Raw genomic sequence first — 45,528 nt, 5'->3', positions numbered from 1 at the left:
AATACACATCAATAACATCTGTATTATGTTATATCCCATTATTAGTAGGCGTAGTAGGCGAATAAATTCGCCCCTACGATGTTGGTATTCAATTCTTTCGTAGGGCATTTCTGTAAGGATGACTGTTGTCACCTGTAACTTGATTCAAAATCTTATTCATTAATATCCCAATCTTTTTCGTGTAAGTTACTTTTTATAATGATCAATATCAAAATATTTTGATATCTACCACACTTAGCTGACTTTTTACCTTGTAAAAAACGACCTATTTCTTTATGATCATAAAAATTTTTTGTCGATGTACCCCTTGGTATAAACTTGATCAAACAAAAATAAGGCATGTTGCTTATTCATCCTGAAATAATGCATAAGTAATAAAGCTAATAATAATTGTTTGGTAATCAATATGAATTGGAGAGTGTGAATGAGCAATGTGCCTGTAAATAACGGCCGCAGACGCTTCTTAACGGCGGCTACTGCTGTTGTTGGTGGTGCCGGTGTGGTCGGTGTGGCTGTGCCTTTCATTGGTTCGTGGAATCCAAGTGCTCGCGCGAAAGCTGCGGGTGCTCCAGTAGAAGTCAATGTAGGTAAAATAGAGCCAGGTCAATTAATCCGTGCAGAGTGGCGTGGTAAACCTGTTTATGTCGTACGACGTACTGAAGAAACAGTTAATAGCTTAGCCAAGCATGATGATAAATTACGTGATCCTAATTCAGAAGAAGCTCAACAGCCAGCTTATGCTACTAATGCTTATCGTTCTATCAAACCTGAATTTTTAGTTGCGCTGGGCGTTTGTACTCATTTAGGTTGTGCTCCAACTTATCATGGTGGCGACTATGAACAGTTTGTCGACGGTGTTAAAGATGGTTTCTTTTGTCCTTGTCATGGTAGTAAATTTGATATGGCTGGGCGTGTATTTCAAGGGGTTCCTGCACCATTAAACTTAATGGTTCCAGAGCATTCATTTACTAATGACAACACATTATTAATTGGTGTTAGTGAAGGAGAAGCATAATGTTGGCAAACTTTATGGCTTGGATAGATAAGCGTTTACCAGTAACTGATGCTTGGAATAAGCATGTTGCACAATATCCTGCGCCGAAAAACTTTAACTTTTGGTACTTCTTCGGCTCTTTAGCTATGTTAGTACTTGTAAATCAAATTTTAACCGGCGTATGGTTAACCATGAGCTATGAACCATCTGGTGATGGTGCATTTGCCAGTGTTGAATATATTATGCGTGACGTTGATTATGGTTGGTTATTACGTTATATGCATTCTACCGGCGCGTCAGCATTTTTTGTGGTTGTTTATTTACACATGATGCGTGGCCTTATGTATGGCTCGTATCAAAAACCACGTGAATTACTGTGGATCTTCGGTATGTTGATCTTCTTAGTATTAATGGCTGAAGCTTTTATGGGCTATTTATTACCTTGGGGTAATATGTCTTATTGGGGAGCACAAGTTATTATCTCCCTCTTTGGTGCTATTCCTGTTATTGGTGATGATTTAACATTATGGATTCGTGGTGATTATGTTATTTCAGGTGCTACATTAAATCGCTTTTTCGCACTACATGTTATCGCGATGCCATTAGTTTTAGTTATTCTAGTGTTCTTACATATTCTTGCTTTACATGAAGTTGGTTCAAATAACCCTGAAGGTACAGATGTAAAACAACCTAAAGGTAGTGTTAAACCTGAAGAATTAAGCAAGTTTAAATTCCATAAGCAATATACGGATAAATACGATATTGTGGATGCAATACCATTCCACCCTTATTACTCTGTAAAAGATATTATGGGTGTTGCTGGTTTCTTAATTTTATTCTGTTGGGTGATGTTCTTTGCGCCTGAAGGTGGGGGTTACTTTATTGAGGCTCCGAACTTTGAACCTGCTAATGGGTTAAAAACACCTGAACATATCGCACCTGTTTGGTACTTTGGTCCTTTCTATACAATCTTACGTGTTGTTCCTGATAAGTTATTAGGTGCTATTGCTATGTTTGGTGCCATTATTGTATTGTTCTTATTACCATGGTTTGATCGTGGTGTAGTGAAATCTGTTAAGTATCGCTCTAAATGGCACTTGTTTAATTTAATTCAATTTGCAATTTGTTTTATTATTCTAGGTGTATTAGGTACTTTACCAGCAACACCTGTAGCTAATTTAATTGGTACTATTGCAAGCTTTGGTTACTTTGGTTTCTTCGTAGCACTTTGGTTCTATTCTAAGAATGAAAAATGTAAGCCTGTACCAACGAGGATTTCTCACTAATGAAAAAATTACTGTTAATTTTATGTGCGCTTGTTCCATTATTTGCCACGGCGGCAGGTCCAAGTATGCAACTAGACAAAGCAAATAATGATTTATCAGATAAAGAATCATTAAAAAATGGTTTTAAAACGTATGTTAATTATTGTTTAGGTTGTCACCAATTAGGGTATCAACGTTATAATCGTACCTTTACTGATTTAGGTATTGATAATGCAGATGGTGTTGAAAATTACATGTACACAGGCGAAAAAGTTGGTGATCATATCACCAACACTATGCCTAAAAAAGAAGCCGCTAGTTGGTTTGGTACAGCGCCACCTGATTTAACGTTAGAAGCACGTTTACGTAGCCCAGATTGGATATATACTTATTTACGTTCTTTTTATATGGATGATAGTCGTCCATTTGGTGTAAATAACAAAGTATTTAAAGATGTTGGTATGCCACATGTGTTACAAGATCTGCAAGGTGTTAGTTCACTTGACGAACATGGGCACATGACACCTGCGATGGGTGGTAGTTTAACAACAGAAGAGTATGATGTTGTTGTTCGTGATTTAACTAACTTTTTAGAATACGTTGGTGAGCCAAGTAAGTTAGAACGTAAAAGCTTAGGCTACAAAGTATTAATTTTCTTGTTTGTCTTCTTTATTATTGCTTATTTCCTTAAGAGAGAATATTGGAAAGACATACATTAATAACAATGTAGACGGTTAACTTGAAGAAAGTAATTAGGCTTACTTTAAGGTGATATTATAGCGCGACGGGTTTCCACGTAAGGAAACTTCATCGCGCTTTTGTTTTATAAAGAATAGGAGGCCCTATGGCCGTAGCAGCAAATAAACGTTCAGTAATGACGTTATTCTCGCATGCTGATGATATGTATAGTCATCAAACACGTATAGTATTAGCAGAAAAAGGTGTTGGTGTTGATATTAATTATGTTGATTTGGCAAACTTACCGGAAGATTTGATTGATTTAAATCCCTATGGAACAGTGCCAACATTGATTGATCGTGAATTAGCCCTTTATGAAGCTAAAATTATTATTGAATATTTAGATGAACGTTTTCCTCATCCACCATTAATGCCTGTTTACCCAGTATCACGTGGCCGTAGTCGTTTAATGATGCACCGTATTGAAAATGATTGGTATAGCTTAGCAAAAACTATTTTAACGGGTAGTGCTGAGCAAGCGCAAAAAGCACGTCAAGAGTTAAAAGAAAGCTTGTTGAGTGTAGCTCCAATATTAAATGAAGCTCCTTATTTTATGAGTGAAGAGTACAGCTTAGTTGATTGTTACTTAGCACCATTACTATGGCGTTTACCTGCTTTTGGTATTGAACTTGAAGGTCTTGATGGCTCAAAAGAGCTGAAAACTTACATGTTACGCTTATTTGAACGTGAATCATTTCAAGCTTCATTAACTGAAGATGAACGTGAATTACGTTTTGGTCATCCTGCTTAATATGGTTGACGCGACTTCTATAAAAATGACTTCTAATAAGCCTTATTTAGTTGGGGCTTTTTATGACTGGATTTCAGACAACGATTTAACGCCATACATTGTAGTAGATGTGAGTGTTTACGGTGTTTTGGTGCCTATGTCTTATGTCAATGATGGTCAAATTGTATTAAATATAGCATCACCTGCTGTTGGCAGTATTGCTATGGGTGAAAAAGCTATTGAGTTTAGTGCGCGTTTTGGCGGAAAACTCGAGCATATGACCGTACCTTATGGCGCAATTTCAGCTATCTATGCTAAAGAAAATGGTGCTGGTACTTCATTTGCAGTAGAGCACCCAAGTGATGATGAGATTAATGCTAAAGATAGTTTGATTACTGATGAGACTGAAGCCAAGGCAAAAACTAAGCCGAGTCTGAGTAGTGTTTCCTCTGGTGATAAACCAGCAGAATTGAAAAAGTCGTCTAAAAGTAAAGCTAGTTTAAAAGTTATTAAGTAAAAATAGGGCTCTCGTTCTATAACTTGTTTATATAAAACCTTTTTATTGAACTTTAAATAGTAAGGTTTTTAATTATATTAGGATGATGGACTATAGTTTGAGTAAAGAATCTTATTTACACCATAAGTCTTTATTTAAGAGGATAATGTTTTAGTTACTAATGATAAAAGCATTCTCAAAGCGAAGATACGATGTATTCTGTAACCGACAGAATACATCGTCTTATAACGAATATCAGCATTGATTAATGTTTGGGTTGTTAACAATACAGTTAACGGTTAAATATATTCAAACGCTTTAAATACCTTATTAACTCCACTAATGTTACGAGTAATATTTACCGCAGCATCAGCCTCTTTTTTAGATACAATTCCCATTAAGAAAACCTCGCCATTTTCTGTGATAACTTTAATGTTCTTACCATTAACACTACTATCAGAAAATAAGGCCGTTTTTACTTTTGAAGTTAGCCATATATCATTGGTGCGTGTAGTTACCGAAGTAATACTACCAATACGTATTTGATTATGTACACGTACTACCCCTTCAATTTCGCTAATAATCTTGATTGCTTGATCTTTAAGGTAAGTGGTAGGTGCTTGCCCAATAATCAATACCGAACCATTTACGCTTGTTAGGTGTAAATTTGTATTGTCACTTAAGGCTTTATTTTTTGCGATACGATTATAAGCATTAACTTGAATAGTTTGGTCGTCAATTTGATTACCTATACTACGACGATCTGTTGCCATACTTGCACCAGCAGTAATAGCGACTACTGTGACTGCTGTACAACCTTGTAAAATACCTAATAGGAGTAGTGTGCTAACAATTTTTGTTGGTCGATTCTTCGAAATTTTAGATAAAATAGCCATAGTTAATCAAAGCTCCGATTGTGGAAATAATGTTGTATCAATAATTTCACATAAACAGTGCAGCACAATGAGGTGCACTTCGTTAATACGCGCAGTTCTAGAAGATGGTACTCTAATTTCAACATCTCCTTCACCTAATAAACCGGCAATATCACCCCCGTCATGACCTGTTAATGCAATGATAGGCATGTCACGAGATACTGCACTTTCAACTGCTTTAATTACATTCTGTGAGTTTCCGCTGGTTGAGATAGCTAGTAAAATGTCACCATTATTACCAATGGCACGAATTTGCTTTGAAAAGACTTCATTATACTGGCCATCATTAGCGATAGAAGTTATTACGACACTACCTGAAACGAGTGATATAGCAGGTAAACTTGGCCGTTCTGCTTCGAAACGATTCAGTAATTGCGAACAAAAGTGTTGAGCATGTCCAGCTGAACCACCATTACCACAAGCAAGCATTTTATTACCCGCTAACAAACATTGCACCATCATCATGCCTGCTTGCTCTATAGCGCTAGAAATAGCCTCTGTTGCTGCTATTTGTGTTTGAATACTTTCGGTAAAATTATTTTGGATCTGTTCTAACATGTGGGCTAAATAACTCCAGTATTTTGCTATCGCTTAAACATTGACTAAAAAGCATTCTTTAGCCAAGTAACTTGTGGTTGGTTAATATCACCTTCTAGAGCAATAACGTCAAACCTACAAGGGGTATTATATTCATTTAAATTGGCTTTATGCAGAAAAAATGCAACACAATGTTTAATTTTTTGTTGTTTTGATTGAGAAACGGCAGAAATGGCGCCGCCAAAGTTGTTATTTTTACGATATTTTACTTCAATGAAGACGAGTGTATCTCCGTCTTTCATAATAAGATCTATTTCACCTTTTCGACAGTGAAAGTTTTTATCTATAAAAAGTAAACCTTGTTGGGTTAGATATTGCTGGGCAAAGCCTTCACTAGCTTTGCCTTTACTCTGACTTGTTGGCGTTTTATTCCATGCCAATTTGTGTCACCTTGTTATTTTTGTACTGACCCCAAATAAGACTTCGGGTAAGTATGTTTTCATCATTTAAAGTTAACTCACCTGTTTGACCAAAATGACGAATATAAGGCGCTTTTTTCATAAGCGGGAGTTTATTTAAAAGTTGATAACTGTCAAATCCCATAGCAAATATTCTTGATAAGCTATCTGAACGTTTAGGCCATAAACTATCGCTAAGTTCGCTTAATGACTTATTTTGCTCTTTTGATGCTAGCAACCAAGGTATTTGGGTAAAAGTAAGGCCATGTAAATCATTAGTACTACTTGCATTGTATTTATCATTAAAATTACTATGACTTCTAGAACTAGCATATACAGGGATGACTTTAGCGAATGGACTGATATTTACATCGATATAAGGTTTAATTAAGCGAGTTTGAGCAGCACTACCAATAAGATAAATCATATCAATATCACGACGATTTCTTGTTTCTGATTTTATATTGTTTTTTAGGCTGCTACTTAATTGTTTTATGCGATCTTGGCTAGCATTAATATCTAGATTTTCTTTCAAACTTGCCTGCATTTGTTTACCTTGAGTGAAATAAACTATTTCTACCGATTTTCCTGTAGAGGCTTGCCATTGTAGTCTAAAAGCGTGGGCTATACGTTTTGATACTCTATCGTTATGACTTAATATCATTGGGTTATGATAATCTTGCTGGCTGAGTGTGGCAGCAGCTTGAACCGCTTCATCTTCTGGGCGCATAGATAAGGCAACTTGAATTTCAGAAAGTTGATGTTCAAAGGGCAAGTTCAATAATAATGTTGGCACTTGAAGAGCTAAATTTTGCATGCTTGATGCTAAAAATAGTTCAACATTTGGTTTTAATAAGGGACCAATGACTTGATTAATATTAAGTTCAGAAAATTGTGCTGCTAAGTTTTCCCAGTCAAGTTGGTTAGTGTCAATAAAGTAAATATTACTTTTTTCATGGCTGTTCAAGTGATTTTCAGCGTTGTTTTGATTATCACTTTCATAAGCGGCTAATATTCCCTGTTGGGCGGCTAGGCCTGCTTTTTGTTGGCTGCCACTTAGTGGTAACAAGATAGCTATGTTGTTAATTTTATTTCGATTTTCAGAGATATCTTCAATGTTGTTTTCGACAATACGCTCAGGGCTATGGATCGCGGAATTGGTTGCTTTTAATTGCTCTATTATGTTGATGCCAGGGTGTTCAGGGTTTTGTTGCTGCCATAAACTTAAATAACGTGAAAACTGTTTGGGATTAGCACCGAACTGATGGCTATAATTGAGTAATGTTGCCCAGCCTTTAATTAATGGTGGCTTATTGTTAATAAGTTGTTTTAATTGCCACTGTGGTAATACTTCAAGGTTATGCCAAATAGCTTGAATATCATCATTTGTAGGGGTAGCGTTTAAAGTGAAAGCACTCAATTGCGCAGTAAGTGCTGATACATTGTATCCTTTTTTCGCTAATACTTGACTCAATACTTGGTAATATTCAAAAGATGGTTGTAGTGATGGAATTGTGCTCTCATTAGTAGTGTAGGTCACCAATTCATTAGCTAGTTCTAATTGTTGTAGAGCTTGCGGTAAATAATTTAATGCGAATAAACTACGAGCTTTTATTACTAATAATGTGTAAGTTTTTTGATAGTCTTCCTGATAAAACGCTGTAATTTCATTTGCTAACAAAAGTGCTTTAGCATAATTCTGTTGTTGAAGAAAAAGCTCACTTGCTTCAATTAATAATTTATTAACGACTGCTTGTTGTGCAAGTAATGACTCTTCATCACGAGGCAATTTAGCATTTAATGATTGTGCCGCAGCGAGTTTTTCTTCCGCTGTTGCAGTTGTTTTGACTTCCTTAAGCGTCGCTTGAGAAACTGGCGTACTTTCTTTTTGGGTTGTAGGTTTCGAGCTACAAGCCGAAATAAATAAGGCTATCAATATCAATAGTATAAAAGATACATTGGCGTGCTTTTGTTTAAATAAATTAAACACTAGAAAATTAGTTTGACTCAAGTGGAAAAATCCATGCATTTTTAACTCTGTGTAGGGTTATAATAAACGCCATTGCAGTGAGTCTCAACTAAATCCTGCACCTTAATAAGTATCAATGAAAGAAGTAAGTTGAAATGAGTGAAAACATAATAAATCCCGGTACTTTGTATATAGTGGCTACGCCTATTGGAAACTTAGGTGATATCAGTTCAAGAGCGTTATCGGTATTAACTCAAGTTGATATTATTGCCTGTGAAGATACTCGCCATACACAAAGACTATTGTCTGCGCATGCAATTAAGAATAAAACATTATCAATGCATGATCATAACGAACGCCAACGACAAGATTATATTGCGCAACTATTGCAAGAAGGAAAAAGTATTGCTTTAGTCTCTGATGCGGGAACGCCGCTAATTAGTGATCCTGGCTTTCATTTAGTTCGACATTGTCGTAGCTTAAATTTACCTGTATCGCCTATTCCTGGTGCTTGTGCTGCTATTGCGGCGTTAAGTGTTGCTGGGCTACCAACAGATCGATTTTCGTTTGAAGGTTTTTTACCTTCAAAGTCTGGTGCAAGACAAAGTACGTTATTAGCATTAATTAATGAGCCGAGAACGATGGTTTTTTATGATGCTCCTAGACGGGCTATTGACACAGTAAAAGACATAGTGGCTACATTAGGTGGCGAACGTTATGTGGTTATTGCTCGCGAATTAACAAAAACTTTTGAAACTATCCATTCAGATACCGCTGAAAATTTTCTTGCTTGGCTCGAACAAGATGCTAATCAACTTAAAGGTGAAATGGTGTTAATTATTGAAGGTTATAAGGCTGATCCAGATGAAATCTCTGCAGAAGTCATTAAAACTTTAAAGTTATTGTTAGTTGAAATGAAACCGAAAAAAGCCTGTGCTATTGTTGCTGAAATTTATGGTGTAAAAAAGAATGCACTTTATGATATTGCACTAAGTTTAAAAGTATAGAGCTATAAAGCATTACATCGCTATATTGAGTGTTCATTATTATATTTCTTTATCGTTATAAGTGCGTTTAGAGAAACAGATCCTTGCTCATTAGAATACTAACAGGTAAAATGCGCTCGAGTTGACTAGACAATCGCTGCTTACTGAATTTATTTAGTGGGGGGAGGAAAGTCCGGGCTCCGATGAGCAGGGTGCCAGGTAACGCCTGGGCGGCGCAAGCCGACGACAAGTGCAGCAGAGAGAAGACCGCCGATGGCTATCTTAATTTATTAATATAGAACAGGTAAGGCTGAAAGGGTGCGGTAAGAGCGCACCGGATTGCTGGTAACAGTAATTGCAGGGTAAACTCCACCTGGAGCAAGACCAAATAGGGTTTCATGATTATTAAAACGCAAGTTTTGGTAATATAAGCGTGGCTCGCGTGGAAACCGGGTAGGTTGCTTGAGCCTTAGAGTGATTTAAGGCCTAGACGAATGATTGTCACTTCCTATGGAAGATACAAAACCCGGCTTATGTGTCATCTCACAAATTTTAGTAACCGTTTGAATTATTTTAAATAGCTCAAACGGTTTTCTAAAACTCTTCTTTATATTTTACTTCGAATAAGTATTCACTCGCTCGTTTTCAACTATTGAAACTTAAATATACTGTTATATGAATGCAAATAATCTATTGGTTGTTATTATCAGACAATTATTTATTAGGTTGCAAATTGGTTGTCTGATAAAAACATTAAAGTTGAACTGATAATATTCCCTCTATTAAGTCGAGGGATAACGTTATAGTTGAGCTAATGCTAGTTTTATGGTGGGAGATAGCTGTGCACCATCATTAGCAGCATACTTGAGTATGTTTTCTTTCATGGAACGTGCCCAAAACCTTTTTACATGATTAGCTACGACTTTTGCCGTTTCTTCATCTGTTTTTTTATAATTATTATTATTAGCAATTTGATTGAGCATACTAACTAAGTTTTCAATTTGAGAACTACTCATCACTATATCTTCCTATTTTTAACTATTTATCGAATGTGGTATAAAAAGTATGTCTACCTGGTCGAGCAAAGCCAATCAAGTTAAGATTGGCTTGGTTTGCTAAGGTTATAGCTAGCCCTGTTGGTGCCGAAACTGCGACCAAGGTAGCTATATTGACACTTGTCACTTTTTGTACCATTTCATAACTTGCTCTGCTTGAAATCACAACAAAGCCACTTTGGGTATTGATTTTACGTAGTGCTAAACTACCAATTAACTTGTCTAAAGCATTATGTCGACCCACATCTTCACATAATAAAGTTATTTTCCCCGCTGCGTCACACCAGGCTGCACCATGAACTGCGCCAGTTAGCGCTTGTAGTTTTTGATGTTCACTTAATTGTGACAGGGCATACTGAATGACTTGGGAAGAAGGTAACGGTTGTGGCGTTACACTCTTAATCGGCCGAATAGCTGTTTCCAGTGATTCACTCCCACATAAACCACAGCCTGTTCGGCCGGTAAGATTACGTCGGTGTGATTTCAAAGACATCATACGTTCAGAACTAATTTCAATACGTACTTCTATCCCTTTTTCACTGGTTACAAGCTCAATATCATACATTTCTGTTACGTTATTGATAATGCCTTCAGATAAGCTAAAACCTAAAGAAAATTCATGTAAATTAGCAGGCGAGGCCATCATAACCGCGTGAGAAATTCCATTGTAAACCATTGCAATAGGGACTTCTTCGGCGATACAGTCAAGATTTAATTGCTCTTGCCCACTACCTTGTTTCCAATAAGTTACCGGTAGTGTTAAATAGCTCGCTTGTAATTTTGGTTCATCTTCCAGTGTCACACTTAACTTCCTATGCTAGCTTTTTGTTTTTTAGGTGAACGTTTAAAGTGCTCTTTTTGTTGAGCACTAAACTTTTTATAACGCGTCTGCCAATCTGATGGAGAGGTGACTTTTTCAACCTGTACAGGGGTAACTTTATATTCAGGACAATTTGTTGCCCAATCTGAACTGTCGGTGGTAATAACGTTAGCTCCACTTATCGGGTGATGGAAAGTAGTAAATACCACACCACTTTGCATACGTTCACTAACTTTAGCTCTTAAGACAGTATCGCCAGCCCGACTCGTAATACCTAACCAGTCACCGTCATTAATGCCTCTTTCTTCGGCATCATTAGGGTGTATTTCAAGTAGGTCTTCTTTGTGCCAAGTTTGATTGTCGGTACGTCGTGTTTGTGCTCCTACATTATATTGACTGAGTATTCGCCCAGTAGTGAGTAATAGCGGGAATCTTTTATTAGCACGGTCTTCACTGGCAAGGTATGGCGTGATCGCAAAACGCCCTTTACCAATTGGAAAGTTGTCCACATGCATGATGGGTGAGCCATCAGGAAACTCGTCGTTACAAGGCCATTGAATACTACCTTGCTTGTCCAGTTTTTCGTAACTAACCTTACTGAACGTAGGTACTAATGATGCAATTTCATCCATTATTTCAGATGGATGTTGATAATTCATCGGATAGCCTAATGCATTAGATAACTTTTGGGTAACTTCCCAGTCGGCAAATTCAGCCAATGGCTTCATTACTTTACGCACTCGATTGATACGTCGTTCTGCATTGGTAAAAGTACCATCTTTTTCTAAAAATGAAGAGCCAGGTAAAAATACATGAGCGTATAATGCTGTTTCATTTAGAAAAATATCTTGAACAATTAAGCATTCTAACGATGCTAGTGCGGCTTGTACATGCTGGGTATTAGGGTCTGATTGTAAAATATCTTCACCTTGTACATACATGGCCTTGAACGTTCCTTCAATAGCTGCATCAAACATATTTGGAATACGGAACCCTGGTTCGTTGTCTAGGGTTACTCCCCAATTTTTCTCAAATTTTGCACGTAATACATCATCACTTACATGCTGATAACCTGGTAACTCTTGTGGGAATGAGCCCATATCACATGAACCCTGAACATTATTTTGACCACGTAAAGGGTTAATACCCACGCCTTCTCGGCCAATATTGCCGGTAGCTAATGCTAAGTTGGCAATACCCATTACCATGGTTGAACCTTGGCTATGCTCGGTAACGCCTAAACCATAATAGATAGCACCATTTTTTGCTTTAGCAAACGCACGAGCAGCAATACGAATTTGTTCAGCACTTACGGTGGTAATACTTTCCATTGCTTCAGGAGAATTGATCTCATCAAGAATAAATTCACGCCACTCGTTGTATTCATCGGTACGTTGTTCAATGAAGTTTTTGTCCTCTAAACCTTCGCTAAGTATTACGTGTGCTATGGCATTGATCATGGCAACGTTTGTGCCTGGTTTTAATGGTAAGTGATGATTAGCACTTATGTGAGCGGTATTTAGTAAGTCAATACTTCTTGGATCTATTACAATTAACTCAGCCCCTTGGCGTAAACGTTTACGTAGTTGTGAAGCAAATACTGGATGGGCGTCAGTTGGATTTGCGCCAATAACCATGACCACATCAGACTTCATCACTGAGTCAAAGGTTTGTGTTCCTGCTGCTTCACCAATAGTAGCTTTTAGTCCATAACCGGTAGGCGAATGACATACACGTGCGCAGGTGTCGGTATTATTATTACCAAAAGCAGCGCGAATAAGCTTTTGTACTAAATAGGTTTCTTCATTAGTACAGCGTGATGAAGTAATACCGCCAACGCTTTCTCGGCCATATTTAGTTTGAATGTTTTTAATTTTGTTAGCTGAAAACGCTAATGCTTCGTCCCAGCTAACAACTTTCCAAGGTTGATCAATGCTGTCACGGATCATAGGTTCGGTGACGCGATCTTTATGGGTAGCATAACCAAAAGCAAAACGACCTTTTACACAAGAGTGGCCTTGATTAGCTTTACCGCCTTTGTAGGGCACCATTCGTATCACTTCTTCGCCTTTCATTTCAGCTTTAAATGAACAACCAACACCACAATATGCACATGTTGTAATAACGCTATGTTCTGGCTGGCCTTTTTCAATAACTGACTTTTCTGTGAGTGTGGCAGTAGGGCAAGCTTGTACACAGGCACCACAAGAGACACAATCAGAAGATAAGAAGTCGTTTTCGCTAGTACCAGCACTCACTTTTGAAGCAAAACCTCGACCTTCAATAGTTAAGGCAAAGGTACCTTGGACTTCTTCACAGGCTCTAACGCAACGAGAACAGGTAATACATTTACTCGGTTCGAAAGTGAAATAAGGGTTCGACTCATCAATTTTAGCGTCAAGATGATTATCACCATCAAAGCCATAACGTACTTCACGTAAGCCAACGGCTCCGGCCATATCTTGTAATTCACAATCTCCATTACTTGAGCAGGTTAAGCAATCAAGTGGGTGATCAGAGATGTATAGCTCCATAATATTACGGCGCAGTTTTGCAATGTCATTATTTTCAGTAGACACTACCATGCCTTCTTTTACTGGTGTCGTACAAGATGTTGGGTAGCCTCGCATACCTTTAATTTGTACAGCACATAAACGACATGAACCGAATGCTTCAATGTTATCTGTAGCACACAGTTTAGGAATATTAATATCAGCCATTGCCGCAGCACGCATAACGGAGGTACCTGCAGGAACTGTTATTGTTACTCCATCAATTTCGATAGACACTTTTTGTGTTGAAGTGCTGGCAGGAGTGCCATAATCTTTATTAAAATCGATTGGCTTATTAGAGGTTGTGTTTGTTGCCGGATCAAAATAATTAATCATGATTGTTTACCTGTGTCGTTAAATAGAAATCTTGAGGGAAATCAGTGAAAGCACTACGTACTGGTATTGGGGTCATACTGCCCATTGCACATAAAGATCCATCAACCATGGTGTCGCAAAGGTCGTTAAGTAAAGCCATATTATCAGCGCGGCGCTCATCGTTTTTTATACGATCAATGACTTCTACACCACGGGTTGAACCAATTCTACAAGGGGTACATTTGCCACAAGATTCAACAACACAAAACTCCATTGAAAAACGGGCTTGCTCTAGCATATCAACGCTGTCATCAAAGACGACAATGCCACCATGACCTAACACGGCAGAAGCTTTAGAAAAGGCTTCATAATCAAGTGGGATATCTAATTTATTCGTTGGTAAATAGGCACCTAATGGTCCACCGACTTGAACCGCTTTTATTGGACGTTCGCTGGCGGTACCACCAGAAAATTCATCAATAAGATCTTTTAAACTTGAGCCAAACGGTAATTCAATTAAGCCTCCTTGCTTAACATTACCCGCTAGCTGAAAAGGTAAAGTACCTCGTGAGCGATTAGTGCCATACTGTTGATATGAATGACTACCTTCACTCATAATAAAAGGAACAGCAGCTAACGACAGTACATTATTTACAATAGTTGGCTTACCAAACAGCCCTTCTAAAGCTGGTAATGGTGGCTTGAAGCGCACTAGGCCTCTTTTACCTTCTATGGATTCTAAAAGAGCGGTTTCTTCCCCGCAAATATAGGCTTCAGCGCCTAATCTTACTTCTAAATTAAAGGTTTTACCGCTATTACAAATGTTATTACCTAAATAACCTGCTTCATAGGCAATTTCAATTGCTTGTTGTAATATTTCATCAGCAATAAGGTATTCGGAACGTAAATAAATATATCCTTGATCCGCACCAACAGCCAATCCAGCGATAATCATTCCTTCAATTAGCATAAAGGGATCACACTCCATTACTAATTTATCGGCAAAGGTACCAGAATCTCCTTCATCTGCATTACAAACGATATATTTTTGCTCGGCAGTTGCATCTCTTACCGTTTGCCATTTGATACCGGTAGGAAAAGCAGCGCCACCTCGGCCACGAAGACCTGAATCTACAATCGTTGTCACAATTTCTTGTGTAGATAGCTCAAGTGATTTTTGTAAACCTTTGAAGCCATCTAAAGCGAGGTAATCCGCTAGAGAAATTGGGTCAATAATACCTGTGCGAGCAAATGTTATGCGTGTTTGCTTTTTGAGATAAGGAATATTTTCTGTTAAACCCAGTGCTAGTGAATGCGCAGGTTGTTTTTCATGGAGGATATTATTAGTGATGTCTTCGATAATACTTGCAACATCTGCTGATTCTACTGGGCCATATGCCATTCGCCCTTGTGGTGTTTCAACTTCAATCATCGGCTCTAACCAATATAACCCACGGGAGCCATTTCTTATTATGCTGATGTCAATATTGTGTTGAGATGAATAATCGGTAAATGCTTGAGCAACATCATGTGCCCCTAATGAAATTGCGGTACTTTCTCGTGGAATAAAAATTTTCATCGTCTATCTCACTTAGATTTGCTGTTTAAATTAGCAATGATCTGTTCAAATTTTTCATTAGAAATGCGACCATGAAGATCATCATTAACTCGAATGTTAGGTCCTGTTGCGCAGTTACCTAGGCAATAAACGCTATCCAAACTGAATTTTTTATCATTTGTCATTTCGTGGTAGTCAATATTTAAAAGATCTTTGGCGTGTTCTTCAAGCTGCCTACTTCCTCGAGATTGGCAAGCTTCTGCTCGGCAAATCTGAATTTGATAGTCACTTGGAGGGGCTACACGAAATTGATGATAAAAACTAATGACACCATGAATCTCTGCTGGTGTTTGTTTCAACTTTGTCGCTATTCTCTCTATTGCCTGAGGTGCTATATAACCCACTTCTTTTTGAATGGCATGTAATATAGGTAGCAAAGAGCCTTTTTTGTTTTTTAAAGAATCAATGATGTTTTCCACATTGGACAATGGGGAAGATAATTCGATTTGCATACAAACTCCTAGATGGTTGTGACAAAATACATATATGAAATAAATTGCATATTTGTTATTGTCTATAGTTCTTTTTATACGCTGACTATATCACCATTGGTTTGCTATAAGAATATGAACAATATTTCATAAATGAGTTCTTTTTTTAATCGATTTAAAGGTATGATTTAATTGTGAAATATAAAAATTAGAAACTAGCAGAACAAGAAATTATCTATGGTTTAAACAGCTAAACTTTAAAATTAAAATAATAAAAGGTGAAAAATGACCGATAAAATAGTGATGTCTAAGAGAATTAAAATTAAACCAGCGTGGTCATTTTATGATGAACAGGGCGAGTATGTAGATCCTCGACTTTTTGTGTTGCTCAGCTCTGTCCATCATTCTGGAAAATTGACGGTAGCGGCAACAGAGTTAGGCATGTCTTATCGCCATGTTTGGAATGTATTAAAAAAGTGGACTGATTTTTTCGGTTCTGATTTAGTTGAATTAAAAAAAGGAAGAGGGGCGTTGTTAACACCGCTAGGTGAGAAGTTACTTTGGGCTGAACAAAGAGCTCAAGCACGATTTGAACCTCAATTAATCAGTATTGCGTCAGAATTAAATTTAGAAATACAAAAACATTTAATGGTTAAGGAGCCTTTGTTAAAGATTGCAGCAAGCTATGGTTATGCTATTGCTTTACTACCTAACTTTACTAATAAATTTAAATTAGATCTGCAATACCGAAGTTATGAAGAATCATTTGATGCGTTAAGTAAAGGTGAGTGCAATATAGCTGCATTTCACTTACCTACTGATATTGTTAGCCAAAGGTTGATTGATATTTATAGTAAATACTTTAAAGCAAATACCTATAAAGTGATTCGCTTTGTTACACGTAAACAAGGCTTGATAGTTCAAAAAGATAACCCTAAAAATATTTCTAAAATCGAAGATTTAAAAAAGAGTAGTGTTAAATTTATTAATCGCCAAAAACACTCAGGTACACGATTATTGATAGATGAATTATTAGCAAGGTCATCAATTGAGTCTAATGATGTTATTGGCTTTGATCGGTTTGAATTTACACACTCCGCTATAGCCGCTTATGTCGCTTCAGGGATGGCAGATGTTGGTATTGGTATTGAAACAGCAGCACGTCAATTCGGCTTAGATTTTATCCCATTAACTACTGAACATTATGTATTGGTTTGTCATCAAAATACCCTAAAAGAACTCTCGGTAAAGCGTTTAATTACTGAAATAAAAAGTGATAAGTTTCATGAGGAAGTATCAAAGTTAGCTGGCTATGAGTCGACCGCTTGTGGTGATATTGCAGATTTAGAAGATATGCTACCTTGGGATTTATAATATTCTCTAAATAAATATATAAAAGCCGCTTTAACTATAAGTTAACGCGGCTTTTATTGTTCTTTATCAGTCAAATACTAACTGTTAACCATGCGTATTTTCCACATGATGTTTAGCGGCTACAGGACGAATTGTTAAGTTAGCAAAAAAAGCAATAACTAACAAACCAGCCATAGCATACATAGTGCTATTATATAAACTTGGTGTTGGATCAACAGTACCCGCTGGAACTAATTCCATTAAATTACTTACGGTTACTGTTTTTGCGGCAACAAGCTCATTTAACTGACTAACGGCAGAGCCAAATTTAGCTTGAAATACCGCAGGATCTATTTTTGAAACCAAATCGGCTATCGCATCATTCACAGACATATTTCTTAGGTATGTAATAGCAAATGGACCAAGAACACCTGCTGTAGCCCATGCTGTAAGTAAGCGGCCATGTATTCCGCCAACATGCAAAGTACCAAATATATCAGCTAAGTAAGCTGGAATAGTTGAAAAACCGCCACCATACATAGTGAAAATAACCATTGTTGCGGCGTAGAACATAATTAACCATACCGTAGATGGATCAGCACTTACTTGAGAGGCAGCATAAGGTATCGATAAGTAGAGCATAGTCCCTAATACGAAGAAGAAATGGTAAGTGTTTTTCCTTCCAATGAAATCGGAAATTGATGCCCAGAAAAATCTACCACACATATTAAATACCGAAATCATGAGTACATAAGTGCCGGCAAAGGTTGCGGTCGCTACATCAGGCAACGTTGAGCCAAAAATATCAACCATCATGGTTTTAGCAACACCTATAACGCCAATACCTGCCGTTACGTTGAAGCAAAGAACAACCCATAATTTCCAGAATTGCGGTGTTTTTAATGCTTGATCAATATGTACATTGTTATGAGTAATCATGCTTTTGGCAGATGCATCTTTATCTGGAGGGGTCCACCCATCAGGGGTCCACCCCTCAGGAGGAACACGGTATGAGAGTGATGCGACAATCATTACAATAAAATACACAATGCCTAATGTTAAAAATGTGCCTGCTGCACCAGTATCACCAGTACCAACAACATAAACACCTGCATCACCAGGAAAGGCCATTTCCGCGGCTTCATGCGCGGTTGCCACAATAACTTCTACTGTGCCAGAAGCTGTTTCTGCAAAACGCTTACCTGCCTCAGTTATTAGTTTTACACTACTTTCGGTACCTAGATAAGTCGGTGCTACAGCATGGAATTTTAATAACGAGGAGATGAGAGGTGCGCCGATCATGGCACCACCACCAAAACCCATAATAGCCATACCGGTAGCCATCCCTCGCTTATCTGGGAACCAACGGAGCAAGGTGGATACAGGGGAAACATAACCTAAACCTAGGCCACACCCGCCAAGGGCACCATAGCCTAAGTAAACAAGCCATAATTGATGGGTAGATATACCAAAACTACCAATGATAAAGCCACCGCCCCAAAGAAATGCGGCGGTAACACCAACACAACGAGGGCCAACTTCTTCGAGCCACTTTCCAGCGACAGCAGCAGATAAGCCAAGAAAAACAATAGCAACAGAGAATATCCAAACGACATTACTTAATGACCAGTCGCCAGATGAGCTAGTAACGACCCCTAACTCCCTAATTAGCGCAGGATTAAATATACTCCATGCGTAAACAGAACCAATACATAAATGAATTGCAATAGATGCTGGCGGGACTAGCCAGCGATTAAACCCCGATTTAGCAATTATTTTATCTTTCATTAAGAAAGAAAAAAAGCCCCCACTTTTATTCGACATTATTTAATACCTTATAGCTACAGCCTGATATAAATATTTATACTTAAGCAGCTAGAACACCTATGAATGATAATGACACTACATATTTAAGAGCGAATATTATTTTGCTCGACAAAATAGATAATGCTTTACCGTTATTCTTTGTTCTAAATTATTCATAGTGAAGCGGCGCTAAATATAAAAAGGAATAATTAAATTGAATTTTTATTTTTATAAAATCTTATAACTAAGGATAATTATAATTTTTATATTATTTTTAATAATCAATTTAATCACTTTAGTTTCACTAATATAAGAGATATGAATTTAATTTCATATCTGTCTTTTTATTAGTCAAAAAAGTATAGCACTGGAATATTACCATTAAAATATGAACAAACTTTCATATTGTTAAGCTTGATTTTTAGCTGGCTTTAACTAAAAAATAGTGATGATAAGGTCTTAAATAATTCATAAAAAATCGGTAATGAATGCGGTGTAATTCATTACCGATTAAAATTAAATAATGCAGTATATAAAGCTTATAACAAAAACGTTATGCTGTTAAATCGCATATTTATCCTACATAAACTATTACTTTTTTGAACAATAATTAACATTTAATTGAATATGCCATCCACTATAACAATATAAATTTTGCTCTGCTAATTAACTAACGTTAATAATTTATCAGTGCTATCTACATTACAATATCCAAAGTTTAATGCAGCCATAAATGCATGATGAACCTGAGTTGCCGGCACTATGACACCATTAAACTCGAGATCTAATGTCGCACAAGCATCGTGAGCAACATGGCACTCATAGCCAAAATCTACAGCTGCACGGGTAACAGCATCAATACACATATGACTCATTGCACCAACAATAATTAATTTATCTACATTAAGATCATTAATGATTTTTTGTAGGTCCGTATCTTTAAAGCTATTAATTTGATGTTTCAAAATAACAGGTTCACTTTCAAGCGGCGTAAGGCTGTTGTGAATTTGTGCACCTTTAGATTCAGGTAAAAAAAATGGAGCATCATCAGAAGGAAATTCATGACGAACATGAATGACAGGTAATTTTTTCTGGCGAAATTTAGTTAATAGAGTTGCTGCATTTAATGATGCTGTCTCAGTACCAGACAGCGCCCATTTAGCTCCATTGTAGCTTGAAAAATAGTCGTTTTGAAAATCAATTAATAATAAAGCAATAGTAGACATAATAACCCTCTTGTGTTGTTTCACTGTTTTGTTAAAGGTATTATGCGAAATCCTTCTTAAGAATGCCTATGGCGAAATTGCCATTAAACAGTGCAAAAATGACAAAGTCTATTTGTGTAATAATTATTGATTACCCTAACGCGCTACAAAGTGCAGTTCACGGCTTACAAGAACTATTTTTATTATCTAATCAGATAATTAGAGATAGCGAGCTTGATATGCAATTTACAGTTTTAATTGTGAAACCAAGCGAGGAATTAGTAGGTGTGGTTCAAAGTGATATAGTTATTCTTCCTCCTAGCTTAGATGATAGTTATCACAATAAGCCTCAACCAGCGTTATTACAATTTATCAAAGAGGCGCACAAGAGAGGAACGATATTATGCTCTACTTGTGCAGGCGCATTTATACTTGCCAAAACAGGGTTGTTGGATAACAGGATAGCGACAACACACTGGCAATTAGCCGATAAATTTAAGGATCAGTACCCCAAAGTATCACTCCAAATAGAGCGTTTATTGATAAATGATGGAGACATAATTAGTGCTGGCGGGCTTACATCATGGATTGATTTAGGGTTAGAAATCGTCGCCCAATTTTCTAGGCCAAATATTATGCGTAAGCTTGGAAAGTACCTTATTGTAGATACGGGTAAAAGAGAGCAGCGCTACTATGAGACTTTTACACCTAAATTTAGCCATGGCAATCATCAAATTTTAAAAGCTCAATATTATATACAAGCAAATTATAATATATCACTAAAGATGGCTGATTTGGCTGTTGTCGCTTGCATGAGCGAGCGAACATTTTTACGTCATTTTACTCATGCGACAACAATAAAGCCTTTTGAGTATATTCAAAGAGTTAGAGTGCAAAAAGCATGTGAATCATTAGAATCAACAACACAAAGCTTTGAGCAAATTGCTCATAGCATAGGTTATGATGATGTAAATAGTTTTCGTAAGGTATTTATTAAAACAATAGGGCTAACACCTACAGCTTTTAGGGCCAGATTTGTTTAGGGGGTATGAAATAGAGCGTAATATGGCAATCAGTACTTTTAAAGTTAGCTTGCTGAAAATTAGTATTCTAAAAGTAAGTATCACAAAAAATGTTATTAAGTTAAGGGTCTTAGCATTATATGTGGTAAGTGTTTTTTCTATTTAACGATAATTAAATTTTATAAAAAATATAAAGTTTAATTATTTTCATGGTATTGGGAACTTTAAGACGAATAACTACTCTTACTATATGAAGATACTTATTCCCTTAGTGTTTCATGTTTTTATAATGCGTTTACTTGATTTCAGGTAAACGTTTTTTTTTGCCTGATTTTCTTATGACCAAAAGAAAAATCAACACGCAATATTAGGCTTTCTTGCTTACATCATATGTCTTGTCATGATATGTTCAAAAAATAGTCACACTACTGTAAGAAACGTTTATTAGCCTTGCCCATAATGACTCATTATAGGAATTATTATGTCAAAAACGCATTATAAAACTGTTTGGTTGTCTGATATTCATTTAGGTTGTAAAGACTGTAAGGCTGAGTATTTATTAGATTTTCTTATTCATAGTCAAATAGAGACCTTATATCTTGTGGGCGATATTGTAGATATGTGGGCTATGTCTAAACAATTTCGTTGGCCGAAAGCGCATAATAACTTATTTCATAAACTACTCTCTTTACCTTCTGAGGGCACTCGCGTTATTTATTTACCAGGAAATCATGATGAACCCCTTCAAAAGTATGATGGAATGAATTTTGGTGATATCGAGATTCATAGAAGTTATACACACATAACAGCTCAAGGTAAAAAACTTCTGGTTTTACATGGTGATCAGTTTGACCAACAAGTTTGTTTTGGGCCTGTGCATTCATGGGTTGGGGATCTATTGTATGATTTTTTGTTGTTTTTAAATCGTTGGTATAACTGGGCTCGAGTAAAATCAGGCCAGCCTTATTGGTCATTAGCTAGTTATATTAAAGGAAAATTGAAAGGGGCTGGCAAGGCAATAGCGCGATATAGAAAGGCGTGTTGCGATACCGCAAAAAAACAAGGTTTTGATGGTGTTGTTTGTGGGCATATTCATCACCCCGAAATCGTTGAAGAAGCTGGTATTCTGTATCTAAATGACGGTGATTGGATTGAAAACTGTTCAGCGTTAGTAGAGTCTAGCAGGGGAGACTTATCACTTGTTTATTGGGCTAAAATTAATAATGTTAGTAACCTTATTAACATTGTACCTGAAAAAAACAGCACGAAAGGGCGTAAGGTTGCATAGCTTAAAGAATTAATATTTTTTGATGTTAGTATTAACAATAATGCTTTAGCGGACGCTACACTTTCCTGTTGTTTAATTACTTATTAATATGTCATAAAGTTGTCATTTAAACGTCAAATATTAGCCATAAAAGTACTATATTCTGAGTAATCAGTGAATATCTGATTATGGCGGAATGAACATGTTTAATGTCGATCAAGTTGTTAGTGACAGCCTACCAAAAATGAATCATCAGTCATTGATGAGCAAAAGTATCAGAAACATTTTACGTTATCTGTTGCATGAAAAAGCCTTACTGACTATCGAAAAACAATATCCATATGCCAAGGGGCTAGACTTTGCCGAAGCAATGCTCGATCACTTTGATTTTGGTTACTGTGTCAGCGATAAAGATAGAGAAAAAATTCCGGCGACCGGTAAAGTTATTATTATCGCGAATCATCCTATCGGCACGTTAGATGGTGCTGCACTAATAAAGATGATCAGTGAAGTTAGGCCAGACTTTAAAGTAGTTGCCAACGACTTATTAATGAATGTTAAACCATTGCATTCTCTATTGTTACCCGTGAATAATATGGGTAATAAAACGCCGAAAAAAAATCTTGAAGCCATATACCAACACCTGAATAACGAGGGAGCTGTGATTATTTTTCCTGCAGGAGAGGTCTCTCGTATGGGAGCTAGTGGGATACGTGATGGTAGTTGGCATAAAGGATTTCTTAATTTTGCTACCGCTACGCAATCGCCTATTCTTCCAGTGTATATGGATGCACGAAATTCTGCTTTTTTCTATGCAATATCAGCAGTGTACAAACCATTGTCTACGTTACTCTTGATTAAGGAAATGTTCAAACAAGCGCACAAGCGCATGAATATTAAAATTGGTGATGTTATTCCATTTGAATATTTTGATTCTCTTGATGTGCCGCAAGTCAGTAAAGTTAAACTGTTTAAAAAGCATTTGTATAATATTGCTCGAAATAAAGCTGAAATATTAAAAACAGAAAAAGCCATTGCTCATCCAGAGAATCGCGCTGAGCTTAGATCGGCTATTCGCCAGTGTGAGTTATTGGGTAATACTGCAGACGGTAAGAAAATATTACTTTATCGTCAGCAAGGCTGTTCACCTATTATGCGCGAAATTGGCAGACTTAGGGAAGTTGCTTTTCGTTTAGTGGGCGAAGGTACGGGGAAGCGTCGAGATGTTGATGGGTATGATCTAGATTATTTACATTTGATTTTATGGGACGACGATGATTTAGAAGTTGTAGGTGCCTATCGCTTTGCTGAAACTCAGAAGTTAATCGATAACTCACAATCTCAGGGTATATATACTAATACGTTATTTGATTATCAACCCAGTATGGCACCAATCTTTGCCAAAGGCTTAGAGTTAGGCCGTAGTTTTGTTCAACCAAAATATTGGGGAAAACGAAGTTTAGACTATTTATGGGTCGGAATAGGGGCGTTTGTAGCTAAAAATCCGCAATATCGTTATTTGTTTGGGCCTGTCAGTATTAGTAATGCTTTACCAACACCGGCCAAAAATTTACTTGTACATTACTACCAGCATTATTTTCCGAGTGAAGAAATGATAGCGAAAGCGAAAATACCTTTTCAACTTGACGATATGGAAAAAGGTGAACTGCTTGCAGCATTTGATGGTGCTGATAAAGAAAAAGATTTTGTAACTTTAAAGCATTTATTGGCGAATTGTGGTGTAAGTGTACCAACACTTTATAAGCAATATTCTTCTTTATGTGAAGAGGGCGGTGTCAGTTTTTCAGCATTTAATATTGATCCAGATTTTAATGATTGTGTTGATGGTTTAGTGGTGGTTGATCTTGATAAATTGCTTACTAAAAAACGCATTCGTTATATTGAAAAGCATCAATAATTCTAGTGTGATTCGCTTGATTGTTAGATAAATTCTCTTTAAGAGAGCAGTATTCAACTACTACATATAACAAAGAAACTAGAGGAAATGGCTATGCTAAATGACATTTATCAGTATGATCTTCGTGTATTATTATGGTGTAGAAAATCTCGATTTTATCCTCAGTTTATTGCCATGGTTCGTATTATTTCTCGAACGGGTGATGGTTATATGCAGTTTCTACTGCCATTATGCTATTGGCTAATAAGTCCTCAAGAAGGAAAGCGCTTTGTTATTATATTGCTTTGGGCTTGTGCTATAGAGCGGTTATTATATTTTGTATTAAAAAATAGCTTAAAGCGTAGGCGCCCACCTGAAATAGTGACAGGCTTCACCAGTGTAATTGAAGCCTCTGATCAGTTTAGCTTTCCTTCTGGACATACCATGGCAGCATTTCTATTAGCTAACTTATGTGTGCTTGAGCTAGGTTTAATTGCATCACCACTTTATTTTTGGGCAACGAGTGTTGCAATATCACGGGTAATACTTGGTGTTCATTTTCCAACAGATACGCTGGTAGGGGCTACTTTAGGAAGTAGTATTGCTTATGTTGTGGTGATGGTGTGAAAATATTATATGGTGTTCAAGCCACAGGGAATGGTCATATAGCTCGAAGTCGAATTATGGCTAAGCAATTAAAAGAAAATGGTGTCGAGGTGACTTTTCTTTTTTCTGGCCGCCCTAAAGATAAGCTCTTTGATATGGAGATCTTTGGTGATTTTATTTATAAACAAGGGCTTACTTTTATTGTTCAAAATGGCAAAGTTAATTATTTAGCAACCGCATTCAATAACAATTTTTTACGATTTATTTATGATGCTCATACGTTGGCAATTGACGATTATGATTTAATTATTACCGATTTTGAACCTGTGACCGCTTGGGCTGCAAAGCTAAAGAAAAAGCCAGTACTTGGTATTGGGCATCAATATGCTTTTGGTCATAATACACCGCGAGCCGGAAAAAGTTTACTCGCTGAATTCGTGATGAATTACTTTGCGCCAGCAAAGGATTCTATTGGGCTGCACTGGGCACCTTTTGAGCAATCCACTTTACCGCCAATTATTGATGTCGGTCTTACTGGAAAAATGGATGAAGATGTAGTTTTAGTTTATCTTCCCTTTGAAAATCAAAGTAAAGTAACCAAGTTATTACAACAATTTCCAAGTAAACATTTTATCCAATATTCTCCTGATGTTAATAATACCGAAGATAAGAATGTATCGATAAGAGCCACTTGTTATGCAGGATTTAAACAAGATTTGTGTCGTGCTAGCGCGGTTATATCAAATAGCGGTTTTGAATTAATCAGTGAATGTTTGCATTTAGGGCTGCCTTTACTCGTTAAACCATTACAAGGTCAAATGGAGCAAGAGTCGAATGCACTTGCATTACATGATCTTAAATTTGCTGAGGTAATGCGGACATTAGATGAAGATATTGTCGCTGATTGGCTGGAAAAGTGTAAGCCTAGAATAAATAAAAAGACACCTGATGTAGCTTTTGAAATAGTAAAATGGTTACTTAGTGAACAAAGATTGCCAATTGACAAAGTAGCAGCTTCTTTATGGCAACAATATGAATAAAACAGGGGGCAGAGCCCATAGCTGACTGACAAAGAAAATCATTCCCTTTGATAAAGTAAGAATAGCTTATCAACGATGATAATTATGGAATAAACTGTCTTTAAAATGAGCTTATTAAACGTATAGAGTTAAGCTTTAATATTGATGTTTTGTCCAATGCTGGCAGTTGTATTGTTTGAACTAGCTACAGGGGCTGCACTTTGAATTAATTGCAATGCCATTTCTCCTTCAGCTTCGGCTACCTCTTTTGCTTTTACGGCAACAGATAAAATTGTACCGTTACCGCCATTTTCGGGGGCGAAACTTGGTGCATTAGTAATATTGATAGCCATAGCGCTACTCCAGAATGAATTAATAATTATGTTCAATAACCATATATCGGCTTATTCACAAAAAACTTTACTTAGATTATAGCAAAGTTTATCAAGATAGTATTTATTCACTTTTGAGCTCTTTTATCGTCTCTAGGTAATCACTTACTCATCGTGCTTTAATTATAGTTTGACGATATAATATCGTTTATGTGTCGCTTTAAATTGAGTCTAAAATATGTCAGAACAATTACCTATTTCGATTTCTGTTTGTAATGATTTAGTACAGCAATTTACTAAAATAAGATCGGTATGTAATAAACTTGAAGCACAATTTAATTTTCAAACGATGACTGCTAATTGGTATGGTAATGAAGAAGCTGTGCTTAGCGTTAAACTATTTATAGAAACAGCGAGCAGCTTTACTATACATAAACAAGCCCAAGCTCAATCAGAAATAAAGCATTATAGCGATGATGTTTTTAGCTATTACAATAACAGTGAAAAAAATCAAACACTAAGTTGCTATATTGCTATTACTGATTCAGAGTTTTCTATGTTAAACCAGCAGCATAAAATACTTGCTGGGTTGCTCCATATTAAACTACAAAAAGTACTTAATTTAGTTGCTAAGCAGTTAACCTTAGATACTATTTAGTCTCATCAAATTAACTTTTTTAATTTAGTAACTATTATATTATGTCTATAAATCGTGCTCGTCTAGATCGCTTTATTAGTGAAACTTGTCAAATTAATCGGAAAAAAGTGCGTTTATTATTAGCACAAAAAAGAGTAACTGTAGATGGGGTGATCGCGACAGATATTGCCTTATCTATTGATAAATTTTCTGTTATTTCATTAGATAATAAGATTATTCAGCAACACCAACCTTTGTACGTTATGTTGTATAAGCCTATCGGGGTTGTGTGCGCTACCAAAGATAGTAAACATATAACAGTTATAGACTTATTAGGTGAACTATTATCGGCTGAAGAAAAAGCGAGTTTACATATTGTTGGGCGCTTAGATTTAAATACATCAGGTTTGGTGTTGTTAACTAATGATAGCCGTTGGTCTGAAAAATTAACATCCCCAAAAAGCAAAGTAGCTAAACATTATTTAGTTACGTTGCAAAACCCATTAACACAAGAATATATTGCAGCTTTTTCTGCAGGTATGTACTTTGCTTATGAGAATATTACAACTCAGCCAGTCGCCTTGACGATTATTAATCAATATCAGGCGGAAGTTATCTTAACAGAAGGGCGTTATCATCAAATAAAAAGAATGTTTGGTCGCTTTAATAACCCTGTGACAGCTTTACATCGAACATCCATTGGTAAGTACGTTTTAGATGAGAGTTTGAGCTTAGGAGAAAGTAAGCTAATTAACGTTAGTATTTAATCACTTATTTACTAACGCTATTATTGATATTTCCCAATTTACTCATTCAGGGAGCCGTTTATTTAACACCTAGTTCGCGTAGGCGTTCAAGTAGGTAACTGGCTTGAGTATGTTGATCTGACAATTTTACATCACTACAAGGGTGTAAGAAAAGCGGCAATGAAATACGTGACTTTGTGCTAGCTTTACCGGTAGGGTTAATGACACGGTGAGTAGTTGAAGGAAAGTACCCTCCTGATGCTTCTTGTAACATATCACCTATATTAATAATTAAATTACCAAAGTCACTAGGGACATTTATCCAGCTACCATCTTGGCACTGTACCTGTAAGCCTGGTTCATTTGCTGCTGGTAATATAGTTAACAAGTTAATATCTTCGTGAGCAGCAGCTCTTATTGCGCCAGCTTCTTCATCGCCAGTTAATGGAGGATAATGCAAAATGCGTAATAGCGTATTTGGTGTATCTTTAATCATGCTAGACAACGGTTGAGAATAGTTTTTTGCTACGTCTTCAGGGCTATAGGCTTCCACCCAGTCTAATAGTTCACTGGCTAAGTTAGACGCTAATTGGTAATAGTTGAGTATTTCATCTTTTAATGAATCAGGAATACGGCCCCATGGGTAAACATGAAAATATTCTTTAATATCTTTTTGAGTATGGCCTTTAGCTACTTCTGAAATCTCAGAAGAAAAATAGCCATCTTGTTTTTCAACATCAAAAGCAAACTCTTGTTTGGCGTGACTATTAAAAAATTCTTGCCAATTAAGATAAATAGATTCAACTAAAGATTGCTGAATAGGATGGTTTTTTAATACGCCAAATCCTGTTTCTCTCAGGCTTTTCACAAACAGCTCTGGTGCGTTCTTAGCAGTGTAATCAACAACGGATAGTGTCATTTTTTTCTCTTTAAGGTAAAGTATAAGCCAATTGTAAACGGATATTAGCTATCATCAAGCATATAAACAAATAATAACGATTTTTTAATGCTTTGCTATATAATGTGCTCAATAATAAATTTGTAATATAAATAAGTGAAACACAACATGAAGTTATCTTTTTTTTCAGTTATATTTTTGGTTCTTTTTTTAGCCGCTTGCTCAAGTAATAATGAGACTTGTGAAGATATCACGTTAGCATCAGAACAAATTCAACAATGCCAAGCATTACATCGTCAAATAGTGAACACTAAAGGGCAACCGTTAATTCGTACTGAACTTGAGCGCAGATACCAGCAAGATTGTATTGATATTCGTTATTACCGTGATGAAAAGCAACAAGCTATTTGTGGTAATAAACACAAAAGAAAAGAAATTATTAAAAATATGAATGAGGAAGCTAACAATAAATAATACCTATATCATTCAGTCATTTTAGCATTATCAGAGTGAATTTTACGTCGAGATATTATGCTTATATATACACTTGATGGAATTAAATTGAAAGTAGTAGAAATGGTGATTTTTATTTATGTCTAATGGATCTTTAAAAAATAATATGGACACTGCTAAACCTAAGAAAGAAGAAACAGCGGAACAAGCACTTCTGACTTTACAATCAGAACATCAAGATTTGCAGTTACGTTATAATGCCTTGTTTAATTTGAATAAATTATCTCAAGAGTGTGAAGATTTAAACCATTTCTATCCTAAAGTCCATAAAACTATAGCCTCATTAATGACGGCTGAGAATTTCTATGTTGTTACTTATGATCAAACTTTTAATACACTTGAGTTTGTTTATCATGTAGATGAAAAAGATGAAAGGCCTGAAGGTGTTATAGATTATGATGCCCTTGCAGGCTCCTTTACCCATCTGGTGATAGAGTCATCACAGCCCCTCTTAGTAAATCCATCATTAGAGAAACAACTCTATGAAAACGGTAAAATAACGCAGCATGGTTCAACTGGAACTGATTGGGTTGGTGTGCCGTTATTACATAATGATTTAGTTATTGGAGTGATGGTTGTACAAAGTTACAATGAAAAAGTTAGGTATACTGAGCAAGACTTAAATATGCTGACTTTTACTGGTCAACATGTAGTTAGTGCTATGATCCGTCTACAAGATAAAGAGCGCTTAACCAGTGCTGTAAACGCACGTACACAAGAGTTAATGGCACAAATTCGGGAACGAGAAAAGTCCGAATTATTACAAGAGTCCTTATATCGAATTTCAGAGTTGGCGAATGATGCTAGTTTTGATATCGATGCTTTTTATTCGAAAGTACACAATATTGTTGGCCAGCTCATTAACGCAACTAATTTCTTTATTGCTAAATACGATGAAGAAAGTGACACGATTGAGTATGTTTATGTTGTCGATGAAGAGTCAAACCATGATCGAAATTATTTCAAAAAAAGAAAGCTATCAGATCATTATTCTGAGCTGGTTATTCGTCAGCAAAAAACGGTTCTTTTAACGAAGCAAGATATGCAAGAGCTGTTTGAGAGTGGTCAAACTCGAAAGCCTACTTCTGATGAACAGTCTTGGCTAGGGGTTCCCTTACTTTATGTTGGAAAGCTATTAGGCGTTATGGTGATTCAAAGTTATTCTCCTCGTACTATTTATAGTGAACAAGATGCAGAATTACTTAATTTTGTTTCTAATCATGTTTCTTCTGCGATTAAACGCCGAGAAATGTCGGAAATAGAAAGACAAAACCATGAGCTCTTAGAGGAACAAGTCAAACTAAGAACCTTAGCGCTTGAAGAAGAAATTCTGCAACGTAAGCAAGCTGAAAAAAAATTAAAACACACCGCTTCACACGATAGCTTAACAGGTCTACCTAATAGAGCTGTATTTCTTGACCTATTAAATCATGCTATTGCCTGCAACAAACGAAAGCCAGAGTTATCCTTTGCGGTATTATTTTTAGATTTGGATCGTTTTAAAGTTGTTAATGATAGTTTAGGTCACCAAGCTGGAGATACATTATTAAAACTTATAGCCTATGAGTTGTCTTCTATTTTACGTGGTAAAGATACTGTTGCTAGACTTGGTGGTGATGAGTTTGTTATTTTAATTGAAGATCTCGAATCAGATCAGAAAGCCTTTGATATAGCTCAACGAATAACTGATTTTCTTACCGAGCCTTTTGTTATTAATAACCAATTAGTATTCACTGGAACTAGTATTGGTATTTTGTTTAGTGACAAACGCTACAATGATGCAGATACTATGCTAAGAGATGCCGATACTGCAATGTATCATGCTAAGGGCAATGGTAAGGGACGTTATGAAGTTTTTGATGCAAGTATGCATCAAAGAGTACAAAATGCACTCTCTCTGGAAGCGGATATTAGGGAAGCGATTGAGTGGGAAGAGTTTATTCCTTACTATCAACCTATAATACAGCTAAATAATGAAGAAATAAAAGGCTTTGAGGCCTTAGCTCGCTGGCCAAGCCATAAGCGTGGCTTTGTGTATCCAGATGAGTTTATTCCGTTAGCCGAAGAAACCAATTTAGTGCAAGCAATTGATTTTCAGATATTGAAAAAATCGTGTCAGCAGTTGAAATTATGGCAAGACACGTTATTACGTCATGACTTATATGTTAGCTGTAATTTATTTTGTAATCAGTTTTTTAGTGCAACATTACCTGATGATATTGAACGTATATTGATAGAAACTGGTTTGAAGCCAGAGAATTTAAGGGTTGAGTTAACAGAGCGAGCGCTGTTGGAAAATACCGAAATTGTGTTATCTAATATGAAAGCGCTCAAACGTTTAGGTGTTAAAATATTACTTGATGATTTTGGTACTGGGTATTCAAGTTTAAGTTATTTACATCAATTTCCTATCGATGTTTTGAAAATAGATCGCTCTTTTATTAATAACTTTCATGAACAGAATAATAGTAGAGCTATTATCAAAACTATTATTGATCTAGCGACAAGTCTTGGTATGGCCACCATAGGTGAAGGCATTGAAAGTCTTGAAAATGCACAATTACTTCAAAAGATGGAGTGTTTATATGGGCAAGGTTTTTATTACGCGAAACCTATGCCCGCAGATGAAATGGAACAATATATCTTAAGCCATTAATAAATTATTTTAGCAAGTTATACGCTAGTTAATTAGTAAACTCAGCAATAGTAATATTTGTTTCAATAATTTTTCCTTGGCGGTACAGTTTAAATATTAATGTTGTATTTGGTTTTGTTTCAGCAACTATATCTAGTGCTTGTACAATACTATTTATAGGTTGAGATCCTATCTGGTACAGAATATCACCTACTTGAATGTTGCCTACTTTTGCTGGGCTATTTGGACTTACCTCTTCAACGACAATTCCTTTTGCATCTGTAGAATATTGAGTCGCAGAAATACCCAGCCAACCACGAACTACACGACCATTCTCAATAATTTGTTGCATGATTTTAGCTGCTAGTTCATAAGGAACAGCAAAGAAAATTCCTTGAATATTTAGTTGAGGGTTTGACTGAGTAAATTTTCTTGAGTTGATGCCAACTAATACACCATTACTATTAACCAAAGCACCACCAGAGTTGCCCTCATTAATAGCGGCATCCATTTGTAAAAAGTTTAGATAACTAGTGTTACTTAAGCCACTTCTACCCGTAGCACTGATGATACCTTGCGTAACTGTTTGTCCTAGATTTAAAGGGTTTCCTATCGCGAGAACGATATCACCAGCGAGCGATTGCTGATTATATTTTTGTGGAATAGTAGGTAAATTACTGGCGTTAACTTTCAATACTGCAAGGTCGGTAATTTGATCAAAACCAATGATTTGAGCAGGAAATTGTTGGCCATTTTGCAATACAACATGAATTAAATCTGCATTTTGAATAACATGCAGATTAGTTAGGATATAGCCATTGCTATCCATGATAACACCCGAGCCTAATGTGGTTGTTTTACGGGCAGCCTGACCATATACAGAGCTTGGCATAATGTCTTCAGAATAAATATTCACTACAGCAGGACTAGCGACACTGACAGCCTTAGCATAAGAAAGAGGACTTGTTTCTTGCTGTTCGGTACTCAGAAGTTGTTTTATGAAAGTATTGTCATTCAAATTTGGTTTTAATAGAAGTAAAGCAACGGCAAATAATACGCCATAACTAATAGAATTTATAATGTACTTTAATGCAGGTTTTAATTTCAAAGGATAGCGTCCAGTATAATAGTTATCATTGCGATAATCATTTTTGTTATATTTTTTGAGTTTAGCATAAAATATTGGACGAATAGAAAAATAAAAAGGCTAGTTTTTACTAGCCTTTTTGTTAATGATAAGGTTTTTATCGAATCATTAAATATTGAGAGTAATTATCACGAATTATGTTTAATGCAAAAACACCTTCTTTGTCTTTTAAGTAACTACGCAGATCTCCAACATTATTAATACGTGTGCGGTTTATTGCAGTAATTAAATCACCAGTTTTTAAACCAACTAGCGCAGCTGGAGAATTTTCTTCAACATTTTTGATAATAACACCATTATTATTATTGTTGTTTTCTAATTCAGCCCCTTTAAACATTGGATGTATACTAGCTGCTGCTACATTATTACCTTGAGATTGTTTTAAGGTAACGTCGAGTTCTTTTTCTTTACCATTACGTACAATGGTTAATTCAACCTCTTTTCCTGCACCGATAGAGCCAATTTTGCCACGTAACTCATTAAAGGTTTTTATTGGCTTGCCATTCACTTTAGTGATGACATCACCAGGTTCTATACCTGCTTCATCGGCAGCTGAATCAGGCATTACTTGCTCAATAAAACCACCTTGGTTTGTTTCTAGTTCCATTGCTTTTGCAATTTCACTGTTAAGGCTACGGCCTGAAACTCCTAGTACACCACGGTGTACTTCGCCGAACTCTATGATTTGTTTAGTTAAATTATTCATCATGTTGCTAGGAATAGCAAAACCGATACCAATGTTACCGCCATTAGGGCCTAAAATGGCAGTATTGATGCCTATCAATTCACCACGTAGGTTAATTAGGGCTCCACCAGAGTTACCACTATTGATCGCTGCATCGGTTTGAATAAAGTCCTCGTAGTCTTCAATATTTAGCCCACTACGTCCTAAAGCACTGACAATGCCTGAGGTTACCGTTTGGCCTAAGCCAAAAGGACTACCGATAGCAATAGCAAAGTCACCAACACGTAGTTCATCTGAATCGGCTATTTTAATTTGAGTTAGATTATCGGCATCAATCTGTAATAGGGCGATATCTGAATCAGCATCAGACCCTATTTTCTTTGCTTCAATTTGACGCCCATCTTTTAATGTTATTAATATTTCGTCTGCTTTTTCAATTACATGATTATTAGTAACAATATATCCTTCTTTAGCATCAATAATAACCCCTGAACCTAAACCACGAAATGGGCGTTGCTGTGCTTGGTTAGGGTTTTGATTTGGATTACCAAAAAATCGAAAAATGTTGGGGACATTTTGTCTAACTTCGTGGGTACCTTTGACTGCAATACTGACTACAGCAGGTGTTGACTTCTCTAACATTGGCGCCAGACTCGGCATTTCTTGACCAGTAACGCTACTTGGCCAAATAGAGTACGCCTGTGCTGTAAGTGGTATGAGGGAGCTAGAAAGCAATGCCGCACCTAGTACAGCAGATAAGGGAATAATTGATAACTTTTTCATACGGATGAATTCTCCTAAACTTAATTGAATCAACTTAATGTTAAGTTGATATACCTCCAAATAGACTGAATAAAATAGGTTTAGTTCAAAAATGCATTTTGTACATTTGTAACACTATGTTTCTGAAAGATATAATAAATAATCAATATTTATACTAACTTATTAGGTGTTTTTTGGCTTTTGATCGACAAATAAACCACTTGCTTCATTAGAATAATCTAATGGAGCTTCTGTACTTGATTCATCTTGTTGAGTACTACGTTTCTCATGTCGTAAACCTGCTGTTTGGGCTAGTTGCTCTTGTGTTTCTTGTGAAAAAAAAGGCATTCCATCAGCATCATTAGTTGTTACGCGTTGCAATAACTGAGTGCTTTCTTTCATTTGTTTCATTGCTGTTTGACACGTATTATTCATTTGCTCTAATAAACCGGCAGATGTTGCAAGGTGTTCACTAACATCAACTTTATATTGAGATAACGCCGCTTCACTTTTACTTACTTGTTCTGATAATTTACGTTGTTCTTGGTTTGAAGATGACAAAAAATGGTTAGCAAAAAAGCCAACAATTGCACCAACTACAAAAATGATTAATGCGCTTAAAACTGTCATAGGATTACCTTAAAATGTATGGAAATAAAATTTGTGATAAATTAACGCTGTAATGGTTTACAATAATACCAAATTAATTAAATTTGTCTCTAAGTAAGGTTTAATCTGTTTAGTATAATATAGTGCAAGCATTATATTGTGTAGCGATAACTTAACTTATTGGTTAAATATGTTGGCAATTTTTTCTTTTTCAAGTAAGTTTTCCTTTTTAAGCAAGTAACAACTAATTCAACATGGTTCATTCATGATTAAACTCTCTCCTATTGATAAATATAAGCAAGATTTAAAAAAAGATGATTTTCTTTTTGATGCGGCTCAAGAAAATGCGGTAAAGCATTTACAAAGATTGTATGAAGATTTACAAACCAAACCGGTAGAAATATCTAGCTTTAAAAAAGTTTTAAATAGTTGGAAAAAAGTATATAAAAAACAGGATGATAAACCTATAAAAGGTTTATATTTTTGGGGGGGAGTAGGCCGAGGAAAAACCTATTTAGTTGATACTTTTTATGATTGCTTACCCTTTGAAAACAAGATGCGTGTACATTTTCATCGCTTTATGCATCGTGTTCATCAAGAGCTTAAAGCGTTAACTGGACAATCAGATCCGTTAAAAATTATCGCGAAAAAGTTTGCTAAAGAAACACGTATAATTTGTTTTGATGAGTTTTTTGTCTCTGATATTACAGACGCTATGATTCTAGGCTCTTTATTTGAAGAGCTCTTCGCTCATAATGTTATTTTAGTTGCAACTTCAAATATTGTTCCTGATGAGCTTTATCGCAATGGTTTACAGCGTGAACGTTTTTTACCTGCTATTAAGTTGATTAATGAAAATACTGAGATTGTAAACGTTGATAGCGGTGTTGATTATAGATTGCGTACTTTAGAGCAGGCTGAAATTTACCATTACCCACTCGACCAAAAAGCTACTGATAACTTACATTATTATTTTAAACAGCTTTCATCTGACGCGATCAAGTCTGGGGTAGATATTGAAATAAATAATCGACAACTTCCTACAGTACTTGTCTCTGATGGTATTGTGTATTTTGATTTTTCTGTCTTATGTGAAAGTGCTCGTAGTCAAGGTGATTACATGAAAATTAGCCAAGAATATCATACGGTATTAATGGCTAATGTTAAGCAAATGGGACGAGAAAGTGATGACAGTACTCGACGCTTCATTGCTTTAGTTGATGAGTTTTATGAACGAAATGTCAAACTAATTATGTCTGCAGAAATGCCTTTAGAAGAGCTATATAGCGGCGGTAATTTAGCGTTTGAATTTAAACGCTGTTTGAGCCGCTTGCAGGAAATGCAGTCACATGATTATTTAGCGAGTGAACATTTACCTTAGAATGTTACCTTTATTATTGCCAATATTCATTGCCGAAGAAATCATTAATCTCTTTCTTCGGGTATTGAAATTAGCTATTTACCGTTCGTTTTTTAATACAAAAGAGTATATAGCTTACGACGGTATTTAGTGGCAATAATATCACCATCAGGTAATGACTTTAATACATCTAAAAATAACTCTTTGCTTTTATCTTTAGTTGTTGCTTCACCAGCTTGAACTAAACGAAATAATATTTTTAGAGCGTCTTCATGTCGATTTACTTGGCTATATTGACTCGCAAGTTGATGTTGGATGCTAATGTCATTTGGGTTATCGGCTAATTCTTTTTCTAACACTTGAATTTCTGGTGAATTTGCAGCTTGGTTTGCTAGTTCTAGTTTGGCTAATAAGGCTTGATAATAGCTATCTTGATCAACCATTTTTATGCTATCTAATAATGTTTGAGCTGCTTCTATTTTTCCTGTTTGTATATGGATATCGATTAGTGTCAATTTTATATCAGCGCGCTGTTCATCAAGTTGGTAGGCTTGGGTAATTAAATTTTGTGCCTCAGTGATATTATTTTCGGTTAACGCTAATTTTGCTTGGGCGAGTAGTGTGTCTTCTTGTTTTGGTAAATGCTTATCTAAAAACGTTGCAATGGTTTCGTCCGTTTGTGGTCCTGAAACCCCATCAATAGGTTGCCCATCTTGCACTAGTACAGCGGTAGGTAAACCTTGAATACCGAATTGTTGCGCTATTTGTTGCTGTGTTTCACAGTCGACTGTCGCCATGAGTATTTGTTCTGCATAGGGCGCTGTTTTCACGGTTAATTTGTCTTTTAATTCGACACTTTCAGGTATTTGTTGCGCCCAAAAAGCCACTAATACTAATTTGCTTTTTGATTCTTCTAAAACGATTTTTTGAAAATTTTCTAAAGTAATTGCAATCATATTTGAATTCGCTATATGTTCTGTTTAAATTATTTATTTTGAAAAATGATATTAAAGAGTGCGCTTTTCTAAGCTAATAAAAACCATAATAAGCCAAATCCTAGAATTAAACGATAAATGACAAAAGGCATCATACCAAGTTTGTTTAATAAAATAAGGAAGTAATGAATGCAAGCATAAGCGCTAATAAAAGCGAGAAAACTGCCAAGGGCTATTGCTTGCCAGTCAACAGCTTCTGTTGATAATACCAATTTCAGTGTTAGGTAACTACCAGCCATAGCAATGGCAGGGATTGATAATAAAAATGAAAAACGGGCTGCATTATCTCTAGATAAACCAAGCATTAATCCTATTGTCATCGTGATACCTGAACGTGAAGTACCGGGAATAAGTGCTATTGCTTGTGCTACACCAATTAACATTGCGCCTTTAATACCTAATTTTTCCAGTGGCTTATGAACCTTTCTATTACCGGCTTTTACATCGGCAAACCCTAACAAAAAGCCAAATAATATTGTGGTTAGTGCAATAATAAGTGCTGAGCGTAAATGCTCTTCTATTAAATCTTTTCCTAATAAGCCAAATAAGCCTGCGGGTACCGTGGCAAAGATAATCCACCAGGCAAGTCTCCCTTCAAATTTAATATGGCTGTCCGTATCATTTTTAGCTGGACCAATATTAAACGTACTTAACCAGGCAACAGACATTGTTCCTAATTCTTTGCGAAAATAGAGCATGACTGCTAATAAAGTACCTACGTGTACAGCAACATCAAATGCTAGCCCTTGATCTTGCCAGCCCAAAATTTGAGAGGGTAATATTAAATGAGCAGAGCTAGAAATGGGTAAAAACTCTGTTAAGCCTTGAAGTAAAGCTAAAATAATAATTTCTAAAGTAGTCATAATATTTTATGTGCCCTTTTTCTTGTGGTGATTACCAACAATTTTTAACGATTTTTAGGTGTTGGCTAGTTTTATTATAATTTTGCCAAAGAGTTTGATAGCTTAGTTTTAATAAAGGGTGAATAAGCGTTGGCGCTATTTCACTTAATGGCCAAAGTACAAACGCATTTTTATCTATTTCTTCTCTAGGCAATTGTGCTGGGGTATCAATGATTAAGTCGTCGTAGAGTAATAAGTCAAGATCTAAGGTGCGAGGGCTAAATTTTTTCGCGTCATGTGTTCGGCCATAATCAATTTCAATATTACGTAACTTACTAGCCACTTGCTCGACACTATCGTGAGTTTTTATACCTATAACCATATTGTAAAATGCGTTACCACTGAAACCGATAGCTTCACTTTCAAATAAAGATGATAAGGACAGTTGTGCAAAAGGAATATTAAAAGTAATAGCAAGTGCTTCAAGACCATGTTTAACATGGTATTCACGCTCAATATTACTACCTAAAGAAATATAAATATCAGCCATTATTTTGTAGTTTCATTATGAAGTTTAGTTTGTTCAAGCGTACCACGTTCAATTTCTACACCCACAGTGATAGCATTATGTACTGCTCCGGGTTTGCCAATAGCGAGTCGTAACCAAGGGATGTGAAACTGTGACATTAAATAACTTGCCATACGTTCAGCCAATGTTTCTAATAAATCAACAGGGTTGTCATTAGCAAATGCTTCTATCGCTGTGGATATTTCTGCATAATCTAACGTTTTTTCAAGTTCATCATTTATAGCTGCTTTTGCAGTATCCCAAGCCATGTCTACATCAATAACTAAGGTTTGTTTGATTTCTTTTTCCCATTGAAAAAAGCCAATGGTGGTTTGAATAGCTAGCCCTTTGATAAAAACCTTGTCCATTTGTTACCTATTGAATCATTTTTACAAAATAAAAAGCGAGTTTACCTGTGCAAGTGTAGAAAAACTAGCAGATAACAAGATAGAATAAAGAAAATTGTTATATTTGTGATAATTCTTATTATTATGTTGCTATTAACCTTTGCTATGATCATTGCTGCTTATTTATTAGGCTCTATTTCAAGTGCTATTTTAGTGTGTAGAGTGCTTGGCTTACCTGATCCTAGAACAACAGGGTCAAATAACCCTGGTGCAACAAACGTTTTAAGAATAAGTAATAAACTGACAGCTGCTACTGTATTGTTTTTAGATATATTAAAAGGCACTTTACCAGTATGGAGTGCTTATTTCTTGCAAGTTGAGCCTTTAGATTTGGGGATTATTGGTGTCGCAGCCTGTCTAGGGCATATGTATCCAATATTTTTTAATTTTCGAGGTGGTAAAGCAGTGGCTACCGCCTTAGGAACTTTATTACCTATTGGCTTAGGTTTAGGATTTTTACTGATTATTACTTGGCTTACAGTGGCAAAATTAACTAAATATTCAAGTTTAGCGGCTATTGTTACTGTTTCTTTGGCGCCGTTGTATATTTTTATATTAAAGCCGCTTTATGTTTATCCGGCTTTAATGTTGAGTGCGTTAATTATATTACGCCATAAAGACAATATTGTTCGTTTACTTAAAGGAACAGAAAGTAAAATCTCTACAAAAATAAATTAGTCGATTTAATTTACTATCATCATTGTATTGCTTTAAACTGCAGGTAAGCTATCTAATGACCAACGTGGACTGGCTTTAAAAGTTAGATCTGCGTGTGTGCCTGCTTTTAATCTTTGTAAGCCTGCATAAGCAATCATAGCGCCATTATCAGTACAAAATTCAGGTCTAGGATAAAATACACTACCACCAAGTTTTTTAGTGGTAATGGCTAATTTTTCTCGTAGTGCTGTATTCGCACTAACACCACCAGCAATGACTAAGCGATTTAAATTCTCTTGTTGTAAAGCACGTTTACACTTTATGGCTAAGGTATCAACGACAGCTTGTTGAAAAGCATTAGCAATATCTGCATGGGTTTGTTTAAGTATATCATCCGAGAAGCTTTTGCCATCTGCAGAGAAACACTCTTTTCTAACTAACGTACCAGCTGCTGTTTTTAAACCGCTAAAACTAAAATCTAAACCTGGTCTGTCTGTCATAGGGCGAGGTAATTTGAATCTACCAGCAACACCTGATTCGGCCATTTTTGATAACGCAGGGCCGCCTGGGTAGTCTAGCCCTAACAATTTCGCTGTTTTATCAAAAGCTTCTCCAGCTGCGTCATCAACAGATTCACCTAGTAATTTATATTGACCAATACCGTCGACACGAACAAGCATGGTGTGGCCACCTGATACAAGTAGTGCAACAAATGGGAATTCAGGTACATCATCTTCTAGCATAGGAGCTAATAAATGCCCCTCCATATGATGGACCGGTACTGCTGGTAAGTTCCAACCGTAAGCTAAGCTTCGACCAATTGAACAACCAACTAATAGTGCGCCAACAAGTCCAGGACCTGCAGTGTATGCAACGCCATCTAAATCTTTGGGGGTTAAATTAGCTTCTTTTAATACCGCTTGAATTAAAGGGATTGTTTTGCGAACATGATCACGAGAAGCTAGTTCAGGTACAACGCCGCCATAATCAGCATGTACAGCAATTTGACTATAAAGCTGGTGGGCTAAGATCCCTTCAGAACGATTGCCTTGCCCATCATCGTAAATAGCAATACCTGTTTCGTCGCAAGAAGTTTCAATACCTAAAATTCGCATAAAATTATTTTTGATTCACTTAAAAGAGACGATTTTACCTGTCCTAGTGATATTTCGCTACTATATTTGATACAGGAGCGAGATTAATCTTTACATCACTTAGCACTTAGCAGTAGAATACGTCACCCATTTTTGATAGAGCGGGTGTAAACAAGATTGAGTTTATTTTTTAAATAGAAAGAATTTACTAAGAGATCGAAGTTAAACACCGATTTATATAGATATAATACTAAGGTAAAAAAGTACATGCCAGTAATTAAAGTAAGAGAAAACGAACCATTTGACGTAGCATTACGTCGTTTTAAACGTTCATGTGAAAAAGCAGGAATCCTTTCTGAAGTTCGTCGTCGCGAATGTTACGAAAAGCCAACTTGGGAACGTAAGCGTAAAAAAGCAGCTGCTGTAAAACGTGCAGCGAAAAAAGTTTCTCGTGAGAACGCACGCCACGTTCGCATGTACTAAAAGCATTCTATTTAGAATGTCCTTAGTAACCTTTGGAGTATAATTAGATGTTACTTCTAACTCAGCTCCAAGATGAAATGAAAAATGCCATGCGTGCCCAAGACAAATTACGTCTAGGTGTTATTCGTATGGCTATATCTGCAGTGAAACAAGCAAAAATTGATCATAACACCGAAGCAACTGATGAGAATGTTATTGCCGTATTAACCAAAATGGTTAAGCAGCGTAAAGAATCAATCAAAATGTTTACTGATGGTGGTCGTGATGAATTAGCTGTGAAAGAAGCTGAAGAAGTAAGTGCTTTAGAGTTCTTTCTTCCTCAACCTTTAACTAATGCAGAAATTAACGACTTAATTAATCAAGCTATTACAGATACTGGTGCAGCCTCAATGGCTGACATGGGTAAGGTAATGGCAACATTAAAACCCTTGATGCAAGGTAGAGCCGATATGGGCGTAGTAAGTGGCCAAATAAAAGCCGCTTTAAATTAGCGTACTATCTGGAAATTAAGCAGCAAGAGTTAATAGTTTATAAGAAGCCGTAATAACTTTAGTTATTACGGCTTTTTTATTAAGTTTACTTTTTCAGGCTCTCGCCAATGTTCAGTTTTTAAAATTCCACGTTCAATCATTCCACCAAGTCCTTGCATACCACCAGTATGTAATAAGATAATTCGCTCTCCTTTAGCAAAATACCCTTGCTCAAGTAAATCAATAAACGCTAAAAGCATCTTTCCCGAATAAACAGGTTCAAAATCAACACTGGTGATACGGTTAAATTCAAGTATACGGTTGGCATCTAATTGGCTAAACTTTGCATAACCACCACGATGAAAGTTAGTGAGTAATTGCCAGTTATCATGCAATTTTACTGGCCCTGGTAATAATTTGTTTATAGTATTTGTTAAGTAATCGGCTTCTTTTAATACAGCGATTCCTAATAGTTTATGCAAATTCACATTTGAGTTGAGGTCTCCAGTGATAAGACCCGCTAAAGTGCCACCACTACCTACTGGCGTGATTAATGTGTCGTAATCAGTTTGTTTATTTAATTCTGTGATTATTTCTGCAACACCTTTAATTGCTAGTGTGTTACTGCCACCCTCGGGCACTATAAAGTAATTAGGATACTGTCGCTGTAATTCGGTTAAATAATCAATGTCGTGTCTGCGACGATAAGTTTTACGATCAATAAAATGTAGCTCCATTCCCCAGTATTTAGCCCATGTTAACGTGTAATTATTGGCATATTGTTGTTCACCACGGATGAAGCCTACACAAGGTATACCTTTTTGGAAACAAGCAAATGCTAAAGCATGTATGTGGTTTGAATAACTGCCTCCAAAGCTAAGTACACCATTAATATCTTTACTCCGTAACACATGTTCTAAATTGTATTTAAGTTTTCGCCACTTGTTACCCGAAATAGTTGGGTGAATATTATCATCACGCTTTACTTGAACTACTACGTTATGTTTCGTAAATAGTGGATGATGTAGAGGTTGCAGTTCGGATAAAATGGTCATGGTAGATAAGTAATATCATTGTAATTGTTGATGGTTTGGGTAAAATATAATCAATTGATGAAAATATAATGCATAAGTGTTAAGCTATAAAGTAAGTATACATTGAATTTAAAAATGATAGTTAGGGAATATTTTCTGTCATGTTTTTTAACAGTCAGCATAATAATAAATATTGTTTATGCTTTTTGTTATTGATATATAAGAGTATTTGATTTTTGGCACACAGATTGCTTTATCTGTTGTTAAGAGATCTATACCGTTTTATATGATTTAATTACTGACCCTCTGTAGGGTTTAAGGAAAGTAGTATGAGTTTTAAAATTATAAATGTTGTTTTGGTTTGTTTATTTACTCTTTGTGTTGCAGGAAAAGCGAATGCAGGGTTAATTGTAGGTGATTTATATGCTGATGATGCAGGAGTGCAATGGGAGTATGTAGGCTCATACGACTTAGTTCCTTCAGAAATTGAATATAAACTACCTACAGATGTGGAAATCGTAAACGGTGCTAATACTGAGATTGCTAACTTTAATGGTATTGAGGCTGCAACACATACTTTTGGTGCTCTTACTGGTGATCAAGAATATGCTATAAGTACTAATGATATTGCGATCTATGACTTATTTGATTTTTTAGATATTTCCGAATATACCGTTAACCATGAGGCTTGGTATGATATTTATGGAGGTACAGTCAATGGAGTTAACGTTGGAGTAGTATCAAAAGATGAGTCTTATGTTGAGCCTAATGATTTCTATAATGTTGATGGTGCATTCTCAGCTTATATTGGTGATCGTGCAATTGCAGGGGCTAATATAAACTATGTTTTTAAATCTGTGACTACATCGGTTCCAGAACCATCAACACTTGCTATTTTTGCATTAGCGTTAGCGGGATTAACAGCTCGTCGCTTTAAAAATAAATAGTAATTTTTGTTATTAATTGGCGATGTCGCTCGGCATCGCTATTTGTTTATTTGTTATATATTGTTCATTGTTAAACTAGTAAAAGCACCTCATATTGCCTACTTCTGAACGCATAATCTTAAAAGCCAAATGTAGATCAAAGTTATAGCAAATAACCTTAATTATTCTTAATTACGCCATTGACTTTATGGAGTAATTAACCGATAAAAGATAGCTAGTACAGACTTTATTTAAATAATATTAGTTAAGCTTAATTTATAGTATTTTATTGCTAATCATTCATTAAGTTTTGTTAAATGCTTTTTAAGATATGGTAAACCAAATTAATAGGAAGGTTGTCTATGGAAAATTATACTAACCCAGCAAATGCCGAAGTAACCGATGTTATTGGTGAAGTAAGTATTGATTTGGCTGAAAATACTATATTACAAGTTGGCGATATTATTCAATCAGGCACGACAGTTAACTTAGCAAATGGCAGTGAACTTATATTAACTTTTGCTGATGGTAGTCAACAGAGAGTTTCTAATTCTGAAGGAGAATTAGTCAAGGAAGAGATTGTTGATACCGTTACTACAGAGAGTGAGCTTAACGCTGTCGAAATTACAGATATAGATAACCTGCAGAATGAGATAGAGGCAATTCAAGAGTTAATTGCCTCTGGAGATGACGTTGATCTTCCTGAGACGGCTGCAGGTGAAGTTGCTAACGAGGGAACCGATTTTATAACTTTGAATCGAACGGGTGATGAAACTTTAGCACAAGCGGGTTACGATACTGCAGAACAAGATAACGCGGCTCCTTTACCTGCAAATTTTGAAGCAGATACTATTAATGAACAAGTTCCGGTTGTTGACCCCGAACCACCAGTAGCTGAACCAGAGCCAGAACCAGAGCCACCAGTAGCTGAGCCAGAACCACCAGTAGCCGAACCTGAGCCAGAGCCTGAACCAGAACCAGAGCCTGAACCAGAACCAGAGCCTGAACCAGAACCAGAGCCTGAACCAGAGCCTGAACCTGAACCTGAACCACCAGTATCTGATTTAACTGATGATAATGAGCAAGTCGAGATAGCGGAAGATGAAGTTGCTTCAGGTAGTGTACTAACCAATGCCTCAAGCTCTGAAGCTGGGTTGAAAGTGACAAGCTTTAGTGTTGATAGTGACGGTGACGGTGTAGATGAAACTAATTATCCTGTTGGTGTACCTGTCACGATAGTAGATAAAGGCACGTTATTATTGGATGGTAATGGTGATTATACCTTTACACCGTTACCTGATTATAATGGAGATGTTCCCGTTGTTACCTATATTGTAGAAGATGGAGCGGGCGATACTAATGAATCAACATTAACAATTGTGGTGACACCTGAGTCAGATCTTATTGATGATAATGAGTATGTTGAGATAGCGGAAGATGAAGTTGCTTCAGGTAGTGTACTAACCAATGCCTCAAGCCCTGAAGCTGGGTTGAAAGTGACAAGCTTTAGTGTTGATAGTGACGGTGATGGCATCGATGAGACCGATCATGCAGTTGGTACACCGGTGACGATTGCTGATAAAGGCACCTTGTTATTAAATGGAGACGGCACTTATACTTTTACGCCACTGCCAGACTTTAACGGAGCAGTGCC

At 36.3% G+C, this 45,528-nt stretch carries 44 protein-coding genes and 1 other RNA gene; 23 read left to right on the top strand and 22 right to left on the bottom strand.

What is annotated here, in order from left to right; all coding sequences use genetic code 11:
• Positions 1 to 424: 424 nt before the first annotated feature.
• The 5 genes from petA to Q4503_RS17335 all read left to right on the top strand — a co-directional run bounded on the left by petA (position 425) and on the right by Q4503_RS17335 (position 4,244).
• The gene (gene petA / locus Q4503_RS17355) at positions 425 to 1,015 is read left to right on the top strand and encodes a ubiquinol-cytochrome c reductase iron-sulfur subunit (protein WP_303603031.1); all 591 of its coding nucleotides are present in this window, start codon (positions 425 to 427) and stop codon (positions 1,013 to 1,015) included.
• Positions 1,015 to 2,280: a cytochrome bc complex cytochrome b subunit gene (locus tag Q4503_RS17350; RefSeq protein WP_215974259.1), complete on the top strand. Its 1,266-nt coding sequence runs from the start codon at positions 1,015 to 1,017 to the stop codon at positions 2,278 to 2,280. Before petA ends, Q4503_RS17350 begins: the two co-directional genes overlap by 1 nt.
• Positions 2,280 to 2,978, top strand: a complete 699-nt coding sequence (locus tag Q4503_RS17345; RefSeq protein ID WP_215974260.1) for a cytochrome c1 — start codon at positions 2,280 to 2,282, stop codon at positions 2,976 to 2,978. The genes Q4503_RS17350 and Q4503_RS17345 overlap by 1 nt, the downstream gene beginning before the upstream one ends.
• A 125-nt stretch (positions 2,979 to 3,103) precedes the next feature.
• Positions 3,104 to 3,748: a stringent starvation protein SspA gene (gene sspA, locus Q4503_RS17340; RefSeq protein ID WP_215974261.1), complete on the top strand. Its 645-nt coding sequence runs from the start codon at positions 3,104 to 3,106 to the stop codon at positions 3,746 to 3,748.
• A gap of 25 nt (positions 3,749 to 3,773) precedes the next feature.
• Positions 3,774 to 4,244, top strand: coding sequence for a ClpXP protease specificity-enhancing factor (locus Q4503_RS17335; RefSeq protein WP_303603030.1), 471 nt, complete (start codon positions 3,774 to 3,776; stop codon positions 4,242 to 4,244).
• Between the two features lie 278 nt (positions 4,245 to 4,522).
• Here the strand turns inward: Q4503_RS17335 and dolP are convergent, their stop codons facing one another.
• From dolP to Q4503_RS17315, 4 genes are read right to left on the bottom strand one after another with little or no spacing between them, the layout of a single operon-like run.
• On the bottom strand, positions 4,523 to 5,119 hold the full coding sequence (dolP, locus tag Q4503_RS17330; protein WP_215974262.1) for a division/outer membrane stress-associated lipid-binding lipoprotein: 597 nt from the start codon (positions 5,117 to 5,119) through the stop codon (positions 4,523 to 4,525).
• 6 nt (positions 5,120 to 5,125) lie between these two features.
• The gene (locus Q4503_RS17325; RefSeq protein WP_215974263.1) at positions 5,126 to 5,716 is read right to left on the bottom strand and encodes a phosphoheptose isomerase; all 591 of its coding nucleotides are present in this window, start codon (positions 5,714 to 5,716) and stop codon (positions 5,126 to 5,128) included.
• Between the two features lie 44 nt (positions 5,717 to 5,760).
• Entirely contained in the window at positions 5,761 to 6,135 is a 375-nt protein-coding gene (locus Q4503_RS17320) for a YraN family protein (protein WP_215974264.1), read from the bottom strand.
• Positions 6,122 to 8,164 (bottom strand): penicillin-binding protein activator, encoded by a 2,043-nt coding sequence (locus Q4503_RS17315; protein WP_303603029.1) that lies wholly within the window; start codon positions 8,162 to 8,164, stop codon positions 6,122 to 6,124. Before Q4503_RS17315 ends, Q4503_RS17320 begins: the two co-directional genes overlap by 14 nt.
• Before the next feature lie 113 nt (positions 8,165 to 8,277).
• On the opposite strand from Q4503_RS17315, the gene rsmI reads away from it, so the two are divergent.
• Both rsmI and rnpB read left to right on the top strand, forming a co-directional pair.
• Positions 8,278 to 9,129, top strand: coding sequence for a 16S rRNA (cytidine(1402)-2'-O)-methyltransferase (rsmI, locus tag Q4503_RS17310; RefSeq protein ID WP_215974266.1), 852 nt, complete (start codon positions 8,278 to 8,280; stop codon positions 9,127 to 9,129).
• Between the two features lie 117 nt (positions 9,130 to 9,246).
• Positions 9,247 to 9,658, top strand: an RNA gene (gene rnpB, locus Q4503_RS17305) — RNase P RNA component class A.
• Between the two features lie 250 nt (positions 9,659 to 9,908).
• Here rnpB and Q4503_RS17300 read toward each other — a convergent pair.
• The 5 genes from Q4503_RS17300 to Q4503_RS17280 are packed head-to-tail and all read right to left on the bottom strand — an operon-like array spanning position 9,909 to position 15,920.
• Complete coding sequence (locus Q4503_RS17300) at positions 9,909 to 10,124, bottom strand: formate dehydrogenase subunit delta (RefSeq protein ID WP_303603028.1); 216 nt, start codon at positions 10,122 to 10,124, stop codon at positions 9,909 to 9,911.
• A gap of 22 nt (positions 10,125 to 10,146) precedes the next feature.
• Positions 10,147 to 10,965, bottom strand: a complete 819-nt coding sequence (fdhD, locus tag Q4503_RS17295) for a formate dehydrogenase accessory sulfurtransferase FdhD (RefSeq protein ID WP_303603027.1) — start codon at positions 10,963 to 10,965, stop codon at positions 10,147 to 10,149.
• A gap of 2 nt (positions 10,966 to 10,967) precedes the next feature.
• On the bottom strand, positions 10,968 to 13,871 hold the full coding sequence (gene fdhF / locus Q4503_RS17290; RefSeq protein ID WP_215974269.1) for a formate dehydrogenase subunit alpha: 2,904 nt from the start codon (positions 13,869 to 13,871) through the stop codon (positions 10,968 to 10,970).
• A complete protein-coding gene (locus Q4503_RS17285; protein ID WP_303603026.1) occupies positions 13,864 to 15,429 on the bottom strand; it encodes an NADH-quinone oxidoreductase subunit NuoF in 1,566 nt (521 codons plus the stop codon). The genes fdhF and Q4503_RS17285 overlap by 8 nt, the downstream gene beginning before the upstream one ends.
• A gap of 8 nt (positions 15,430 to 15,437) precedes the next feature.
• The gene (locus Q4503_RS17280) at positions 15,438 to 15,920 is read right to left on the bottom strand and encodes an NAD(P)H-dependent oxidoreductase subunit E (protein WP_303603025.1); all 483 of its coding nucleotides are present in this window, start codon (positions 15,918 to 15,920) and stop codon (positions 15,438 to 15,440) included.
• Between the two features lie 264 nt (positions 15,921 to 16,184).
• On the opposite strand from Q4503_RS17280, the gene Q4503_RS17275 reads away from it, so the two are divergent.
• Positions 16,185 to 17,273, top strand: a complete 1,089-nt coding sequence (locus Q4503_RS17275; protein ID WP_303603024.1) for a substrate-binding domain-containing protein — start codon at positions 16,185 to 16,187, stop codon at positions 17,271 to 17,273.
• A gap of 84 nt (positions 17,274 to 17,357) precedes the next feature.
• Here the strand turns inward: Q4503_RS17275 and Q4503_RS17270 are convergent, their stop codons facing one another.
• The gene (locus Q4503_RS17270) at positions 17,358 to 19,076 is read right to left on the bottom strand and encodes an OFA family MFS transporter (RefSeq protein WP_215974273.1); all 1,719 of its coding nucleotides are present in this window, start codon (positions 19,074 to 19,076) and stop codon (positions 17,358 to 17,360) included.
• A 644-nt stretch (positions 19,077 to 19,720) separates the two neighbouring features.
• Positions 19,721 to 20,284, bottom strand: a complete 564-nt coding sequence (locus Q4503_RS17265; RefSeq protein WP_303603023.1) for a cysteine hydrolase family protein — start codon at positions 20,282 to 20,284, stop codon at positions 19,721 to 19,723.
• Between the two features lie 68 nt (positions 20,285 to 20,352).
• Here Q4503_RS17265 and Q4503_RS17260 point away from each other — a divergent pair, with 68 nt between their 5' ends.
• The 5 genes from Q4503_RS17260 (at position 20,353) to Q4503_RS17240 (ending at position 26,095) form a co-directional block, all read left to right on the top strand.
• Complete coding sequence (locus Q4503_RS17260; protein WP_252727648.1) at positions 20,353 to 21,306, top strand: GlxA family transcriptional regulator; 954 nt, start codon at positions 20,353 to 20,355, stop codon at positions 21,304 to 21,306.
• A gap of 460 nt (positions 21,307 to 21,766) precedes the next feature.
• Positions 21,767 to 22,573 (top strand): UDP-2,3-diacylglucosamine diphosphatase, encoded by an 807-nt coding sequence (locus Q4503_RS17255; protein ID WP_303603022.1) that lies wholly within the window; start codon positions 21,767 to 21,769, stop codon positions 22,571 to 22,573.
• 181 nt (positions 22,574 to 22,754) lie between these two features.
• The gene (locus tag Q4503_RS17250; RefSeq protein WP_303603021.1) at positions 22,755 to 24,470 is read left to right on the top strand and encodes a lysophospholipid acyltransferase family protein; all 1,716 of its coding nucleotides are present in this window, start codon (positions 22,755 to 22,757) and stop codon (positions 24,468 to 24,470) included.
• Positions 24,471 to 24,563: 93 nt separating this feature from the next.
• Positions 24,564 to 25,076, top strand: a complete 513-nt coding sequence (locus Q4503_RS17245) for a phosphatase PAP2 family protein (protein ID WP_252727649.1) — start codon at positions 24,564 to 24,566, stop codon at positions 25,074 to 25,076.
• On the top strand, positions 25,073 to 26,095 hold the full coding sequence (locus Q4503_RS17240; protein WP_303603020.1) for an MJ1255/VC2487 family glycosyltransferase: 1,023 nt from the start codon (positions 25,073 to 25,075) through the stop codon (positions 26,093 to 26,095). Before Q4503_RS17245 ends, Q4503_RS17240 begins: the two co-directional genes overlap by 4 nt.
• A gap of 128 nt (positions 26,096 to 26,223) precedes the next feature.
• Here the strand turns inward: Q4503_RS17240 and Q4503_RS17235 are convergent, their stop codons facing one another.
• Complete coding sequence (locus Q4503_RS17235; RefSeq protein WP_215974278.1) at positions 26,224 to 26,427, bottom strand: cytoplasmic protein; 204 nt, start codon at positions 26,425 to 26,427, stop codon at positions 26,224 to 26,226.
• A 217-nt stretch (positions 26,428 to 26,644) separates the two neighbouring features.
• Between Q4503_RS17235 and Q4503_RS17230 the strand changes: the two genes are divergently transcribed.
• Together Q4503_RS17230 and Q4503_RS17225 are read left to right on the top strand one after the other, a co-directional pair.
• The gene (locus tag Q4503_RS17230; RefSeq protein WP_303603019.1) at positions 26,645 to 27,064 is read left to right on the top strand and encodes a hypothetical protein; all 420 of its coding nucleotides are present in this window, start codon (positions 26,645 to 26,647) and stop codon (positions 27,062 to 27,064) included.
• A gap of 41 nt (positions 27,065 to 27,105) precedes the next feature.
• Complete coding sequence (locus Q4503_RS17225; RefSeq protein ID WP_303603018.1) at positions 27,106 to 27,810, top strand: pseudouridine synthase; 705 nt, start codon at positions 27,106 to 27,108, stop codon at positions 27,808 to 27,810.
• Positions 27,811 to 27,868: 58 nt separating this feature from the next.
• Here the strand turns inward: Q4503_RS17225 and Q4503_RS17220 are convergent, their stop codons facing one another.
• Positions 27,869 to 28,708, bottom strand: coding sequence for a 2OG-Fe(II) oxygenase family protein (locus Q4503_RS17220; protein WP_215974281.1), 840 nt, complete (start codon positions 28,706 to 28,708; stop codon positions 27,869 to 27,871).
• Between the two features lie 147 nt (positions 28,709 to 28,855).
• Here Q4503_RS17220 and Q4503_RS17215 point away from each other — a divergent pair, with 147 nt between their 5' ends.
• Positions 28,856 to 29,161: a hypothetical protein gene (locus tag Q4503_RS17215; protein ID WP_215974282.1), complete on the top strand. Its 306-nt coding sequence runs from the start codon at positions 28,856 to 28,858 to the stop codon at positions 29,159 to 29,161.
• Between the two features lie 118 nt (positions 29,162 to 29,279).
• Positions 29,280 to 31,856: an EAL domain-containing protein gene (locus Q4503_RS17210; RefSeq protein WP_303603017.1), complete on the top strand. Its 2,577-nt coding sequence runs from the start codon at positions 29,280 to 29,282 to the stop codon at positions 31,854 to 31,856.
• 28 nt (positions 31,857 to 31,884) lie between these two features.
• Here Q4503_RS17210 and Q4503_RS17205 read toward each other — a convergent pair whose 3' ends face one another.
• The 3 genes from Q4503_RS17205 to Q4503_RS17195 all read right to left on the bottom strand — a co-directional run bounded on the left by Q4503_RS17205 (position 31,885) and on the right by Q4503_RS17195 (position 35,059).
• Positions 31,885 to 32,943 (bottom strand): trypsin-like peptidase domain-containing protein, encoded by a 1,059-nt coding sequence (locus Q4503_RS17205; protein ID WP_303603016.1) that lies wholly within the window; start codon positions 32,941 to 32,943, stop codon positions 31,885 to 31,887.
• 136 nt (positions 32,944 to 33,079) lie between these two features.
• The gene (locus Q4503_RS17200) at positions 33,080 to 34,450 is read right to left on the bottom strand and encodes a Do family serine endopeptidase (protein WP_215974284.1); all 1,371 of its coding nucleotides are present in this window, start codon (positions 34,448 to 34,450) and stop codon (positions 33,080 to 33,082) included.
• Between the two features lie 162 nt (positions 34,451 to 34,612).
• Positions 34,613 to 35,059 (bottom strand): YhcB family protein, encoded by a 447-nt coding sequence (locus Q4503_RS17195; protein ID WP_215974285.1) that lies wholly within the window; start codon positions 35,057 to 35,059, stop codon positions 34,613 to 34,615.
• 244 nt (positions 35,060 to 35,303) lie between these two features.
• Here Q4503_RS17195 and zapE point away from each other — a divergent pair, with 244 nt between their 5' ends.
• Positions 35,304 to 36,419, top strand: a complete 1,116-nt coding sequence (gene zapE, locus Q4503_RS17190; RefSeq protein ID WP_215974286.1) for a cell division protein ZapE — start codon at positions 35,304 to 35,306, stop codon at positions 36,417 to 36,419.
• Positions 36,420 to 36,511: 92 nt separating this feature from the next.
• Here the strand turns inward: zapE and Q4503_RS17185 are convergent, their stop codons facing one another.
• From Q4503_RS17185 to folB, 4 genes are all read right to left on the bottom strand, one after another.
• Positions 36,512 to 37,354 carry a tetratricopeptide repeat protein gene (locus tag Q4503_RS17185; RefSeq protein WP_303603015.1) on the bottom strand — a complete coding sequence of 281 codons (843 nt, stop codon included), beginning with the start codon at positions 37,352 to 37,354 and terminating at the stop codon, positions 36,512 to 36,514.
• Between the two features lie 68 nt (positions 37,355 to 37,422).
• Positions 37,423 to 38,256 carry an undecaprenyl-diphosphate phosphatase gene (locus Q4503_RS17180; RefSeq protein WP_303603014.1) on the bottom strand — a complete coding sequence of 278 codons (834 nt, stop codon included), beginning with the start codon at positions 38,254 to 38,256 and terminating at the stop codon, positions 37,423 to 37,425.
• A gap of 31 nt (positions 38,257 to 38,287) precedes the next feature.
• On the bottom strand, positions 38,288 to 38,785 hold the full coding sequence (folK, locus tag Q4503_RS17175) for a 2-amino-4-hydroxy-6-hydroxymethyldihydropteridine diphosphokinase (protein ID WP_215974289.1): 498 nt from the start codon (positions 38,783 to 38,785) through the stop codon (positions 38,288 to 38,290).
• Positions 38,785 to 39,171, bottom strand: coding sequence for a dihydroneopterin aldolase (gene folB, locus Q4503_RS17170; RefSeq protein WP_215974290.1), 387 nt, complete (start codon positions 39,169 to 39,171; stop codon positions 38,785 to 38,787). Before folB ends, folK begins: the two co-directional genes overlap by 1 nt.
• 123 nt (positions 39,172 to 39,294) lie before the next feature.
• Between folB and plsY the strand changes: the two genes are divergently transcribed.
• Positions 39,295 to 39,888, top strand: a complete 594-nt coding sequence (gene plsY, locus Q4503_RS17165; protein WP_215974291.1) for a glycerol-3-phosphate 1-O-acyltransferase PlsY — start codon at positions 39,295 to 39,297, stop codon at positions 39,886 to 39,888.
• 32 nt (positions 39,889 to 39,920) lie between these two features.
• Here the strand turns inward: plsY and tsaD are convergent, their stop codons facing one another.
• On the bottom strand, positions 39,921 to 40,982 hold the full coding sequence (tsaD, locus tag Q4503_RS17160) for a tRNA (adenosine(37)-N6)-threonylcarbamoyltransferase complex transferase subunit TsaD (protein WP_303603013.1): 1,062 nt from the start codon (positions 40,980 to 40,982) through the stop codon (positions 39,921 to 39,923).
• Positions 40,983 to 41,228: 246 nt separating this feature from the next.
• On the opposite strand from tsaD, the gene rpsU reads away from it, so the two are divergent.
• Both rpsU and Q4503_RS17150 read left to right on the top strand, forming a co-directional pair.
• On the top strand, positions 41,229 to 41,444 hold the full coding sequence (rpsU, locus tag Q4503_RS17155) for a 30S ribosomal protein S21 (protein WP_114326764.1): 216 nt from the start codon (positions 41,229 to 41,231) through the stop codon (positions 41,442 to 41,444).
• A 47-nt stretch (positions 41,445 to 41,491) separates the two neighbouring features.
• The gene (locus Q4503_RS17150; protein ID WP_215974293.1) at positions 41,492 to 41,935 is read left to right on the top strand and encodes a GatB/YqeY domain-containing protein; all 444 of its coding nucleotides are present in this window, start codon (positions 41,492 to 41,494) and stop codon (positions 41,933 to 41,935) included.
• Between the two features lie 65 nt (positions 41,936 to 42,000).
• Here Q4503_RS17150 and Q4503_RS17145 read toward each other — a convergent pair whose 3' ends face one another.
• Positions 42,001 to 42,969 (bottom strand): 1-aminocyclopropane-1-carboxylate deaminase/D-cysteine desulfhydrase, encoded by a 969-nt coding sequence (locus Q4503_RS17145; protein ID WP_215974294.1) that lies wholly within the window; start codon positions 42,967 to 42,969, stop codon positions 42,001 to 42,003.
• A gap of 308 nt (positions 42,970 to 43,277) precedes the next feature.
• On the opposite strand from Q4503_RS17145, the gene Q4503_RS17140 reads away from it, so the two are divergent.
• Together Q4503_RS17140 and Q4503_RS17135 are read left to right on the top strand one after the other, a co-directional pair.
• Complete coding sequence (locus Q4503_RS17140; RefSeq protein WP_303603012.1) at positions 43,278 to 43,895, top strand: PEP-CTERM sorting domain-containing protein; 618 nt, start codon at positions 43,278 to 43,280, stop codon at positions 43,893 to 43,895.
• A gap of 341 nt (positions 43,896 to 44,236) precedes the next feature.
• Positions 44,237 to 45,528: retention module-containing protein (locus Q4503_RS17135; protein WP_303603011.1), on the top strand; the 1,292-nt coding region annotated here is incomplete at its 3' end.

Source organism: Colwellia sp. 6_MG-2023 (genome assembly GCF_030547765.1).
Classification (GTDB): domain Bacteria; phylum Pseudomonadota; class Gammaproteobacteria; order Enterobacterales; family Alteromonadaceae; genus Colwellia.
Note: the sequence above shows the minus strand (reverse complement) of the source record. Positions and strands in the feature narration are given on the sequence as shown.

Coding starts and splice junctions, on each gene's coding strand:
- Q4503_RS17300 (WP_303603028.1), bottom strand. CDS start 10,124: ATGAGTAGTTCTCAAATTGAAAACTTAGTTAGTATGCTCAATCAAATT.
- Q4503_RS17275 (WP_303603024.1), top strand. CDS start 16,185: ATGACCGATAAAATAGTGATGTCTAAGAGAATTAAAATTAAACCAGCG.
- Q4503_RS17220 (WP_215974281.1), bottom strand. CDS start 28,708: ATGACACTATCCGTTGTTGATTACACTGCTAAGAACGCACCAGAGCTG.
- rsmI (WP_215974266.1), top strand. CDS start 8,278: ATGAGTGAAAACATAATAAATCCCGGTACTTTGTATATAGTGGCTACG.
- Q4503_RS17250 (WP_303603021.1), top strand. CDS start 22,755: ATGTTTAATGTCGATCAAGTTGTTAGTGACAGCCTACCAAAAATGAAT.
- Q4503_RS17260 (WP_252727648.1), top strand. CDS start 20,353: ATGGCGAAATTGCCATTAAACAGTGCAAAAATGACAAAGTCTATTTGT.
- folK (WP_215974289.1), bottom strand. CDS start 38,785: ATGGCTGATATTTATATTTCTTTAGGTAGTAATATTGAGCGTGAATAC.
- Q4503_RS17140 (WP_303603012.1), top strand. CDS start 43,278: ATGAGTTTTAAAATTATAAATGTTGTTTTGGTTTGTTTATTTACTCTT.
- Q4503_RS17280 (WP_303603025.1), bottom strand. CDS start 15,920: ATGCAAATCGAATTATCTTCCCCATTGTCCAATGTGGAAAACATCATT.
- Q4503_RS17195 (WP_215974285.1), bottom strand. CDS start 35,059: ATGACAGTTTTAAGCGCATTAATCATTTTTGTAGTTGGTGCAATTGTT.
- Q4503_RS17245 (WP_252727649.1), top strand. CDS start 24,564: ATGCTAAATGACATTTATCAGTATGATCTTCGTGTATTATTATGGTGT.
- Q4503_RS17215 (WP_215974282.1), top strand. CDS start 28,856: ATGAAGTTATCTTTTTTTTCAGTTATATTTTTGGTTCTTTTTTTAGCC.
- sspA (WP_215974261.1), top strand. CDS start 3,104: ATGGCCGTAGCAGCAAATAAACGTTCAGTAATGACGTTATTCTCGCAT.
- Q4503_RS17350 (WP_215974259.1), top strand. CDS start 1,015: ATGTTGGCAAACTTTATGGCTTGGATAGATAAGCGTTTACCAGTAACT.
- folB (WP_215974290.1), bottom strand. CDS start 39,171: ATGGACAAGGTTTTTATCAAAGGGCTAGCTATTCAAACCACCATTGGC.
- rpsU (WP_114326764.1), top strand. CDS start 41,229: ATGCCAGTAATTAAAGTAAGAGAAAACGAACCATTTGACGTAGCATTA.
- Q4503_RS17225 (WP_303603018.1), top strand. CDS start 27,106: ATGTCTATAAATCGTGCTCGTCTAGATCGCTTTATTAGTGAAACTTGT.
- dolP (WP_215974262.1), bottom strand. CDS start 5,119: ATGGCTATTTTATCTAAAATTTCGAAGAATCGACCAACAAAAATTGTT.
- Q4503_RS17185 (WP_303603015.1), bottom strand. CDS start 37,354: ATGATTGCAATTACTTTAGAAAATTTTCAAAAAATCGTTTTAGAAGAA.
- tsaD (WP_303603013.1), bottom strand. CDS start 40,982: ATGCGAATTTTAGGTATTGAAACTTCTTGCGACGAAACAGGTATTGCT.
- Q4503_RS17345 (WP_215974260.1), top strand. CDS start 2,280: ATGAAAAAATTACTGTTAATTTTATGTGCGCTTGTTCCATTATTTGCC.
- plsY (WP_215974291.1), top strand. CDS start 39,295: ATGTTGCTATTAACCTTTGCTATGATCATTGCTGCTTATTTATTAGGC.
- Q4503_RS17335 (WP_303603030.1), top strand. CDS start 3,774: ATGACTTCTAATAAGCCTTATTTAGTTGGGGCTTTTTATGACTGGATT.
- Q4503_RS17325 (WP_215974263.1), bottom strand. CDS start 5,716: ATGTTAGAACAGATCCAAAATAATTTTACCGAAAGTATTCAAACACAA.
- Q4503_RS17210 (WP_303603017.1), top strand. CDS start 29,280: ATGTCTAATGGATCTTTAAAAAATAATATGGACACTGCTAAACCTAAG.
- Q4503_RS17230 (WP_303603019.1), top strand. CDS start 26,645: ATGTCAGAACAATTACCTATTTCGATTTCTGTTTGTAATGATTTAGTA.
- petA (WP_303603031.1), top strand. CDS start 425: ATGAGCAATGTGCCTGTAAATAACGGCCGCAGACGCTTCTTAACGGCG.
- Q4503_RS17270 (WP_215974273.1), bottom strand. CDS start 19,076: ATGTCGAATAAAAGTGGGGGCTTTTTTTCTTTCTTAATGAAAGATAAA.
- Q4503_RS17285 (WP_303603026.1), bottom strand. CDS start 15,429: ATGAAAATTTTTATTCCACGAGAAAGTACCGCAATTTCATTAGGGGCA.
- Q4503_RS17235 (WP_215974278.1), bottom strand. CDS start 26,427: ATGGCTATCAATATTACTAATGCACCAAGTTTCGCCCCCGAAAATGGC.
- Q4503_RS17255 (WP_303603022.1), top strand. CDS start 21,767: ATGTCAAAAACGCATTATAAAACTGTTTGGTTGTCTGATATTCATTTA.
- Q4503_RS17265 (WP_303603023.1), bottom strand. CDS start 20,284: ATGTCTACTATTGCTTTATTATTAATTGATTTTCAAAACGACTATTTT.
- Q4503_RS17150 (WP_215974293.1), top strand. CDS start 41,492: ATGTTACTTCTAACTCAGCTCCAAGATGAAATGAAAAATGCCATGCGT.
- zapE (WP_215974286.1), top strand. CDS start 35,304: ATGATTAAACTCTCTCCTATTGATAAATATAAGCAAGATTTAAAAAAA.
- fdhF (WP_215974269.1), bottom strand. CDS start 13,871: ATGATTAATTATTTTGATCCGGCAACAAACACAACCTCTAATAAGCCA.
- Q4503_RS17145 (WP_215974294.1), bottom strand. CDS start 42,969: ATGACCATTTTATCCGAACTGCAACCTCTACATCATCCACTATTTACG.
- Q4503_RS17200 (WP_215974284.1), bottom strand. CDS start 34,450: ATGAAAAAGTTATCAATTATTCCCTTATCTGCTGTACTAGGTGCGGCA.
- Q4503_RS17180 (WP_303603014.1), bottom strand. CDS start 38,256: ATGACTACTTTAGAAATTATTATTTTAGCTTTACTTCAAGGCTTAACA.